Annotated in this window: 55 protein-coding genes (2 of these 55 cut by a window edge); 25 read left to right on the top strand and 30 right to left on the bottom strand. The window is 46.7% G+C overall.

Going from position 1 to position 57,671, the window contains the following annotated elements; all coding sequences use genetic code 11:
* Positions 1-256, bottom strand: the 5' end (the start) of a protein-coding gene (locus HGH91_RS09485) for a glycoside hydrolase family 3 N-terminal domain-containing protein (RefSeq protein ID WP_168738219.1). Its footprint begins 2,735 nt before the window's first position; 256 of the gene's 2,991 nt are visible here — the first part of the coding sequence; it begins with the start codon at positions 254-256; its stop codon lies off the left edge, out of view.
* Between the two features lie 281 nt (positions 257-537).
* Between HGH91_RS09485 and HGH91_RS09490 the strand changes: the two genes are divergently transcribed.
* From HGH91_RS09490 to HGH91_RS09510, 5 genes are all read left to right on the top strand, one after another.
* Complete coding sequence (locus HGH91_RS09490; RefSeq protein ID WP_168738220.1) at positions 538-1,125, top strand: adenylate kinase; 588 nt, start codon at positions 538-540, stop codon at positions 1,123-1,125.
* 173 nt (positions 1,126-1,298) lie between these two features.
* Positions 1,299-2,327, top strand: coding sequence for a GTPase ObgE (obgE, locus tag HGH91_RS09495; RefSeq protein WP_168738221.1), 1,029 nt, complete (start codon positions 1,299-1,301; stop codon positions 2,325-2,327).
* 66 nt (positions 2,328-2,393) lie between these two features.
* The gene (locus HGH91_RS09500; RefSeq protein ID WP_168738222.1) at positions 2,394-3,104 is read left to right on the top strand and encodes a hypothetical protein; all 711 of its coding nucleotides are present in this window, start codon (positions 2,394-2,396) and stop codon (positions 3,102-3,104) included.
* Between the two features lie 37 nt (positions 3,105-3,141).
* Positions 3,142-3,912, top strand: coding sequence for a hypothetical protein (locus HGH91_RS09505; protein WP_168738223.1), 771 nt, complete (start codon positions 3,142-3,144; stop codon positions 3,910-3,912).
* A gap of 6 nt (positions 3,913-3,918) precedes the next feature.
* The gene (locus HGH91_RS09510; RefSeq protein WP_168738224.1) at positions 3,919-4,611 is read left to right on the top strand and encodes a DUF2306 domain-containing protein; all 693 of its coding nucleotides are present in this window, start codon (positions 3,919-3,921) and stop codon (positions 4,609-4,611) included.
* On the opposite strand, the gene HGH91_RS09515 is transcribed toward HGH91_RS09510, so the two are convergent.
* The 5 genes from HGH91_RS09515 to HGH91_RS09535 all read right to left on the bottom strand — a co-directional run bounded on the left by HGH91_RS09515 (position 4,608) and on the right by HGH91_RS09535 (position 8,758).
* Positions 4,608-5,738, bottom strand: a complete 1,131-nt coding sequence (locus HGH91_RS09515) for a TPR end-of-group domain-containing protein (RefSeq protein WP_168738225.1) — start codon at positions 5,736-5,738, stop codon at positions 4,608-4,610. The two genes, HGH91_RS09510 and HGH91_RS09515, sit on opposite strands and share 4 nt — an antisense overlap.
* Before the next feature lie 126 nt (positions 5,739-5,864).
* Positions 5,865-6,419 (bottom strand): N-acetyltransferase, encoded by a 555-nt coding sequence (locus tag HGH91_RS09520; RefSeq protein WP_168738226.1) that lies wholly within the window; start codon positions 6,417-6,419, stop codon positions 5,865-5,867.
* Positions 6,406-6,771: a hypothetical protein gene (locus HGH91_RS09525; protein WP_168738227.1), complete on the bottom strand. Its 366-nt coding sequence runs from the start codon at positions 6,769-6,771 to the stop codon at positions 6,406-6,408. Before HGH91_RS09525 ends, HGH91_RS09520 begins: the two co-directional genes overlap by 14 nt.
* Before the next feature lie 240 nt (positions 6,772-7,011).
* Entirely contained in the window at positions 7,012-8,256 is a 1,245-nt protein-coding gene (locus HGH91_RS09530; protein WP_168738228.1) for a PepSY-associated TM helix domain-containing protein, read from the bottom strand.
* Positions 8,257-8,455: 199 nt separating this feature from the next.
* Positions 8,456-8,758: a YbaB/EbfC family nucleoid-associated protein gene (locus HGH91_RS09535; RefSeq protein WP_168738229.1), complete on the bottom strand. Its 303-nt coding sequence runs from the start codon at positions 8,756-8,758 to the stop codon at positions 8,456-8,458.
* A 181-nt stretch (positions 8,759-8,939) separates the two neighbouring features.
* Here HGH91_RS09535 and HGH91_RS09540 point away from each other — a divergent pair, with 181 nt between their 5' ends.
* The 3 genes from HGH91_RS09540 (at position 8,940) to HGH91_RS09550 (ending at position 13,925) form a co-directional block, all read left to right on the top strand.
* A complete protein-coding gene (locus tag HGH91_RS09540) occupies positions 8,940-10,175 on the top strand; it encodes an NAD(P)/FAD-dependent oxidoreductase (protein ID WP_211092254.1) in 1,236 nt (411 codons plus the stop codon).
* 15 nt (positions 10,176-10,190) lie between these two features.
* Entirely contained in the window at positions 10,191-11,291 is a 1,101-nt protein-coding gene (locus HGH91_RS09545) for a DUF2891 domain-containing protein (RefSeq protein WP_317166816.1), read from the top strand.
* Positions 11,292-11,387: 96 nt separating this feature from the next.
* Positions 11,388-13,925 (top strand): DUF3857 domain-containing protein, encoded by a 2,538-nt coding sequence (locus tag HGH91_RS09550; RefSeq protein WP_168738230.1) that lies wholly within the window; start codon positions 11,388-11,390, stop codon positions 13,923-13,925.
* Here the strand turns inward: HGH91_RS09550 and HGH91_RS09555 are convergent.
* The 3 genes from HGH91_RS09555 to HGH91_RS09565 form a co-directional block, all read right to left on the bottom strand.
* Positions 13,922-15,115, bottom strand: a complete 1,194-nt coding sequence (locus HGH91_RS09555; protein ID WP_168738231.1) for a hypothetical protein — start codon at positions 15,113-15,115, stop codon at positions 13,922-13,924. The genes HGH91_RS09550 and HGH91_RS09555 overlap by 4 nt on opposite strands.
* A 9-nt stretch (positions 15,116-15,124) precedes the next feature.
* Entirely contained in the window at positions 15,125-15,775 is a 651-nt protein-coding gene (locus HGH91_RS09560) for an ATP-binding cassette domain-containing protein (RefSeq protein ID WP_168738232.1), read from the bottom strand.
* A 117-nt stretch (positions 15,776-15,892) separates the two neighbouring features.
* Positions 15,893-17,677, bottom strand: a complete 1,785-nt coding sequence (locus tag HGH91_RS09565; protein ID WP_168738233.1) for a DUF4836 family protein — start codon at positions 17,675-17,677, stop codon at positions 15,893-15,895.
* A 215-nt stretch (positions 17,678-17,892) separates the two neighbouring features.
* Between HGH91_RS09565 and HGH91_RS09570 the strand changes: the two genes are divergently transcribed.
* Positions 17,893-18,171 (top strand): YciI family protein, encoded by a 279-nt coding sequence (locus HGH91_RS09570; RefSeq protein WP_168738234.1) that lies wholly within the window; start codon positions 17,893-17,895, stop codon positions 18,169-18,171.
* Between the two features lie 52 nt (positions 18,172-18,223).
* Here the strand turns inward: HGH91_RS09570 and HGH91_RS09575 are convergent, their stop codons facing one another.
* On the bottom strand, positions 18,224-19,240 hold the full coding sequence (locus tag HGH91_RS09575; RefSeq protein ID WP_168738235.1) for an SRPBCC family protein: 1,017 nt from the start codon (positions 19,238-19,240) through the stop codon (positions 18,224-18,226).
* 85 nt (positions 19,241-19,325) lie between these two features.
* Positions 19,326-19,817 carry a peptide-methionine (R)-S-oxide reductase MsrB gene (gene msrB / locus HGH91_RS09580; RefSeq protein ID WP_168738236.1) on the bottom strand — a complete coding sequence of 164 codons (492 nt, stop codon included), beginning with the start codon at positions 19,815-19,817 and terminating at the stop codon, positions 19,326-19,328.
* Between the two features lie 324 nt (positions 19,818-20,141).
* On the opposite strand from msrB, the gene mutL reads away from it, so the two are divergent.
* Positions 20,142-22,043, top strand: coding sequence for a DNA mismatch repair endonuclease MutL (mutL, locus tag HGH91_RS09585; RefSeq protein ID WP_168738237.1), 1,902 nt, complete (start codon positions 20,142-20,144; stop codon positions 22,041-22,043).
* Positions 22,044-22,139: 96 nt separating this feature from the next.
* On the opposite strand, the gene HGH91_RS09590 is transcribed toward mutL, so the two are convergent.
* Complete coding sequence (locus HGH91_RS09590; protein ID WP_168738238.1) at positions 22,140-23,606, bottom strand: gluconokinase; 1,467 nt, start codon at positions 23,604-23,606, stop codon at positions 22,140-22,142.
* Between the two features lie 82 nt (positions 23,607-23,688).
* On the opposite strand from HGH91_RS09590, the gene HGH91_RS09595 reads away from it, so the two are divergent.
* From HGH91_RS09595 to HGH91_RS09605, 3 genes are read left to right on the top strand one after another with little or no spacing between them, the layout of a single operon-like run.
* The gene (locus HGH91_RS09595) at positions 23,689-25,428 is read left to right on the top strand and encodes a GMC family oxidoreductase (protein ID WP_168738239.1); all 1,740 of its coding nucleotides are present in this window, start codon (positions 23,689-23,691) and stop codon (positions 25,426-25,428) included.
* Between the two features lie 17 nt (positions 25,429-25,445).
* On the top strand, positions 25,446-26,138 hold the full coding sequence (locus HGH91_RS09600; protein ID WP_168738240.1) for a gluconate 2-dehydrogenase subunit 3 family protein: 693 nt from the start codon (positions 25,446-25,448) through the stop codon (positions 26,136-26,138).
* A gap of 48 nt (positions 26,139-26,186) precedes the next feature.
* A complete protein-coding gene (locus HGH91_RS09605) occupies positions 26,187-27,641 on the top strand; it encodes a Gfo/Idh/MocA family protein (protein ID WP_145661809.1) in 1,455 nt (484 codons plus the stop codon).
* Positions 27,642-27,711: 70 nt separating this feature from the next.
* On the opposite strand, the gene HGH91_RS09610 is transcribed toward HGH91_RS09605, so the two are convergent.
* Both HGH91_RS09610 and HGH91_RS09615 read right to left on the bottom strand, forming a co-directional pair.
* The gene (locus tag HGH91_RS09610) at positions 27,712-29,466 is read right to left on the bottom strand and encodes a RagB/SusD family nutrient uptake outer membrane protein (RefSeq protein ID WP_168738241.1); all 1,755 of its coding nucleotides are present in this window, start codon (positions 29,464-29,466) and stop codon (positions 27,712-27,714) included.
* Positions 29,467-29,476: 10 nt separating this feature from the next.
* A complete protein-coding gene (locus tag HGH91_RS09615) occupies positions 29,477-32,545 on the bottom strand; it encodes a SusC/RagA family TonB-linked outer membrane protein (RefSeq protein WP_168738242.1) in 3,069 nt (1,022 codons plus the stop codon).
* Between the two features lie 466 nt (positions 32,546-33,011).
* On the opposite strand from HGH91_RS09615, the gene HGH91_RS09620 reads away from it, so the two are divergent.
* Positions 33,012-33,668, top strand: coding sequence for a hypothetical protein (locus HGH91_RS09620; RefSeq protein ID WP_168738243.1), 657 nt, complete (start codon positions 33,012-33,014; stop codon positions 33,666-33,668).
* On the opposite strand, the gene HGH91_RS09625 is transcribed toward HGH91_RS09620, so the two are convergent.
* The 3 genes from HGH91_RS09625 to HGH91_RS09635 form a co-directional block, all read right to left on the bottom strand.
* On the bottom strand, positions 33,669-34,961 hold the full coding sequence (locus tag HGH91_RS09625; protein ID WP_168738244.1) for a D-alanyl-D-alanine carboxypeptidase/D-alanyl-D-alanine-endopeptidase: 1,293 nt from the start codon (positions 34,959-34,961) through the stop codon (positions 33,669-33,671).
* A 97-nt stretch (positions 34,962-35,058) separates the two neighbouring features.
* On the bottom strand, positions 35,059-36,390 hold the full coding sequence (locus tag HGH91_RS09630) for a Gfo/Idh/MocA family protein (RefSeq protein WP_168738245.1): 1,332 nt from the start codon (positions 36,388-36,390) through the stop codon (positions 35,059-35,061).
* 44 nt (positions 36,391-36,434) lie between these two features.
* A complete protein-coding gene (locus tag HGH91_RS09635; protein WP_168738246.1) occupies positions 36,435-37,400 on the bottom strand; it encodes a formylglycine-generating enzyme family protein in 966 nt (321 codons plus the stop codon).
* A gap of 170 nt (positions 37,401-37,570) precedes the next feature.
* On the opposite strand from HGH91_RS09635, the gene HGH91_RS09640 reads away from it, so the two are divergent.
* The 4 genes from HGH91_RS09640 (at position 37,571) to HGH91_RS09655 (ending at position 41,217) form a co-directional block, all read left to right on the top strand.
* Positions 37,571-38,503 (top strand): hydroxypyruvate isomerase family protein, encoded by a 933-nt coding sequence (locus HGH91_RS09640; RefSeq protein ID WP_168738247.1) that lies wholly within the window; start codon positions 37,571-37,573, stop codon positions 38,501-38,503.
* A 141-nt stretch (positions 38,504-38,644) separates the two neighbouring features.
* Positions 38,645-38,995: a phage holin family protein gene (locus tag HGH91_RS09645; protein WP_168738248.1), complete on the top strand. Its 351-nt coding sequence runs from the start codon at positions 38,645-38,647 to the stop codon at positions 38,993-38,995.
* A gap of 34 nt (positions 38,996-39,029) precedes the next feature.
* Positions 39,030-41,003 (top strand): thiamine pyrophosphate-dependent enzyme, encoded by a 1,974-nt coding sequence (locus tag HGH91_RS09650; RefSeq protein WP_168738249.1) that lies wholly within the window; start codon positions 39,030-39,032, stop codon positions 41,001-41,003.
* A gap of 70 nt (positions 41,004-41,073) precedes the next feature.
* Positions 41,074-41,217, top strand: coding sequence for a hypothetical protein (locus HGH91_RS09655; RefSeq protein ID WP_168738250.1), 144 nt, complete (start codon positions 41,074-41,076; stop codon positions 41,215-41,217).
* 102 nt (positions 41,218-41,319) lie between these two features.
* Here HGH91_RS09655 and HGH91_RS09660 read toward each other — a convergent pair whose 3' ends face one another.
* From HGH91_RS09660 to HGH91_RS09670, 3 genes are all read right to left on the bottom strand, one after another.
* Entirely contained in the window at positions 41,320-41,862 is a 543-nt protein-coding gene (locus HGH91_RS09660) for an O-acetyl-ADP-ribose deacetylase (RefSeq protein ID WP_168738251.1), read from the bottom strand.
* A gap of 3 nt (positions 41,863-41,865) precedes the next feature.
* Positions 41,866-42,636 carry an NYN domain-containing protein gene (locus tag HGH91_RS09665; protein ID WP_168738252.1) on the bottom strand — a complete coding sequence of 257 codons (771 nt, stop codon included), beginning with the start codon at positions 42,634-42,636 and terminating at the stop codon, positions 41,866-41,868.
* Positions 42,637-42,740: 104 nt separating this feature from the next.
* Positions 42,741-43,211 carry a Dps family protein gene (locus HGH91_RS09670; RefSeq protein WP_168738253.1) on the bottom strand — a complete coding sequence of 157 codons (471 nt, stop codon included), beginning with the start codon at positions 43,209-43,211 and terminating at the stop codon, positions 42,741-42,743.
* Positions 43,212-43,383: 172 nt separating this feature from the next.
* Between HGH91_RS09670 and HGH91_RS09675 the strand changes: the two genes are divergently transcribed.
* Entirely contained in the window at positions 43,384-44,562 is a 1,179-nt protein-coding gene (locus tag HGH91_RS09675; RefSeq protein ID WP_168738254.1) for an MFS transporter, read from the top strand.
* 5 nt (positions 44,563-44,567) lie between these two features.
* Here HGH91_RS09675 and rmuC read toward each other — a convergent pair whose 3' ends face one another.
* The 4 genes from rmuC to HGH91_RS09695 form a co-directional block, all read right to left on the bottom strand.
* Positions 44,568-46,025: a DNA recombination protein RmuC gene (rmuC, locus tag HGH91_RS09680; RefSeq protein WP_168738255.1), complete on the bottom strand. Its 1,458-nt coding sequence runs from the start codon at positions 46,023-46,025 to the stop codon at positions 44,568-44,570.
* A gap of 130 nt (positions 46,026-46,155) precedes the next feature.
* Positions 46,156-47,232 (bottom strand): iron-containing alcohol dehydrogenase family protein, encoded by a 1,077-nt coding sequence (locus HGH91_RS09685; RefSeq protein WP_145661851.1) that lies wholly within the window; start codon positions 47,230-47,232, stop codon positions 46,156-46,158.
* A gap of 20 nt (positions 47,233-47,252) precedes the next feature.
* Positions 47,253-47,978: a 3-deoxy-manno-octulosonate cytidylyltransferase gene (gene kdsB, locus HGH91_RS09690; protein ID WP_168738256.1), complete on the bottom strand. Its 726-nt coding sequence runs from the start codon at positions 47,976-47,978 to the stop codon at positions 47,253-47,255.
* A 95-nt stretch (positions 47,979-48,073) separates the two neighbouring features.
* Complete coding sequence (locus HGH91_RS09695; protein ID WP_168738257.1) at positions 48,074-49,264, bottom strand: DegT/DnrJ/EryC1/StrS family aminotransferase; 1,191 nt, start codon at positions 49,262-49,264, stop codon at positions 48,074-48,076.
* Positions 49,265-49,381: 117 nt separating this feature from the next.
* On the opposite strand from HGH91_RS09695, the gene HGH91_RS09700 reads away from it, so the two are divergent.
* Positions 49,382-49,819: a YybH family protein gene (locus tag HGH91_RS09700; protein WP_168738258.1), complete on the top strand. Its 438-nt coding sequence runs from the start codon at positions 49,382-49,384 to the stop codon at positions 49,817-49,819.
* Between the two features lie 83 nt (positions 49,820-49,902).
* On the opposite strand, the gene HGH91_RS09705 is transcribed toward HGH91_RS09700, so the two are convergent.
* On the bottom strand, positions 49,903-50,082 hold the full coding sequence (locus HGH91_RS09705; protein ID WP_168738259.1) for a hypothetical protein: 180 nt from the start codon (positions 50,080-50,082) through the stop codon (positions 49,903-49,905).
* 385 nt (positions 50,083-50,467) lie between these two features.
* Between HGH91_RS09705 and HGH91_RS09710 the strand changes: the two genes are divergently transcribed.
* The gene (locus HGH91_RS09710; protein ID WP_168738260.1) at positions 50,468-51,013 is read left to right on the top strand and encodes a CAP domain-containing protein; all 546 of its coding nucleotides are present in this window, start codon (positions 50,468-50,470) and stop codon (positions 51,011-51,013) included.
* Here the strand turns inward: HGH91_RS09710 and HGH91_RS09715 are convergent, their stop codons facing one another.
* Positions 51,014-51,301 carry a hypothetical protein gene (locus HGH91_RS09715; RefSeq protein WP_145661868.1) on the bottom strand — a complete coding sequence of 96 codons (288 nt, stop codon included), beginning with the start codon at positions 51,299-51,301 and terminating at the stop codon, positions 51,014-51,016.
* A 20-nt stretch (positions 51,302-51,321) separates the two neighbouring features.
* Entirely contained in the window at positions 51,322-52,071 is a 750-nt protein-coding gene (locus HGH91_RS09720; protein WP_317166817.1) for a glycoside hydrolase family 25 protein, read from the bottom strand.
* 132 nt (positions 52,072-52,203) lie between these two features.
* Here HGH91_RS09720 and HGH91_RS09725 point away from each other — a divergent pair, with 132 nt between their 5' ends.
* The 3 genes from HGH91_RS09725 to HGH91_RS09735 all read left to right on the top strand — a co-directional run bounded on the left by HGH91_RS09725 (position 52,204) and on the right by HGH91_RS09735 (position 55,353).
* A complete protein-coding gene (locus HGH91_RS09725; protein ID WP_168738262.1) occupies positions 52,204-53,229 on the top strand; it encodes an SPASM domain-containing protein in 1,026 nt (341 codons plus the stop codon).
* Positions 53,230-53,341: 112 nt separating this feature from the next.
* Complete coding sequence (locus HGH91_RS09730) at positions 53,342-53,704, top strand: BlaI/MecI/CopY family transcriptional regulator (RefSeq protein ID WP_168738263.1); 363 nt, start codon at positions 53,342-53,344, stop codon at positions 53,702-53,704.
* Positions 53,705-53,709: 5 nt separating this feature from the next.
* On the top strand, positions 53,710-55,353 hold the full coding sequence (locus tag HGH91_RS09735; RefSeq protein WP_168738264.1) for a M56 family metallopeptidase: 1,644 nt from the start codon (positions 53,710-53,712) through the stop codon (positions 55,351-55,353).
* Between the two features lies 1 nt (position 55,354).
* Here the strand turns inward: HGH91_RS09735 and HGH91_RS09740 are convergent, their stop codons facing one another.
* Genes HGH91_RS09740 through HGH91_RS09750 form a run of 3 tightly spaced genes read right to left on the bottom strand, consistent with a single transcriptional unit; the run spans position 55,355 to position 56,433 of the window.
* A complete protein-coding gene (locus HGH91_RS09740) occupies positions 55,355-55,702 on the bottom strand; it encodes a hypothetical protein (protein WP_168738265.1) in 348 nt (115 codons plus the stop codon).
* Between the two features lie 20 nt (positions 55,703-55,722).
* The gene (locus tag HGH91_RS09745; RefSeq protein ID WP_168738266.1) at positions 55,723-56,214 is read right to left on the bottom strand and encodes a hypothetical protein; all 492 of its coding nucleotides are present in this window, start codon (positions 56,212-56,214) and stop codon (positions 55,723-55,725) included.
* A 24-nt stretch (positions 56,215-56,238) separates the two neighbouring features.
* A complete protein-coding gene (locus HGH91_RS09750) occupies positions 56,239-56,433 on the bottom strand; it encodes a YtxH domain-containing protein (protein ID WP_145661889.1) in 195 nt (64 codons plus the stop codon).
* Positions 56,434-56,650: 217 nt separating this feature from the next.
* On the opposite strand from HGH91_RS09750, the gene HGH91_RS09755 reads away from it, so the two are divergent.
* A protein-coding gene (locus HGH91_RS09755; protein ID WP_168738267.1) for an AI-2E family transporter crosses the window boundary here: on the top strand, positions 56,651-57,671 show its 5' portion. Its footprint extends 35 nt past the window's final position; only the first 1,021 of its 1,056 coding nucleotides appear in the window; the start codon lies at positions 56,651-56,653; its stop codon lies off the right edge, out of view.

Raw genomic sequence — 57,671 nt, forward strand, 5'->3', positions numbered from 1 at the left:
TTACAACGGCGTCAATATGGTCCTGGCCCAGGTTGGAATGTGCCCGGATCATGATCAGCTGGGCGATACGTTCTTCCGGAGTGAGTGATTGAAATACGCTGTCTGCCCATTGTGTTGCGCGGTCCTGCGGAGGGGTAACTACTCTTGTGGTTTCCTTTTTATGTTTCTTCTTGTCTTTAAATATATGGGGCGCAGAAATAGCGCTCCCGGTCATTAATAAACCCGTAAGTCCTGCAACCAATAATACTTTACTCATGTCATAAACTTACAAATATTCAGGCGTAAAACATGGGCAGTAGGGCTGAATATCAAAGAATTACTAATAATGATCATATGATTTTGTTAGATAGGAAGGATTTCATTAAATTAGAATACCCTATTGAAGATAATTTAGATATTCTGGTTAAAAATTAAAATATGTTTACTATTTTGTCAGAATATTTACATTTAGTTCAATCAATTGTAATTTTAATTACCAATACATTCAACTGTTTCTTATATTTGCAGCCTTGCGAGTAAAGTAGATTTTAATAAAACATGGTCAATCTCATTTTATTTGGCCCTCCCGGTAGCGGCAAGGGTACACAAAGTGCTAATATTATCCAGAAGTATGGACTTATTCATCTGTCTACCGGCGATTTACTTCGCAGCGAGATTGGTAATAAAACTCCGTTAGGGCTGGAGGCCAAGAAATTCATGGACCAGGGCCTGTTGGTACCTGATGAAGTGGTGATTGGCATGATCAGTTCCAAACTGGAAGCTAACCCGGAAGCTCGTGGCTTCATTTTCGATGGTTTCCCACGTACTACTGCCCAGGCAGAAGCACTGGATAAACTGCTGGCATTGAAGAAAACGGCTATCTCCGTGGTATTATCCCTCGAAGTACCGGAAGATGAGCTGATTAAGCGCTTACTGAATCGTGGTTTAACTTCCGGTCGTAGCGACGATGCTTCTGAAGAAGTAGTAAAAGCACGTATCGTGGAATACCACAACAAAACCGCTCCAGTGGCTGATCACTACGCCAAATTTGGTAAATTCAAGAAGGTGAAAGGCGACGGCACAGAAGAGGAGGTCTTCGAATTGCTGTCAAAGGAGTTGGATGAACTGGTAGGAGAAAGAGTGTAGTCATTGACGGGCAACCGCGCTCACAGCGACTTTTAGTATTTTTATTATACAACGCAAAGATTGTAGGTATGGCTCTTGGCGCCAGGTAGCGCTAATTAGCTTAAACTTCACGATCTTTGCGTTTTATTTTTTGCCTGCTGTGAAGAAACAGCAGTATTTAAAATTCAAGCATAGTGGAAAAAGCGAACTTCGTAGATTATATCCGTGTATTTTGTAAATCCGGGAAAGGTGGCGCGGGTAGTATGCACTTTATGCGTACTAAATTTAATGCGCAGGCTGGCCCTGATGGTGGCGACGGCGGCAGAGGCGGACACGTTATCCTGAGAGGCAACTCCCAGCTGTGGACCCTCCTTCACCTGCGCTGGCATAAAAACCTGCTCGCGGAAGATGGAGAAAATGGCAGTGGCGACAACTGCACCGGACGTTTTGGAAAGGATATCGTTATCGAAGTACCACTGGGCACCCAGGCTAAAGATGAGGAAACCGGCGAAGTAGAAGCGGAAATTCTCCATCATGGCCAGGAAATTATCTGGATTCCAGGTGGACAAGGAGGAAGAGGCAATGCCTACTTTAAATCTGCCACCAACCAAACACCAGAATACGCCCAACCAGGCATGCCTGGCCAGGAAGGCTGGAAAATTGTAGAACTCAAAGTTTTGGCCGATGTAGGACTGGTAGGATTCCCCAATGCCGGCAAATCCACCCTCCTGTCTACCATTACTGCTGCCAAGCCCAAAGTAGCCGATTATGCGTTTACCACCCTCACCCCCCAATTGGGAATGGTAGCCTACCGTGACAACAAATCCTTCTGTATCGCCGATTTACCCGGTATTATTGAAGGCGCCCACGAAGGAAAAGGATTAGGACATCGATTTTTAAGACATATTGAGAGAAACGCCGTATTATTATTCCTTATTCCAGCAGATAGCGCAGATCACCGCAAAGACTTTGAGGTGCTCGTGAATGAGCTGGAACAGTATAATCCCGAATTGCTGGATAAACAGTTCCTGTTAGCCATCAGTAAAAGCGATATGCTGGATGATGAGCTCAAAACCGCTATATCAGCGGAATTACCGGAAGATGTGCCACACGTATTTATCTCTTCTGTTACCAACCAGGGCCTCAGTGAGTTAAAAGACATACTGTGGGAAGCCCTTAACAGGAAAGTAGATACCAGCGCCGGTATAGAAGACACAGAATAACTGGCTCCGGACATACGGGGAGAAACAAACTCAAATGCAGATGTTCGTTACAGTATCCCGTATACCATGAAAACAATTTTTTTGATGGCAGCAGCATCCCTGATGTTGTTGCCGGCATGCCAACACACCGCTATACCAGAAAAGGAAAAAACAGTGCAAATCGATACGATGCAACTGATTGCTCCGCCGGCGCCATCTGAACAGGTGGCGTCCAACGAAGTAAGCGTTGTAAGTCGCGATACCACCACCTACATCCGTTTCGGAAATTGTTATTTTTCATTGGACTGGATTAAACCAGATGCCGGGCGAAATGACTTTGAGCGTCATCCCGATAGCCTTTTTTTCTTGCTGGCGCCCTCCCACAGCATCGAAGGGCAAATGCTGGCCGTTACCACCGGCGAAACCCAGCGGATACAGGTTTCACAGCGATACGAAACCAGCGTGGTAATTGGCGATGAGCCACTCCGCGACTGGAAACATTACCGATCCCCCTGGGAAAGCCTGCCGGCAGAAGCCAGCAATTTCTTCATCTGCAAAAAATACCGCACTGACGAAAGTAGCCGGTTCCCTTCTGTAAGCCTGTCTTTATTCCAACGATATGTAAGGCAACACGCTTCCCCTTCCGCCTATGCCAGGGTAGCACGGCTCACCCACTTTCCGCAGCCTCCGGCCCGCATTGCCATCAGCCGGTACTATATCCGGCTCAATGGCCTGCAAAGGCATATGTCGGACGAAATCAACAAACTGTTGGTCATCGATGTATCGTTTAAAAAATGATACGCCCTTCATTCATTATATTTACACAAAAAAACCTGTGAAACTTTTAACCAGTTACCTCATTATTGTACTGTTGCTATTGCATGCCTGTAAACCCGGCGCCACTACAGCAACCGATACTGCCGTAAAAACGGATAACGATACTTCGTTGAACCGCCTGGTAAGCACCTACACCGGCGATTTTGGCAATAGTCCCATTTATATCACACTCAACTTTTTCAATGGAAAATTAGTAGGTGGCTATAATACACATAAAGGCCTGCGCCGCAACCTCCAGGGCGAACTGAAAAAAGACAACGACAACTGGATTGTTACCCTGAACGAACCTGGCGATCACCCCTTTGATGGTAAGTTCGCTATTACCTTCGATCACCTCTTCAATAATGCCAAAGGCACCTGGACACCCGTCAACGATAAATCAGCAAAAGAAAAATCTTTCACGCTCAAAAGAAGCGGGGAACCGGACAATAATGGCTACAGCCTGTCTGGCAACACTTTTAATGCCGTGTTGATAGGCATGCAGGGCGGAGGCAGCGATCTCACCTTTAGCCAGGATGGTAGCTGCATATTACAGTACTACGAAAAAATCAACGACTCTACTTTCGCCAAACAGATGATCAAAGTAAGAGGTACCTATCAAAAAGTAAATGACAGCACTTTCCAGATTTCCTGGGAACAGAATACCATATTTAAAGAACGTACTACCCCTGCCATCGTTTTAAGAAACAGAAACGGAGAAGGAGATGACCCACAGGTATATGATTATGGCATAAGGATCGATACGCTGGAGTTTGTGCAGGGACCATAATTAATTATGCAAACATTATTCAGGAAAGCGGGATGGTTACTAACGGCCATGGTTATACTTTACGGGACATGGCTGATGCTCCTGTTAACCATCCCCTATGCTGCATTTGAAAAATATACCGACTTCCTGATCACCAAACAACGGGTATACCCCATCCGTCATTGGCGCATCAGCTTTTATGTCCACGTTTTTGTCAGCATTACCGTATTACTTACCGGCCTGGCGCAGTTCAGCAAATACCTGCTGGATAGATTCCCCCGCCTGCATCATTTCAGTGGAAAAATTTACGTGATGGTAGTGATAGCCCTCAGCGGTCCCACAGGGCTGGTAATGGGTTGGTACGCGAACGGCGGCAAATATGCACGCATCAGCTTTGTACTACTCGCTATCCTTTGGATAGTGTTTACCATCATGGGCTGGATACGGGCCGTACAACGCCGCTGGCCGGAACATCTTACCTGGATGCTGAGAAGTTATGCACTCACCTTGTCGGCACTTACCCTACGCTTATATACCCTGTTACTGGGATTAATGCACATGCCACTACGGCCGGTAACAGCCTATATTACGGTTTCCTGGCTAAGCTGGACCCTCAATTTACTGGTGGCAGAATTTGTTATCAAGCGGATGTTGATGAAAAAGATGGGAATAACTGCGGCCTCCCGGAAAGAAACGCCGCAGTTGAGTAAGTTGAACTAGCGTTTGAGCGCCAGCTGTTGGGTCTTTGGAGCAAAGTGACCATCTTCAGTAATGTGGTAGCTGGCCTTCTTTATTTCGGTCCTGGATTTTTCGGGGTTGTTGATAAATCCTTCTTTTGCAGGGTCCTTCTCGTATTCTACTTTATAATCTGTTAATTCAAAATCAGTATTTGACGCAATGGTCGCCACCCTGTATGGCGCATCGAAGTTAGGCTGCCCTGCTACCAGTAACTTATCAATAAGTTTCCCGCTGTTATCATAGCTCGCCATAAAATAGTAGGCATGATTGGCATCTTCTGTACTTCCTTCTTCAGAAACTTCATCGTTTACGGCGTATATCAATGTTTTGAAGGCATCTACCTTTTTCACCGTACCTACATAAAAGAAGGAGCTGCCCACATCTCTTGAAAACTTGGAGTCGCGCATTTCTGCCACGTACAATTCAAAATCGTAAGAAATGAAATTTTTGCCCAGTTCCTTTGCGTAAGCTTTATCGATGGTGAGCGGTATAGGCAGTTGTTTGAATTGTTTTGCAAAAAGATTCCATTCCAGCTTACCCGGCTCTCCGCTGCCACTAAAGGCGGTGAGTATTTGCGATTGTGCGCTGTAATCCTCTTCCCGGAAATATTTCAGGTCAGGATCTTTCATCGCATTGTTCATATTATTATAGCCAAATTCAATAGCGGCTATCAGGTAATAACGGCAGGAATCAGTTTTTTTAGACAGCGAGTAAGCGCAGGCTTTATTATACAGCAATTTTGATATTGGCTTATAATCAAGCAGTTCTGCCATATTAAAAGCTTGTATAGCTTCTGCCAGCTGGTGAGTTTCCATCAGGGCATTTCCCAGCTCATAATAAGTTTTGGCTTGTGGCTGCAGGAGAATAGATTTGGTAAACTTATCTATACTGCCGGCGGCATTCTTCTTATTCCTGAATTCATCGATGGCCTTGAGAAATTCCTTCTCAGCCGCGTTATTCTTCTCGGGAGAATTGGCCGCCACCCATTTAGCCGAGTCGGCGTTATAAAGCATTGCCAAACTGAGTTTAGCCGTTTGATCCGTTTTCTTTCCCGCATTACCACAGGAGGCTAACAGTGCACTTAAGGCAAGCAATGATGCTATTCGCATAAGATAGGATTTGTATCATAAAGATAGGAAACAAACAACGGTATTTTAACCACGGGAAACGAAAAAACCGGCAATACAGACGTATCGCCGGTTTAAGTTATTGGCTGTAATTTCACTAACTCTTACCTAGGCCAGTGCTTCCTGTGGCTGAAACAACATGGCGGTACACAAACAGTTCCTATAATTTTTCGCCACCAGTATCGGGTAGTTTACGCAGCTTTTACATCCTTCCCAAAAAAGCGGTTCCTGGGGCAGCTGATCGTACGTAACCGGTTCAAAACCAAGTCGTGAATTCATTTTCATGACTGCCAGGCCGGTGGTGATGCTGAATATTTTTGCAGCAGGGTACATGACTCTGCTCAACTCGAATATTTTCCGTTTAATGGCCGCCGCTACTTTCAGTCCGCGGAAAGCCGGCGCTACAATTAATCCGCTGTTGGATACAAAACGGCCCTCTTCCCAGGGTTGTATATAGGAAAATCCTGCCCATATACCATCTGCTGTAAAAGCAATGACTGCCTTCCCTTCCAAGATTTTCTTCCTGATAATCGCAGGATCTCTTTTGGCGATACCGGTACCCCTTGCCAGGGCGGATGCCTCCATTTCTGCCACAATAGGCAGGGCAAAATCAACGTCTATGGCTGTAGCCAAACGGACGACAATTTCTTCATCTGTTTCCATTATCTGTAAGTTGATATTGAATGTAAAGAGGATAGAGTACTTCAGGGATCAGGGAATACATCCGGATTTTACTGGCTGCATCTGCAAGCGGTACCCTGCAAACTACCGGTATAAACACCCGGGTGATAGCCTCCCTGACTACCCCGTTGCCCCGTTCGTATAACTTGCCGGCCAACTTCATACATTTATCTGCTACGGGAAAATTTTGCTCCCGCAACTGTTGATCTGTGTATTCACTCAGACAGCTAACTGTATTGTATATATGAAACCCCGCCGGGAACTGGTGTAATGCCTTTCTCAACGCCGGGATGGTATCTTCAATACAAGCTGGTACTTCATATTGATTAATCATATACATTGTTTCCTACCATATGCCAAACGTTATTCCATATTCTTCATATGGAATGTTAAAACTTAGCAGGGACAAGGGTTTGCAAAGGAAACGTTAAATCCGGCGCCTCCATTAAACCTTTCAAAGTCTTCCGTTTTTGCACGGTATTTTCAGAAACGGTAGTCTTATTACAGGGGTCTATAAACGAAAAGCGGGTATACCCTCGATGAGTATACCCGCATTGTAATGCGATGAATAATATTATGCTGCTGGTGCAGGCACCGCTTCAGGCGCCCGTACCGGGGTTTTCGCACTCTTTTTCTTCTTCCGGGTCCGGTTAATCCACATAATAGTCCCGGTAGTGGGAAAGGTAACACCCAGCAGGGCGATGATCAATGCAAATATTTTAGAGGCGGTGCCGAAAATGGCGCCGGTATGCAAAGGCTTGATGGTACTGCGTACTTTCTGTCCGAGGTTGCGCTGGGCAAAAGTTTCAGATTTCAATACTTTCCCGTTGAACTGGTCGAGGTAATAGGTAGTAGTAGCCGCTTCATTGAGCGTATGGGCTGGCAATAAGCTCACCATAAAGGCGGCGGTACTGTCTTTCGGCGCACTGAGGGCATAAAAAACGGCGTCGGGAGCGGTTTGTTGCACGCTGGCTAATGCCGCTTCATAAGTAATGCTTTTACTGTTAATGATCTCCGCGGGGGCTGATAACGGAGCAGCCCCCGGTTTAGGAGAAGTACGCAATACGGCATAAAGGCCGTTGCTAAACCATTCATACGACCATATTAAGCCGGTAAAGGCACATACAAACAGGAAAATAGCAGCGTAGAAGCCTAATACAATGTGTAGATCGTGATTGAGACGTTTCCAGCCACCATCCCATTTTACCTTGATCCGTTGTTTGAGGATATTCCTGGTTTTGGGCCACCACAGGATAATACCGGTGATGAGGATAAAAACGAATATCAATGTACTGGCGCCAGTAATTGCTTTCCCGGTATCACCCGCCAGCAACCAGCGGTGCAGGGAAAATATCTTATAGTAAAACGTTTTTGAGTAGCTGTATAATTCAACCACCTTACCAGTGTAGGGGTTTACAAAAGCGGTGCGTCCTTTTTCTTTTTTGGGAGCTTTTTCGCCTTTGCCCATCGGGGAGGCATTTTCCCGGGGACCTTTCTTCTCGCCGGCAACTTCCGGCTTGCCGTCTTTCTTCCCTCCTTTCCTGCCTTCATCCAGGGTTACCTGTATGGTACGGGCGGGGTCTGCAAATATCTGCATACGGGATATGCCTGCGCCGGGCACCTGCTCCTTTACCAATGCCGCTACTTTATCGAGCGATAAACGTTCTCCGGCAGGAGTAACGTAGTAACGGTCATGGTTAAACGCTTCTGTCAGTTCTTTTTCAAAAACCAGTAACGCGCCGGTTAAACAGCTGACGGTAATGACCAGTCCTGCAGTAAGGCCCAGGTATAAGTGAATTCGCCGGAAGAAAATTTTCATGTTATGTTGATCGTAGCTGCAAAGGAACTACGCGCGCGGGGTATTGTGCTATCGGATCGGGAAAAAGATTTATCCAAAACGGAAAATTTACCCCTTTAATTCTATCTATATAGCAATCAACCACATACACATCTCTATAAACACAAAAAAGCGTAAGAACACTTGAAGTATTCCTACGCCTTTCAGTATAAAAAATTTATTACATCAAACCACCCAGCATACCACCGGCGGCATTTTTCATTTCAGCTTCCCAGGCAGCCTCACCATCTTTCAATGCACGGTTTAACGCAGATAGCAACAGGTCTTCCATTTCCTCCTTGTTTTCGGGGGTCAGGAGATGGGCAGCAATATCAATTGTTTTTACCTGGCGGTTACCGTCAATGGTTACTTTTACCGCGCCATTTCCGGCCTCGCCGGATAAGGTTACTGTAGCCAAACGCTCTTTTCCTTCCGCCATTTTTTGCTTGATCTGCGTCAGCTTTCCAAATAAATCACCAAACATGTTTCGTGTGTTTTAAGAACGGCAAATATAAGCGTTCCGGTTGCTGTAATGAAATTTAAGCAGCAATATCCGCTGCCAATCCCCCTTTCATACAGAATAATATTATCATTAATGATTATACGAAACAGTAGAGTTAACTATTGCGTATCTTACCTCCGCGTAAAAGTTATTAATAGCAATAATGGAAACAAAAGTTTGTATCATAGGTGCGGGCCCAGGCGGCGCTACCGCTGCATTGCAATTAGCTCAACTCGGTATTGAATGTATAGTGGTGGACAAGGCGGTATTCCCAAGGGATAAAGTATGTGGAGATGGATTAAGTGGTAAAGTGCTGACCTTATTGGAACGTATTGATAAGGGTATCGGCGAACGCCTCCAACAAGCCTTATTTAAAAAAGATAGCTGGGGAGTTACTTTTGTAGCCCCCAACCGGATCGGGATAGATATCCCCTACCGACTCAATTACCAGGAGGATAAAAGTGATCCCCGCGGTTTTGTTTGTAAACGCATCGACTTCGATAATTTCCTGGTAGATGAACTGAAACGCCGCCCTGAAATCCGTTTATTCGAAGGGGTTAGTATCGATAAATACGAGCTGAAGCCAGATAGCTACTACCTGTCTAACAAAGACGGATCTTTCCAGGTAAAAGCCGACCTGGTGATAGTGGCCAATGGCGCCCATTCAGCGTTTACCAAAGACGTGGCCGGCATCAAAATGGAACCGGAACACTATGTGGCCGGCATCCGCGCTTATTATAAAGGCATTACCGACTTACACACCGATGCCTTCATAGAGCTGCACTTCCTGAAAAACATGTTGCCAGGCTACCTGTGGATCTTCCCGCTTCCCAATGGCGAAGCCAATGTAGGCGTAGGTATGCTCAGCAACTCTGCCCGTAATAATAAGATAAACCTCAAACAGCTGATGCTGGACACGCTGGCTACCGACCCCGTCATGAAAGAACGCTTTAAGGATGCGGAGTTGGTAGGCACTATAGATGGATATGGTCTTCCCCTGGGTAGTAAAAAAAGAAAATTACATGGCGAACGCTATATGCTGGTAGGTGATGCTGGTTATCTCATAGATCCTTTTACCGGAGAAGGCATAGGCAATGCGCTCTATTCCGGCAGGTTCGCTGCCCAACAGGCGGCGGCTGCTATTGCTGCCAACGATTTCTCTGATACCTTCCTGAACGCCTATGATGAAAGTGTGTATCGTGTGCTGGGCCCGGAACTACAAGTAAGCACCAAGCTACAGAAACTCATTAAATATCCCTGGTTGTTCAATATTCTCATGAAAATGGGCTCCCGGAACAAGCAGCTGAAAGACCTGATGTCGTGCATGTTTCATGAGGTGGACCTCCGTAAAAAGCTGGGGCAGCCTATGTTTTACGTAAAGTTGTTATTTAACAGATAAAAGTATTTTCCTGCCGTGAAATTTCTAAGCCAATTATCTATTATCGTATTTACATCATTTGCCATGAGCGCACAGGTACCTAACAATCCCGGTCCGGTTCACCATCCGCACCTGACACTGGAAATAGCCAATAAGCTGGCAGCGTTGCCGCTGAAATGCCTGGACCTGGAATTCCCGTACAAAACGGGGGTAGTATTTACCGACAGCTCACTGCTAACGGCGCCGAAAAATTATCACCCGGCGTTTTATGGCTGCTTCGACTGGCATAGTAGTGTACACGGTCACTGGATGTTGGTACGCCTCTTAAAAATCTATCCCGACCTGGCAAAGGCTGATTACATCAGAGACAAGCTGGCGGCGCATTTATCTGCCGAAAACATAAAAATTGAACAACAGCTGTTCAGCAACCCGGAAAACAAAAGTTTTGAGCGCATCTATGGCTGGAGCTGGCTGCTGCAACTGCAAAATGAACTGCTCACCTGGAATGATCCCCTGGGTAAGTCCCTCAGTCAAAACGTGCAGCCCCTGGCCTCCCAGTTCTCCACCGCCTACATACAGTTCCTTGATAAAATTATGTACCCCATCCGGGTAGGCGAACATACCAACCTGGCCTTCGGTTTGTGCCTGGCCTGGGATTACGCCGTTACCGCCAAAGATGCTGCCCTGCAGCAGGCGATACATAATGCCGCCATCCGCTTTTATGCGGCCGACAAAAATGCGCCGGTTGCCTGGGAACCGGGAGGATACGACTTCCTGTCGCCCAGCCTGGAAGAAGCCGACCTGATGAGACGCGTGATGCCAGCTGAAGAATACCATAAATGGCTACACGCATTTTTGCCCGGACTATTCGACAACAAGATTAATATTCTACAGGTAGCCCAAGTAAAAGACCATACTGATGGCAAGCTCGTTCACCTCAATGGACTGAACCTCAGCCGCACCTGGTGTTTGCTGGCCATTGCTCCCTATACCGGCAAAAACAAAACCGCTGTTTTGGAATTAGCTCAGCAACATATGGATGCCGGCCTGCAACAGGTATTCAGCGGTAGCTACGCAGGCGAACATTGGCTGGCCTCTTTTGCAGTGTACATGCTAACTGTCGGAAAACAACCGTAATTTCATCCAGATAATCTATTACCCTGTACAAGCTATAGTTTAGTCGATCGGTATAATGTGTCAACTACTAGTATGCGCCCTATCATAACCCTGACAATGAAGCAACTATTATCAATATTATTGATACTGATCCCGTTTTTCCCTTATGCGCAAAAAGTAAACACCAGTGCCCCACCCACCTGGCTGGTACCTTATACCCCCGATCTTACCCAAAAGCCCAACGCCAAAAATATCAGCGACGGCTATTACCTGCTGCTGCTGGAAGAGCAAAGGCAGGTAGAATTGAAATCTCATTACCATCACTTCATCCGGCAAATTATTTCAGAGGCAGGTATCCAAAACGGGTCAGAAATTTCTGTCGACTATGATCCTCAATATGAAAAATTGAGTTTCCATAAAATAGTGATTCACCGCGATGGGAAAGAGATTAACCGTCTTCCCGGTGCTGCTTTTAAATTGCTCCAAAAAGAACAGGAACTGTCCAGGTTCATTTACAGCGGCACTTATACCGCTTACCTCATCCTGGAAGATGTGAGAAAAGGCGACCAGATTGAATACTCCTACTCTATTTCCGGCGACAACCCCATTTTCCAGGGGAAGCTGGACAGCCGGATTTATTTCGTGGCCTATGAGCCCATTGTTAACTATTATAAAAACCTGATTGTAAGCCCCGGCAGGCCAGTCAGATTTAAGTTATACAACAATGCTGTGGCCCCGGCACAGAAAAAATGGAATGGACTCAACGTGTATGAATGGAACAAGGTAGACATCAGGGAAGCAGATAACAGCAGCTATGTTCCGTCCTGGTATAATCCCTTCACCCGCGTACAGGTAAGCGAATATAGCTCCTGGAAAGAAGTGGCCGATTGGGGATTGAAAATCAATACAACACCTCCTCCCGGCCCTGCACTGTCCAATAAAATTGAAGCCCTTAAAAAAGCGGCTAAAGGAGATAAAGCCAGCTACCTGCTGCAGGCGCTCCGGTTTGTTCAGGACGACATCCGTTATATGGGTATTGAAATGGGAGAATACTCCCATCGCCCCAATACCCCCGACAGGGTGCTATCCCAGCGGTTTGGTGATTGTAAAGACAAGGCCCTGCTGCTCTGCACTATCCTGCAGGCAAATGGTATCACTGCTAATATGGCTTACGTAAATACCGACCTGAAAGGCACTGTCAGTGAAATGCTACCTTCTCCCAATGCATTTAATCATGTAATTGTACAGGCAATACTTAACCATAAAACGTACTGGCTGGATGGTACCATGTCTTATCAACGGGGTGGATTGTCTGACTTTTGTGAACCCAATTACCAGCAAGCCCTGGTCATCACAGATACAACTACGCAACTCAGCGCCATCCCGCTTACCACCCGGGGACACATTACCGTGCGGGAAACCTTTCAGCTGCCAGACAGTGAAAATAAAGATGGACAACTCGATGTGACGACCACCTATCAACGGGATGAAGCCGATGCTCAACGAGCTGACCTCGCTGGCACCAGCATGAAGGATAAAGAAAAATCGTATCTCAACTATTACAAAAAGTTATATGGAGATGTGATCATTAAAGACTCCATTACCGTGCAGGACAGCGCCACCAGCAATACCATACGCGTCAGGGAAAGCTACCAGGTGCGCCACCCCTGGAAGAAAGACAGCAGTAGCAATAAACTGCTGTTTAGCGCCAACGCCCAATCTCTGTATGATATATTATCCTATATCACTGATACACAGCGCAAAGTACCGGTTAGTCTTCGCTATCCGTACGACCTCGACTACCAGATTGTTATGCACACGCCTGTTGAATGGTCATTAGACCAGGATCCTGTGCATATCGCCAATGAATACTATCAATTTGACTATACCGCAGAAAAAAATGAACAGCTGATTACCTTATCCTACCGTTTTAAAACTCTTAGTAATCACATTCCTGTAAAATTTATTCCCCAGTATATAAAAGACCTGAAAATCATTAATGAAACCAGTTCCCTGGATCTTACCTGGAAACCAGATTTTACCCCGGCGCCTCACCCGGGTGTACCGGGCAACTGGCTTGCCATTGCGCTGGCATTGATATTTGCGGTAATATTTTCCCTGCTGGCGTATGTGGCATACCGTTATTCCATTTTACCCCGCCGGCAACAGGCGGAACCTGTTCCCATTGGAGGCGGACTTGCCCTCCTGGCTATAGGACTGCTTTTCACACCTATGGGAGAATTAATGAGCCTCTGTAAAATGCCGGTATTCAATTACCAGTACTGGATAACTATCACCAGCCGGAAAGACCTGGGAAACATTACCCTGGTGGAGCTTTTCCTCATCCTGGAGATGATCCTCAATGTATTCCTCCTGTGTTATAGCGTATTGCTGGCCGTGTTGTTCTTTAACAGGCGGGATACTTTTCCTTTTGCACTGGCCACCTACTATTTTATCTGTATTATTTTTATTTATGCGGATAATGCTGTGAATAAGTATTATTTCCACGAAGGTCAGCCCGGTTCCATACTTAGTCTGAACTCTATTTTATGGCCGCTGTTGCGCATGGCTATCTGGATACCCTATTTATTAATATCTGAACGGGGTAAAACTACTTTTATCCAACCTTACCAGGCTTCCAAAGAGGACGTTTAAATATTGTTGACATACTTTTTCACCGTTAGCCAGTTGACCACGTACACCAACGCCAGTACCAGCGTCATACCAGCAAAAACAAGTACTCCCGGCCATGGGCTGATCAACATCTGGTGCGCAGCCAGTATAGTGGCAGTCCAGTATTGCAATACAGCCACAAGCAGTAACGACAGTAATCCTACTACGATATACAGGGGAACAAATTGTTTTAGTAAATAACGCTGCAGCTGTTGAGGCGCCGTGCCCAATATCACCAGCAGCTGGATTTCCCGCTTACAGGAGGCAATCACCAACTGAATGAACATGCTGAAAACCAACAGGGCAAAGCATAACAAGATCAGGCCAAAGAACCCTACAACAGATACAATGGTTTGTACAATCATCCTGGTTTTACTAAACTTCAGTTTATCCTGGTTGGTAGTGTAGCCGTTATCTTCCAGGAACTTTACCAGCGTTGGATTAGAAGGGTCCGGGGTTTTGATGATCACCCGGGAAGTACCCACGGCAGTGGTGGTGCCATACTTTTGGTTGGCCCAGGCCATAAAAGAGGCGGGCACCAGGAAAGAAGAGATCCGGTCTGAAAATCCCACTACATGTCCCATATACTGGTCTGATACCTGGTTATTGGAAATATTTACCTGCAAAGGCAGCGCTTTCACCGTTTCCTGGGATATCTGCGGGAGGTCCTGGCTAAGGGAAAAACCGAAATTATAGAGGTTCAAAAAATCGTTGGGCAGAATAATAGGAATCGTTCTATCTCCCTCATTCCATTTCCAGTCTTCGTTTTTCACATCCAGGAAACTATCAGGCACTGCTTCAAAAAACATATCGGTAGCAAAGTGTAAGTCGCCCGGCGCCTGAATCACTACTTTATACTGGCTGGAAGTTACTAACCCAAAAGCCTGTACGAATGGTTGCTTCCGGATATTGGCAATTTCTTCAGGGGTAAAAATGCTCTTGGCCGATTGTCCCATCATGGCATTGGTGATGGTTTTATTGATAACAAGGAAATCGGCTGTTTCGTTTTGGTTTTTGCTGCTGTACAGGAGCTGGCTGAAATTTGTATGGGCTTGTATCGCTATCAGGATCAACAACATAGCGATGCCCAGACCCACAGCTGCCATTAAAAACCGGGTTTTACCCACTCCCGTTTGGATGATCTTCTTAAGTAAATCGAAAAAAGGACGCATGAAACAACATTAAAGATGGTAATGCACATCGTAGGCGAAGTGCTGGTCATTATCCAGGTCGGTTAAAATGAATCCCGCGTTACGGGCTTTGCATTCTTCTGCAATGAGGGCGGCAGCCCGTTGTGTATTCTCTTCATCGAGATGACTGAAAGGTTCATCCATCAGCAGCCACTGAAAGGGCTGTACCAGCGCCCGGATGATGGCAATCCGCTGCCGTTCGCCATAGGAAAGCGTTCTACCGCTTTGCTCCAGTATATGCGATACATTGAGGCGGGCAGCCATATCGGCTATTTTTTCAGGTGGATAATACGGTTTCCCCTGCATCACATTCTTGAGTACTATGTTTTCGCGGGCGGTAAGCTGTTCAAACAACCGCAGGTCCTGGAAAATCACGCTTACCTCCTGTTGCCGCATGCTGGCTATATCATTTTTGCTGTAGGAAGGCCATGGTTGACCATTTACCGCTACCTGACCGGTGTAATCGTAGCGGATATGATAGAGGTAATGAATCAAAGTGGTTTTGCCGGTACCGGAGGGTGCTTTTATTTTCACAAAACTACCTTGCTGAAAAGTGACCTCCCTGTTCCAGATGTCCGACGACCGTTGCTGGAGTTTGTCCTGCAATGGAATGGGCATGAGGTGATTGAGCTGAATCTGCATAGTGGCATTACTGTTAACGGTAGCGAATATAACTTATAAATTTCACGCAGGCGTGTAAGAAGTAAGGGCGCAGAGGATCGATTCCCCTGCGCCCCTTATAGCTTTATACGTTGATTATCAGTTAGGAGAAACAGCAGTAGCCGTGTCTACCGGTGCGGCAAACAGGCTGTCTTCGTATGCTTTTTCTTTCGCTTTCTTTTCCTTCATTACTTTGGCTACTTCTGTACCCAGGTTTACCAGTTGCACGAGGCTGTTCTGGTCTTTGTTTTTGAAGGTCAATACCGCTTCGGTGTGTTGTACATCGCCGCCATCAGCTTTGCTTACTACAGTAAAGTCTTTCAGCAATGCTTTGGATTTCTGCAATACTGTTTTTTCATCGCCTTCGGCCTTGTCTTCGGGAATGATACTGATTACTTTTTCCAGGTCTACGTAACCACCCAGCATGCTTCCTTTCACTTTACTTTCTACGCCTTCTGGCAGTTTTACACTGCCTTTGCCGCCGAGGTATTGTTGTAATACTACGCTATCGGAGCCTACTGTCACAAATTTTTCGGTGATAGATACCGGTGGCATGGTGGCAGCGGCCATGGGGTTAGCAATCACGTAGTGGTCGCCTTCACGGGTAAATACTTCTTTCAGCATAGGGGAAGTCATTACCTTATTGAAAGCATCTTTATTCCCTACTTTAAGGCTAAAGATCCATTTGGCAGAAGGTTTTTCTACGAATTCGCCGGGCATGTATTCAGATTCTTTCTTGGTGATAGCCAGGTCAGAAGCTACGTATACCAGTTGTCCTTCAAAAGCATTCAGGATATCGTCCATGCTCAGGCCGGATTTACCGGAGATGGCCATATTTACCACGCCGTCCATACCGGTAGCTTTAATGATTTCACCGATCATGCGGAAATCAAAGGCATAAGAGATAAACCCGGTAATGCTTTCGGCAGGATATTTCTTCAGCATATCCAGGTCAATTTCTTTCTTACCATATTTTTTGTAGATGCCTGCAATTTCCTTACCCATGAAGGTATTGCCATTAAACAGGATCTTACCGTTTTCGAAGTTAACGGTACCGGTGTAATAGGTGCCTTCCATCAGCTTTTTCACGTTGGCCGGAATCATGGTGAACTGGCCGCTGTTGTAGATGGCTTCAGGATTTACGAATACGCCGGCATCTGCATTTTCTTTCAGCAGCTTAGCAAATGGCTCGATAGAACCGGCAGATTCTTCCTTTTTCAGGTGGAAAAGGTGATCTACTTCGGCTACCCAGTTTTTGATAGTAGCATCGTCATCAGTAGCTCTGAGAGCGGCTGGAACTGCTACAGCGCTGTCAACTATTGGTTGATCTCCATTGGGAGAAGACTGATTGGAGCCTCCCGGGGCGTACTGCTCCAGGTTGTTTGGGTCTATAGCGCTGATATAAATAACGGCCGATTTATTCCAGCCGATTACAGCGTGCTGCTTGGTTTCCCAGATATATTTGAAATCATTTTGTGTTTTCAGAGAGAAGTCAGCGACATTTTTTTTGAGATAGGCCTCAAATTTGTCGGCATCTTTCAGGCTGGCGGTAAGTGCCACATATGATTTTTTCTCAGCGGCCTGTCCCTGGAATACGATAGAAGCGAAGAAGTGGCTTTGGAGGTCAATACCGGAATTTTCGGCATCTTTCCAGGCTTTCATTACTTCATTGGCAGTGTCTTTGGTGTCGGCAGCGGCAAACAGCTTATCCATAGTGATCCCATTGGTCACCAGTTTGGTAGTCAGTTGTTTGGCATTGAGGTCAATCACCACACCGGCTGTCTTGGGAATGTACCGGCTCTCTTCGGGGTTTTTGGAGCAGGACGACAGGATAACCGCTGCGGCTACAGCGGTTAACAAAACTTTGGAAATTGTTCTTTTCATAAAAGATATAAAAATTAAGAGTTGATTCGGAGCAACAACGGTTGCTAACAATACACTACCACCATCGTGGTATTTCATTCGTGCAAAAGTACGTATATTTTTGTAGCACATATGTCTGATTTTTCCCTTTCGACGTACAATAATTCAATACTGTTTAAGTTTATACCTTTGCTACTAACTATGAAACTATTACTAAATACCATAGAAAAACCATTATGTTCCTGATCATGCTGCAATACATACGGCCAGTAGCCGCTATAGAGCACTATATGGAGGCGCACACAGCGTTCCTTCAAAAGCATTACGACAGCGGTCGTTTTATTCTGTCTGGCCGAAGAAAACCTAAATCCGGCGCCGTTATTCTCTGTAATGCGTCCAGTCGCAAAGAGGTAGAGGAAATTATGAGTGAAGATCCGCTCGAAAAATACCAGCTGGCCCTTTACGAGATTATTGAGTTTGAGCCGACGAAGTACGCCAACACCCTTGGAAAATAGTTTCCGCTTTCTTTTTGACTGCCAACTGCTTACGCTTCTTTATTCCGGATAATTACTGCATAAAGTAAATGACCTTCGTCAGCCATTTGCTACTATCCTTTTCCTTGCCCGGATCTGTTACATACATCTCTATTGTGGGTGGAACAATTTTTCTGCCTTTATCAGTAATGAACTTTTGAATAGCCACATGTGCATTGGCTATTTTGCTATACGGTCCGTAATAATCTGCATAGGCTGCCTGTGCAGCGGGTAGGGTAATAATTTCATAGCCATTACCGGGTTTACTGCCTTCCGGTACGGGAATCGCAGCGGCCATATCGGTCTGGTGCAGCTTTTTGTCCCAGGTAAAGAAAATGCCACAGGGTACTCCCGGCTGCAAATTAGCGGCAGTGGTAGCATTGTAGATTGTTTCCAGGTTTTGGTGATAGTAGTCGGTAATCCTGCTCATCGGGATGGTTTTCCTAACGGCAGCATAGGTAGTGGCCGGGAAATTCATTTCCTTTACGGTTACATCGATGCCGTTAGGGGTGCCGGGGCCCTTGACCTCGGCCTCCGCCATGCTTTTCAGGTGTTGCAACCCCTGGTCAAAATCCTTCTCCAGCGCGCCTTTCATGAAAAGCGACATCACATTTTGGGGCCGGTCGTAATGCGTATCGAACCCCCAAATCACCTTGGTTTTTCCGGCGGCTTCAGACAATTGGAAGTATACATCTGACTCCGACTTAAAAGGACTCGTAAAGGTAAGTTTCTGGGTTACCGCCTTATAAGGTTCTAAAGACAGGTGTTGTAATCTTCCTTCTCCTATTCTTTTCCCTGACCAGGAATCGGTGGCGCCTACCGTGCCATCATCACCACTGATGGTGTATTTGGCGGTAGAGTCCATCTGTCTCCAGGCGCTCCATTCGTTAAACTTTTCGAATCTGACAATATCATTCCATACAACGCCCGCAGGAGCATTGATTTCAACGCTGCGCTCCACATGCATCACAGTGGGTGCAAAAAGGATCAACACAATAGCAATAAACAGGATGAGTCCTATAATCCAGGCGAGTGTTTTAAGTACTTTCATGACTGTCGGGGGTTGATGATAATAAAAATACGTCTTTTTATTGTCAACCGGCAGCTCACGTTGGCATCAGGCAGAAGAATGCAGGTTACTCTAATTCATTATTGCTGGCTTTGTTTTGCTCGTACCGCTCATTCGCTTCCTGTGCTTTTTCAAAGTCCAGGATCACGGAGTTAATACAATAGCGGAGACCTGTGGGCGGCGGCCCATCATCGAATACATGCCCCAGGTGCGATTGACAACGACCGCATAAAACCTCCGTCCGGTGCATGCCATGGGTATTATCCGGGGCATAAATAACGCTTGTTTTAGTAAGCGGCTGAAAGAAACTCGGCCATCCGCAGGTACTATCAAATTTGGCATCAGATACGAATAAAGGATTTCCGCAGGCAGCACAATAATAGGTCCCATTTTCTTTATTATTCCAGTACTTTCCGGTAAAAGCCCATTCCGTTCCTTTTTCCCTGGCAATGTGATACACCTCTTGTGGCAATAGTTCCCTCCATTGTTCGTCCGTCAGATTAACTTTAGTGGCATCTGTATGGGAGTAAACCTCTCCCTTCTTTTTTCCGTCTTCCATTGATTTCTATTTTTCGCCGTTACTTGGGCAGGCACAGTTCGTACCCCTGATAGAGATATTCAAAATTATTAGTTTCCATAGGTACATATGTAAAGTTTTGATTCGTTAACTTCTCATTAACACTAGCGTTGCGATTGTTGTTAGTCTGTTGCTTCGTCTTTTTTCACCTACTTAAAGTACGTATGAATATGCATAATGGATTGTTATTTCCTGCAAATCAAGGGCGTATTTCACAAAACAGTGGGTTTTTTGTTTAAAACTGTCTGATAATCACCGACGAGCAACTGCACAGAAATTGTTAACTTTACAGCAAAAGGCTAGTAAGTGGCGGATATCATCAATTTATTACCAGACAATATAGCGAACCAGATAGCTGCAGGAGAAGTGATACAAAGACCGGCATCAGCGGTAAAAGAATTACTGGAAAACGCAGTGGACGCAGGAGCTACCGAGATTCAGCTGATCATAAAAGATGCAGGCAAAGAGTTAGTGCAGGTAATTGATAACGGTGGCGGTATGAGCGAAACAGATGCCCGTATGTGCTTTGAACGCCATGCTACCTCAAAAATACAATCCATCGATGATCTGTTCCAGATCACTACCATGGGATTCCGGGGTGAAGCCCTCGCTTCTATTGCCGCCGTATCCCAGGTAGAGCTCAAAACCCGTAAACGGGGCTCTGAGGTAGGTACCTACGTGGAAATAGACAATAGCTTCGTGCAAAAGCAGGAACCCTGTCAAACGGCAGAAGGAACCAGCATTGCCATGAAAAACCTGTTCTTTAACGTACCCGCCCGCCGGAACTTCCTCAAAAGCAACGCGGCGGAAATGAGACATATTGTAGATGAATTTATCCGGGTAGCCATGGCTTTCCCACAACTGCAATTCTCCCTCACCAGCAATAATCAACAGCTGTTCCACCTCGAGAAAGGATCCCTTAAACAACGTATCGTTGCCATCCTGGGCCAACATTATAATGCCCGCCTGGTGAGCGTAAAGGAAACTACCGACTACATGAATGTGTACGGATTTGTAGGAAAACCCGAAACCGCTAAAAAAACCAGGGGCGACCAGTTCTTTTTCGTCAATAACCGCTTTATTAAAAGCTCCTACCTCAATCATGCAGTCATGAACGCTTTTGCCGACATTATCCCGGCAGATAGCTTCCCCCTGTATGTATTGTTTATTGATGTAAACCCGGAACATGTGGACATCAACGTACATCCCACCAAACAGGAAATCAAGTTTGATGACGAAAAACTGATGTACGCCTTTGTTCAGTCAGCCGTGAAACACTCTCTCGCCCAGTTCAGCATTACCGCTACGCTGGACTTTGACCTCGACCCCAACATCCAGGCGCTGGATGCCGTAAGCAAACCGTTTACCGCACAACAACAGCAAGAGTCGACGCAAAGTTCCCTGTATAAATCCTTTACACAGGCCAACCAGGCCCATATGATCGATAAAAGCAGCAATAGCAGTAACCTGAAACACTGGAAAGACCTGTACGAGCCAGCTGGCAACAGCGACAACTACACTACCAGCGCTTATACCGTAGAACCGGAACCAGAAACCCGGCCCGCTGTAACATATGAAAGCCAGCCTCATGCTACGGCTTCCGTTATCGATGAACGTTGGCAGGATACACCGAAAGACCAGAAAGTACCAGTACAGATACAGCAACAGTACATTTTATCTCAGATCAAATCAGGCTTTATATTAATAGACCAACAGGCGGCCCATGAAAGAATCCTGTATGAACGCTACCAGCGCGCATTAGTAGAAGCTCCCATGGCCACCCAACAAAGCCTGTTCCCGCAAACCCTGCAACTGCCTCCCGCAGATGCAGCCCTGATCAGTGAAATGCTGGGCGACCTGCAAACACTGGGCTATGACCTGGAGCCTTTTGGCAACAATACCTTTGTCGTTCGCGGTACTCCGGCCGACATCCAGAATAACAACAACCAGGCTACCATAGAGAACCTGCTGGAACAATTTAAAAACTTCAGCCACGAGCTGAAAGTCAATCCGAGAGAACAGCTCATTCGCTCTATGGCCCGTAACAATGCCATTCCCACCGGCAAAGTACTGGCCGCCCGCGAAATGCAGAATATCATCGACGAACTATTTGCCTGCAGTATGCCTAATGTGGCTCCCGGCGGCAAATTCACCTTTATATCCTTTAAACTCACTGACCTCGCCCGCATGTTCGAACGGGGGAATTGATTTGAGCAGAAAGCTGAAAGCGTAAAGCAAAAAGCTATTTAAGCGAGTAATGACGCACTTTGGTCATTCGCTTAAATAGCTTTTTGCTTTACGCTTTCAGCTTTCTGCTCCTTCCAGCAATTCATATACCTTCCTGAAACGCCGGTATTTCTGCTGATACCAATCATATAAATCCCTGTCGGGATCAAATGCTACAGCCGGAGTTGTTGCTGCGTTTACCGGCTCGGGTAATCCTAACGCCCTGGCGGCCAATATAATAGCACCCAAGGCAGAAGCATCCCGCTCCTGTCGCAGATACATCGTTTGCCCGAAAATATCCGCCATCAGCTGAATCCAGCCCGGCGAATGGGTAAAGCCCCCGCTTACCAATATTTTTTGCACCGGCCCTGCGGTTTCCTGCAATGCGGCTTTAATACTTAACAAGGCAAAGCAAATACCTTCCAACACCGCCCTGGTAAAATGTGCGGGGGTATGCTGGGGTTGTATGCCTATAAATGCCGCGGTGGCGTGGCTATTCCACATAGGTGCCCGCTCCCCCAGCAGGTAAGGCAGGCATAACAGGCCATCGGACTGGATTTTCAGGGCTTCATTCACCAACCGGTCCAGTGCTTCCGGCGGCTGTTGCAGGAAATCCCTGATCAGCCATTGTAATACCACCCCTCCATTGTTAGAGGCACCACCGGTAATATATATATGATCTGTAAGGAGATACGTAAAAAGACGGCCCTTACCATCAGTGAGGGCCTGGCTGCCGGCCATCCTCACCGCCCCACTGGTGCCAATGGTAAGCGTTGCATGCCCCGGCAACATGGCGCCGCTGCCTAATTGCGCCAGGCATCCATCGCTGCCTCCTATAACAAAAGGTGTATGGGCCGGGATGCCCAGATCCGCTGCCACTGCAGGTAAGAGCCCATTTATTACCGTGTCGGCCGGTACCGGGTCCGGCAACTGTGCCGGCCGGATGCCCGCTACCCGGAGCGCGGTATCATTCCATTGTAAAGCATGAATGTCGAATAAGCCCGTAGCGGAAGCTATAGAGTGATCGGTTACATATCTCCCAAAGAAATGATGAAAGATATATTCCTTAATACCCGGAAACATGGCCGCCTGTGCAAACAGCTCCGGTTGCTGCTCCCGTAGCCAGATCAGCTTACATAATGGCGACATGGCATGTATGGGCGTACCTGTTTGCCGGTATATCTCCTTCCCTTCCGGCGTATCGCGCAAGGCCATGGCGCAGGATTCGCTCCGGTTGTCGGCCCAGATAATAAGAGGCGTCAGTGCTTCACCGGATTGGCTTATGGCCATAATGCTATGCATGGCACTACTGAAGGCAATAGCGGTGGGCGGATAGCCCATTTCGGATACCACGGTACGGATACCGGTTTTGACGGCATCGAGTATTATTTCGGGCGATTGCTCACTATAACCGGGCTTCGGATGTTGGGTAGGATACGACTGTTGAAAAACTGCTCCAAATTTACCGTTCATCCTTAGCACAATCGATTTTGCACTGCTGGTGCCTATATCTACGCCAATAATATACGCATGATGGTCGCTCATATAAAAAACCTTCCTTTTTCCGCATTTAATTTATAGATTTAAAACCGGTGTTTCTTATAAAAAGTCTAAAATATCCACGCAAATGGCTTTCGAAATCAAAAAAAAGGGGCAGGCTTACGATGTTTGTATTGTTGGCTCGGGCGCCGGAGGAGGAATGGCAGCAAAGATTTTATCTGATGCCGGCCTGAAAGTAGCCCTCCTGGAAGCGGGTCCAAAATACGACCCCGCCGATCCTGAACAGGCCACCCAATTGAAATGGTCGTATGAATCGCCCCGCAGAGGGGCCAGTACCACCCGTCCGTTTGGCGACTTTGACGCTGCCTACGGAGGCTGGGAAATTAACGGTGAGCCTTACACGAAAAAAGACGGCACCGAATTCGACTGGTTCCGTTCCCGCATGTTAGGAGGTCGAACCAACCACTGGGGCCGCATTTCACTACGCTTTGGCCCCCGTGATTTTAAACACAAAACGTATGATGGATTAGGCGATGATTGGCCTATTACGTATGAAGAAGTAGCTCCTTATTATGACCGCGTTGATAAAATGATCGGTGTATTCGGATCTAAAGAAAATATGCCTAACGAGCCCGATGGCTTCTTCCTCCCTCCTCCCAAACCCAGGCTTCATGAGCTGATGGTAAAAAAGGCAGGCGACCGGTTGGGCATCCCCGTTATCCCGGCCCGTTTATCTATTCTTACCCGCTCTGTTAATAAAGACCGTAGCCCTTGTTTCTACTGTAGCCAGTGTAACCGGGGATGTACCGTATATGGCGACTTTTCCGCGTCTTCTGTACTGGTAAAACCAGCGATGAAAAGCGGGCATGTGGACCTGTATACCAATGCCATGGTCCGGGAAGTATTGACTGACGACAGTGGTAAAGCCACCGGCGTAGCCTATGTCGACAAAACGGATATGCAGGAATATTCCGTTAATGCCAAAGTGGTGGTACTGGCGGCCAGCGCCTGTGAATCGGCCCGCCTGCTGCTCAATTCCAAATCAGCCAAACATCCCAATGGGCTGGCCAATTCCAGTGGTGTAGTAGGTAAATACCTCCATGACTCTACCGGGTCTTCCAGGGGAGGATTCCTGCCACAACTGATGGACCGCAAACGCTATAATGAAGATGGTGTAGGCGGTATGCACATGTATGTACCCTGGTGGGCCGATAACAAAAAGCTGGACTTTCCCCGTGGCTATCACATTGAGTTTGGCGGTGGTATGCACATGCCTTCATATGGCTATGGCTTTGGCATGGAACATATGAATGGGAAATACCCTGGCCGCGACGGCAAATCAAAAGTTGCCGGCGGTTACGGCGCCTCACTGAAAGACGACTATCGCCGCTTCTATGGCGCCCACATTGGCTTTGCAGGCAGGGGCGAGTGTATTGCCCGGGAAGATAACTACTGCGAAATAGATCCGAACGTGGTAGATAAATTCGGTATCCCGGTACTCCGCTTCCATTATACGTGGAGCGACCACGAAATCAAACAGGCCAAACATATGCAGGATACCTTTGAGCAGATTATCCATGAAATGGGAGGCATCGCCAGTGGCACCAAACCCGGTGCAGATACCAAGTATGGCCTTGAAAACCCTGGTCGTATTATCCACGAAGTAGGTACTACCCGTATGGGCGACGATCCACGTAAATCGGTGTTAAACAAATTTAACCAGGCACACGAGGTTAAAAACCTTTTCGTAGTAGATGGCGGCGCGTTTGTATCTCAGGCAGATAAAAATCCTACGTGGACCATCCTGGCCCTCTCTATGCGGGCATCTGAATATATCGTAGACCAATTGAAAAAACAGAGTATCTAATCATTTAAGCTTTTTTCATGGACAGAAGAGAATCATTGAAGGCCCTGGCATTGGGAACCCTATCAGTAGGTACCATCTTAGCGGCCACCGGATGTGAAGATAAAAAAGGCGATACAGGCCATAAAGACGAGGTGGCCAAAACGCCCGGCTATGGCCGCACAGCGGATGAAGTAAAGCGGGATAAAGCGCTGATGGAGGAGAAATTCTTCACCCCCGAGGAAATGAAAACTATCACTATCCTGGCAGATATCATCATTCCGGCCGATGAGCACTCCGGTAGCGCATCTGACGCCAAAGTGCCTGAATTCATTGAATTTATTGTAAAAGATATGCCGGAGCATCAGCTCCCCATGCGGGGAGGGCTCCGTTGGCTGGACCTCCAATGCGCCAAGCGGTACAACAAATCATTTGCAGATTGCAGCGAACAACAACGCATTGCGATAGTTGACCTGATTGCTTACCCGGAAAAAGCAGCACCGGAAAATAGCCAGGGCGTTGCCTTTTTTAACAGGATGCGGAACCTTACCGCCACCGGATTTTTCACCAGTAAAATAGGCATCAAAGACCTGAATTACGTAGGCAACACCCCCAACGAATGGGATGGTGTACCAGCCGATGTATTACAACAGTATGGGTATGCTTATGATGAAAAAACGCTGGCTACCTGCCTGAAAATAGAAGACAGGGGTAAGCTGATGACCTGGGAATAACGACCTAACTAGCTATTTCATAATTTAAATCCAGAAAACTTCACATCAATGATTCCAGAAAAAAAGAATGAGGGAGAAAACAACGTTTCCCGCAGATCATTCCTGAGAAACGGTGCGCTGGCTGCCGCCGGTTTCATGATAGTTCCACGTCACGTACTTGGCCGCGGCTATGTAGCCCCCAGCGATCGCCTGCGTGTAGCAGGTATCGGTGTGGGCGGTAAAGGATTCAGCGATATCTCTGAATTCGCCAAAGGTCCTGCTGATATTACTTTCCTGTGCGATGTAGATGAACGCCGCGCAGCGGAAGCCGTTAAGAAGTTCCCTAAAGCTAAATTCTATAAGGACTTCCGGCAGATGTTCGAAAAGGAACATAAAAATTTTGATGCCGTGTCTGTCTCAACTCCAGACCACACCCACGCCGTAGCAGCGATGGGCGCCATGCAGCTGAAAAAAGACGTGTACGTACAGAAACCACTGACACACGACATTTACGAAGCCCGCATGCTCACCCAGGGCGCCAATAAATACAAGGTGGTAAGCCAGATGGGTAACCAGGGCTCCTCCGGCGATGGCGTTCGTCAGCTGATGGAATGGTACAACGCAGGTTTAGTAGGTGATGTACATACTGTTTACTGCTGGACCGACCGCCCCGTATGGCCACAGGGTATTCCCTGGCCTACCGGCAAACAGGATGTCCCCAAAGAACTGGACTGGGACCTGTGGTTAGGCACTGCTCCAAAAAAGGACTATGTGGACAACCTGGTACCATTCAACTGGCGCGGCTGGTGGGATTACGGTACCGGCGCTATAGGCGACATGGGCTGTCATATTATTGAACCGCCTTTCCGTGTGCTGGGCCTGGGCTACCCTACTTCCGTAGAATGTAGCGTAGGTAGTGTATACGTAGGTGAGTTTACCCGCGGATACTTCCCGGAAAGCTGCCCTCCTTCTTCTCATGTTATCATGAAATTCCCAGGTAAAAACGGTAAAGAAGTAACGCTTCACTGGATGGACGGTGGCATTCAGCCAGAACGTCCGGAAGAACTGGGCCCTAATGAAACCATGGGAGACGGTGGTAACGGCGCCTTATTTATAGGAGATAAAGGTAAAATGATGTGCGGTACCTATGGTATGTATCCAAAACTGCTGCCTACTTCCCGGACAACAGAAGCAAATGTACCACAAACCATTGCACGTGTTCCGGAAGGCCACTACGTACAATGGGTAAATGCCGCCATTGCCGGCTTTGGCAGCAAACAGCAAAAAGCCCTCAGCTCTCCATTTGATATTGCAGGACCGCTCACGGAGTCTATCCTGATGGCCAACCTTGCCATACGCAGCTTCGATATCCGCAAGCCAAAAGCTAATGGCAAAGGCTTTGACTACCCAGGCCGCTATGTTAAACTGTTGTGGGATGGCCAGAATATGAAGATCACCAACTTCGATGAGGCTAACCAGTTTGTAAAACGTACTTACCGCGATGGCTGGTCACTCGGCGTATAATCGCTAACGTTACTTATAAAAAAAATGCCGCGATGATCTCGCGGCATTTTTTTTATAAAATGATTCAATGCTATTGATAATCAACCTGCTGCTGCAGATTTGAGTTTTTCCTGATTTCATTGGCAGGAATAGGTAACAGGTAGTTCTTAGCTTTTACAAACTTACGGTCCTGGATACTAATCACGTTATATCTAAAAGGATGACCAGCGATCTGGGAACCCAGCACTTCAATGCCTTTTGCATTTTCATTAAACGCTGTTTCCGCATCTCTCCACCTGCGCGCATCAAAGAAACGGTGCTCTTCAAACGCCAGTTCGTAACGTCTTTCATATTTCAACGCTGCTTTCAGTGCCGCGCCGGAAGCGGTGATCAATGGCATCCCCGCACGCTCTCTCACCAGGTTTAATGCCGCTCTTCCCTTGTCCTCATCGCCCGACCAAATAGCTGCTTCCGCATAGTTCAGCAATATTTCAGCATACCGGAAGAACACCCAGGATTGATCGCCCCGGAAAAATTGTGCGTCCAGGTTTTTATCCATGAACTTACGCAGGTAATAGCCGGAGAAAGTGCCGTTCCAGTTTTCGATGGTGCTGTTGCGCGTATCGAGCCCCCATACGCTGTCTTTACCATTGGTGGCTTCATATTTACCCGTCTGGATAATACCAACAGGATCGATTTTAGCCGCATCTGACGGGCGGGGCTTCCATTTTGCTCCATCGTACAAGATAGTAGCGTAGAACCGGGGATCTCTGTCGGTATATGGCGCCTGGGCCTGAGCCACATTACTCCAGGAAAAAGGAGTACCGTCTTTCATCTGGTAGCCAGTCACAAAGTTTTCAATAGGTACATTGCCTCCCCAGTTATGATACCCATTGGGTCCATTATAAAGGTCGTGGGAAGTACCCAACAGCGCCTTGTCATACAACTTTACGAAGATCAGCTCAGGATTATCTTTATCCAGGAATACGCGGCTATAGTTATCTGTAGCGTTGTCTGTAGGTTTGTACAACCGGAAAGTATTTAACTTGATGATGTCATCCGCAGCAGCCATGGCCAGTTTGTAACGGTCGGCCTGGGTGCCTGACTTATATCCCATCAGCTCATTGGGCACTTTACTATCGTTAAACAAATCGCTGGCGGCAAAGAGCAGTATCCTGGACTTCAGCGCCATAGCAGCAGCAGCGGTTACCCTTCCCTTATTGGCTACCACATCATAAGCAGATGGGAGCTGCTTGATAGCCGAGTCACACTCTGCCACAATGAATTTGATACAGTCATCAAAAGAAGCCCGCTTTACGTTCAAAATGGTTTGCTCATCACCTTTGATGTTGAATGTCCGCGTAATCAGGGGCACACCGCCATAGTACCTTACCAGCATGTGGTAGTACCAGGCGCGCATGAAATGCACCTCGCCGGTCATCCGGGTACGCCGGGACTCATCGGTAATAGGAACAGAGGCTATCTTTTCCAGGAACATATTACAGTTGCGGATGGCCTTATAATGCGGATCCCAGCGGGCGAAATCATTAATAGCGCCCACATCATCGGCACTGGCATTCCCCTGTACTACCCTGGAAGTATTATAATCGTGAATAAAACGGCTTTCATCTGTCATGGAAGACTGCATTACCTCGTTATACCCCGGACGCATCTGCACATACAAATCATTTACAAATGCCTGTACCAGGCCCACGTCTTTCCAGACATCTGATTCTTCATATTCTGTAAGAGGTTTTTTCTCCAGGAAATCCTTGTTACAACTGCTTGCAGCCGCACATACAATAAATGCGCCCGCTATATATTTGATGATGGTTGTCTTTTTCATAACACGCTAATTAAAAGGTTACATTTAATCCCACATTATAGATCTTGGTTTGTGGGTAGTATTGTCCGCTGCCACTGGGCGCTTCAGGATCGAAAATCTTCACTTTGTCGATGGTGAGCAGGTTCTGTCCACTTACATATACGCGCAGATTTTGTAACCCTATGCGTTTGCACATGGGCGACGGGAAGTTATAACCAAGGTCGAGCGTCTTTAAACGGGCATAATTGGTATTCCAATACCAGAAAGTATTCTGGCGATTTACCCAGTACTCACGGTCACGGTCATACGCTCTGGGCCAGGAACCATTAGGGTTGCTTTCTGTCCAGCGGTCTTGTACATAAGCCATGGGGAAGTTTCCGATCAAACCGGATTCTGTACGCAGGTACTGACTCGCGCCGGTAGCGCCCTGCCATAACATGGTGAAATCAAAATTTTTAAACTTCGCAGTAACCGTTAATCCAAAGATCCAGGTAGGGTTTTCTGTACGATCCTGGCGAACACGGTCGAGGTCATCAATGACACCGTCTTCATTCACATCTTTGAAAATCACATCTCCTGCCCTGGCACCGCCTACGTGTGCACTTTTATCCACTTCTTCCTGTGTTTTATAGATACCGATAGCCTGGTAGTACAACGGCGCACCTATTTGTTTACCAGTGGCCTGTTGCCATACCGGGAGGTTCGGCGTTTCATCAAAGAACAATACTTTGTTTTGCGCATGGGTAATGGTTCCGATTATCTCATAATGGAATTTTTTGATATCCCGTTTATGGCTCATCACCAACTCAAAGCCTTGGTTTTGCACTTTTGCGATATTCTCCTGTGGCAGGGTCATTCCGGTATATCCTGGCATAGACTGGTTACGGGCTACCAGGATGTTGGAGCGACGCGTCATAAAATAGTCGGCTTCCAATGCCAGCTTATCGCCCAATACCTTCGCTTCCACTCCTACATCGTAGTTGTTGGCCACTTCCCAGGTGATGGCTTCGTTGGGAGATCTCAACTGGTAAAGCCCTTTGTTCAGATCACCGCCAAACATTACTCCACCGCCGCTGAAACCGTAGGTGCTGAGATACTGGAACTGGTCAATCAGGTCGTTACCCATTTGTCCCCATGCGGCGCGGATCTTGAAGTAGTCGAGGGTGCGGATACTTTTCTTCCAGAATGGCTCGTTAGACAATACCCATCCGGCAGAAGCACCAGGGAAAAGACCCATGCGGCGGCCTTTCGGGAAGTTTTGTGTACCATCATAACGCATGTTGAAATCAAAGAGGTAGGTTTCATTGTAGTTATAGGAAACACGTCCAAAGTAGTTACGGCGCGCATACTCAAAACCGCCGCCGCTATTGTCTTTTTCCTTGTCGGCACCTAAACTCAGCTGATCTAATTTATCACTGATAAAGTACTTTCTGCTGGCAGCAAAGTTGTCGTTTCTCAGCGTTGCCTGTTCAAAGGCGATAAAGCTGCTTACATTGTGTTTGCCAAAAGAGCGGACATAGTTCAGCTTAACGTTGTAAGTGATCTGTCGGAGTGTTCCAAAGGATTCGTTCAGCTGTGGTGCGCTCACACCTCTTGATCCCGCATTCAGCTTATGTGTTGGATCATTTACATCGTTGAGTGTATATAAGGTCCATGGCTTAATATAAGATTTTACGAAATCGAAATTCTGGTCATACGCAAAGCTACCATCTGCAAACAGTCCCTGTACCCATGGAATATTTACTACGGCAGACATATTGGTATTGATAACGTAGTTTTTATCGTTCGTATAACCGATGGCGTTAGTTCCGGTTACAACCGGGTTATCACCGTATTCAATATCCGGGCCTGGTAATCCGTTGGGCCAGATGGCGTTCTCCGTTGGGCGTCCGCGCATCAGCGATCTGAAAATAGAGCCGGCGCTGCGTGGTGGAAAATTCCTGTTTTCCAAACGGCCTGCCAGATCGAAACGCAGGCGGATATAATCGTTTACCACCGCATCAAGATTGGCCCTGACATTCTGTTGCTTATAGTTGGTGGCGCTGCTTTTATAAATACCGTCCTGGAACAGCGATCCTAATGATACGTAGTACGACATTTTTTCGGTACCGCCGCTCAGGGAAAGGTCATGCCTGTTTTGCAGGGAAATCTTTTTAATAGCGGCGTCATACCAGTTGGTGTTAGGATACAACCAGGGATCGGAGCCATCGCCGAACTTCTTGATTTCATCTTCCGTGTATTTTGGCTTATCGCCGCCATACTTCAGGATTTCATTGACTACCCGCGCATAAGTGGGCGCATCGGCCATTTTAGGCAACCTGGTAGGCGTAACAAACGATTGGTTGTAGCCATATCCCAGTGTGGGTTTACCACCTTTACCCCGCTTGGTAGTTACCAATATAACGCCATTGGCTGCACGGGATCCATAAATTGCTGCCGCGGCATCTTTCAGGATGGAAACGCTTTCGATGTCGTTAGGATTCATTCGCTCAAAACCATCCCGGGGAAAGCCATCTATCACCACCAGCGGTGCACTGTTGCCCAGGGTACTACGACCACGGATGAATATCCGGGAACCGTCGTAACCAGGTTCTCCACTATTGTTCACGGCAATAATACCAGGAATGCGCCCTACGAGCGAGTTAGAGATATTCACATTGGGCGACTGCTGTAATTCCGCCCCTTTAACAGAAGATACGGCGCCGGTTTTAGTAACTTTCTTCTGGGTACCGTATCCCACTACTACATACTCATCCAGCGTTTTCTGGTTCTCCTTTAATACCGCATTAACGCCGGTTTTTCCGTCCACCTTTATTTCCTGAGGATCGAAGCCGATATACTGGAATACCAGTACCGCATCTTTTTTTACATCGTTCAGTACATAGTTTCCTTTCTCATCGGTGGTGGCGCCCTTTTTAGTGTCTTTCACCAATACTGTTACCCCGGGCAAGGGGTTTCCATTGATGTCTTTTACTTTTCCTTTAATAACAAGATTGCCCTGCTGCCAAACTCCGGGCATTGGGGCGCGCGCGGTCACGGCGCTCGTTGTGGTCGCAAAGAGGCATAGCAATAGCATTGCCTTTGCATAACGTGGATTCATGCTACAAGTGATTTAGAGATGATAATAAAAAAGTTTGGTTTATCTAGCTATCGTTTAGCTAAATCGGTAATCATAACGGCATGTGATTTTGGACGACTCAAATTTTGGTTTAATAATAGTTTTTCATTTTCCCCCAATCAGGGCCTATCGCGCGCTACAACAAGTGAAATCGATAATGCTACGTTTTTTGTCTATGAATCGGTTTTCAATATCTTTCAAACGGGCTATCACGTCTTTGTAAGATATTTATAAATGTCTTAATTATTTTCTAAAAATAAATGTCTTTTTTACGGTTATCTCTAATATTTATGAGGAAGTGAACGCTTAATTTTTGAAACCCCTGTTTGGTTATTTCCTGCCACCCGTAAAAGGCCACATTAAAAAGCTATTAGCAATCGGCGTCCATGCTTTTTTTTTTGCATAAATTTATACCTGTTAACGTTATAGGTGTATAAGACCATCCTTTATGAAAAAATGTTACGTCCTCATCGTTATGCTGGCTGCAGTTACCCTGCTGTTTGCCTGCAGCAAAGAAATGAGCCGGGAGGGGGATAACTCCCAGCCACCCGCGGGTAACTGCGATTATGCACCCTATACAAATGGCTCTTCTTTTTCTTATGTGAATGTCAACAGCGCAAAAGATACCACCCGTTATACGCTCACCGTTTCAGGAGATACTACCATTAATGGCAATGTATATAAGAAGATAGGCAACGACAGTGTATTCACCTGCTCCGCCTGTAATACCGGCATTTATACGCAGGTAGCCAGTATTCTTACCTTCCAGGGCTATAAGGCCGATGATCTGAAACTTACCTATCTGAAAGATAATGTACCGGTAGGCTCCTCCTGGCAGGATACCATTTCCGTTACCAATGGAGGTATCAGTACCTCCGGCATTATCCAGTTTACCGTTACCCAGAAAGGCGTTACCAAAGCCGTTAACGGCAAGGACTATGCGGAAGTAATTGCCATAAGAATGGATGCTTATGCACTTGTTTTGGGAAATGCTGTTCCTGTCGGTACGCTTTCCACCAGCTACTACGGCAAAGGCATTGGCCTGATAGAAGCCGACCAGGAACAGGATACTACACGGATAGTGTCTTATACGCTGATGCCCTGATTAATATTCTTTCCATATCATTGTCAGCAGCCGCTCTATCGCTTTTCTAACACTGCTGGCCGTTTCATGGTGATTATTCACCAGTACACTAAATACCAGGGACTTATTTTTCTTCGTCACCAGGTAACCACTCAAAGCTACTACGCCTGTTAGCGTACCTGTTTTAGCATGTACAAACTGTTGTTGGTAATAATTTTTCAACGTTCCTTTCCCTCCTGTTGGGAAGATGTGCCATAGGCGGTCCTGCGGATACTGCGCTTTCAACAGCGACAGCACGGTAACAAAATCACGGGGCGTAAAGAGGTTATACCGCGACAAACCCGATCCGTCTTCCCAGGTAGGCGGGTGTGGCAAGCCCTTCAGCTCGTGCGACAACAGGTATTCCATGACGCGGGTACTACTGATGGTATCCCAGAGCGTAGAAGCGGCCATCATAAGGGTTTGCTCGGCAAAAAAGTTATCGCTGCGCTGCATCATCGGTGTATACAGGGAATCAGCTGGAATACTCCGTAATACATTGAACCGGGCGGCCGGAGGATTAACGGCCAGTCCTATACGTTTATGCAGGGTATCTTCCAGCCGTTGCCGAAGCTCTTGTACAGACCCGGTAATGAATGGCACCTCTGTCTCCAGGGCGCTCTTATCTTTCGGATTATATTTCAGGTAGAAAAAATTATGGCGTTCGTCCCTGGTAACAATTGATTCACTCAGGGTATCATCTGCCGTAATATCCAGGTCGTATAACGTGGGGCTAATGCTACTGCTGTCCAGATGATGCCGAATGCGCACCACATTGCCGTACATAGGCCATTCATTCAGCTCCGGCTGGTAATCATCCGCAAAATCACTCCACGACCATCCGGCGCCATAGCGTTGATTAGCGTTCATTGCCGGTACCAGGTAGATTTTCTTATTGGTTTGCTGCAGCAATTGCAGTAAGGGTTGGTAAGTATAGTCGGGATGAAGGAAAGAGGGATCCCCCATGCCTTTTACAAATAACGCAGTATCATTTTCATAGTAACGGGCTGCGGGAAGTGAGTCTCCCAGCAACGTCATCCCGGCATACAGGGAAAAGATCTTCATATTGGAGGCAGGGGTGAAATATTTATCGTCCTGGTATTGATACCAGTATTTGCCAGTAGCGGGTTCATAGATGCAAATACCGGCATGAGCCTGTTCCATAGGCGTTTTATGCAACAACTCCGTTTCCGCCCATTTTTTGATGGCTGCTGTTTGTGCCGCAGCAGGTGTTAGTATCCAGGGGAAGATAAGCAGGAAGAAAAGTCTTTTCATAGGCGGAATTTACAAAATGAATCAGGGATTTGTGAGAAGAACTATGACTGGTTCCTCCCACAAATCCCTGACCTGTTTAAAATGGCTGTATTACTTATCAGGTAAAATATTTGGTAATACCTGGTTTTGCATAAGCATAATTACCTGATGCATCCGGCATTACTGGCGGTTCTGCATCAAACGCGTATCTTTTCGGATGTATATCCAGGCCTGAGTTCAGCGCCACGTTCCAGTCAATTACCTGGCCGGAATAAGTAGCCAAACGGCCTATGATGGCAGAAAGTGTGGTATGGGCCCCTCTTTCTGCATCCGCAAATTTGTACTCTCCTTTCGCGATGGCAGCAAACAGCTCATCGTGCTCCGTCTGGTAAGGATTGTTTTCTTTCTTTTTATCAAACTGGTACAATACCTTTCCCTTGTGATCTACAATGGTGCCCTTGTCGCAGTAGATCCGGCCCTTTGTACCTACGATTTCTTCATCTACCTTGCTCGGCGCGTCTTTCCAGTGGCGGCACTGGCTATTCATTACTACGCCGTTGGCATAACGGTATTCTACATAGTGGTGATCAAAAATTTCACCGTATTCTTTGCCGGTACGTACGGCGCGGCCGCCCATACCACTGGCTGTTACAGGAGTGGCGCCCATAAACCAGTTACCTACGTCGATATTGTGAATATGTTGCTCTACGATATGATCCCCGCAAAGCCAGTTGAAATAATACCAGTTACGCATCTGGTATTCCATTTCAGTGTATTCGGGTTTACGCGGCTTTACCCACAGTGCCCCCTGGTTCCACCATACCTGTGCAGAAAGCATGTCTCCGATGATACCATCCTGGAAGCGTTTGTACAGCTCGCGATAGGAGTTCTGGTAGCGGCGTTGTAAGCCCACTACTACGTTCAGTTTTTTAGTTTTGGCCAGTGCGGCTGCTTCCAGTACTTTTTTAATGCCGGCAGGATCAGTAGCTACTGGCTTTTCCATAAACACGTGTTTACCCTGTTTAATGGCCTCTTCGAAATGAATAGGTCGGAAACCGGGAGGGGTAGCCAATATCACTACATCGGCGAGCGCTATGGCTTGTTTATATGCATCAAAGCCAATGAACTTATTGCCTTCCGGTACATTTACACGGTCGGCTTTATCGCCCAGGGCGTCTTTAATATTGTCATAGCTGTCTTTCAGTCTGTCGGGGAAGGCATCTGCCATCGCTACCAGCTGCACATTTTCTTTTGTGCTGAGTGCCTGGGTAGCTGCGCCTGTACCGCGGCCACCGCAGCCGATCAACGCAATTTTAATCACGCCGTTGGCGCCGGAAAAGAAGTTAGCTTTAGATAAGAGGGGCATTGCCAGCAATCCCCCTGCGAGTAAGGTGGTTTGCTTTACGAATTCGCGGCGACCCTCACCGTGGAATTTGTTTTCGTTGCTCATAAATGAATAAAATGTTTTTTAGATTTTTAGGATGATAATCTAGTCTAGCGTGCACCTTTATATTTCGCGATAATATCTGCAAAAAACTGTTTGGCTTCTTCTTCAGAAGGTTGTTTCACCGGCCGTATGATCCTGAAACCCACAAAAGGCGCATCGGCATTCCACCAGGAGCTTTTGGGGATCTGGGGATCACGGCGATTCCATATCGGATCTGATTTTAACCGGGCAGCGCTGCGCAGCAATACAGCATCGTCCTGGTAACTACCTCCTTTCAATAAGCGTGGCGTTTTAGCAGTTGGTATGGTCCAGGGATCTTTGTCCTTAGCATTGGCCACGCCATTTTCGTCATATTGATCCAGTGTCCATTCTTCTACGTTACCGAGCATATCGTATAAGCCCCATGCGTTGGGCTTCAGCTGGCCTACCTTGTGATATTTCTGTTCGCTATTGCCGCTAAACCAGGCATAGTCCTTCAGTTGAGCTGCATCAGCACCGAAAGGATAAGCCGTAGTGGCACCGGCCCTGCAGGCATATTCCCATTCTGCTGCTGTGGGCAGGCGATAAAATACGCCAGTTTTGGTGTACAGCCATTGACAATACATCAGGGCGCCATACTGGCTCATACTGTTGGCCGGGAAACCGCCTGCCTTCCCCATTCCTAAAGTAAGATCAATATATGGAGGGCTGGGGCGGGTCATGCCATCAGGTACGGGTGTTTTATCTTTTTCAGCATCTGCGTATACATCATATTCATCGAAAGTGACTTCAGTAGCACCCATCCAGAAATCGGAAACCTGAACCGTTTTGGCTGGTCCTTCATCATTCTTCCTGCCCTTTTCACCGGCCGGACTACCCAGGGTAAAGCTGCCGCCTTTAATGGGTACCATTTTAAAACTGACATCGGTTCCTGGAATCTGTTGGCTGTATGGTTCAAATGCCGTTTTGGTTTGTGCGATAACAACCTGGCTGAGCAGTCCGCTCAGTAGTAAGGTCACATGCGATTTAGTCATCTATAGCGTGATTGAGAATATGAGGAGTGAATTTAAAAAAAACTAATCTGGAATGCAATCTTTTTTGATGAATGCGGGAAATGGCTGATGAATTGAAAATTTTTCACAGATATTAGCATTTCCTTATAAAACCTATTAAATTTAGCTTCCGGAGAATAAAATTCAACGTTATGGAAAGAAGACAATTTCTGCAAAACGGTACCCTGGCGGGCATTTCCGCGCTCGCATTAGGCGGCCTTACCAATGCCGCACAGGCAGCTACCGGCCATCCTCAAGCTGCTGCTGGCAAGACATTCAACCTGAATTACGCCCCGCATGATGGCATGTTTAAAAACAGCGCCAAAAGCGATGATTTTCTTGACCAGATAAAATTCATGTATGATCAGGGCTTCCGGGCTATCGAAGATAACGGAATGCTGGGGCGTCCCGCTGCTGAACAAGCTAAAATAGGTGATTTGCTGGCCAAGCTCGGTATGCAGATGGGCGTTTTTGTGGTGGATACCGGCAACAACTGGAAAACGTCGCTGACCACCGGCAAGCAGGAATTCAAAGATGCTTTTATAAAAACCTGTAAAGACAGCGTGGAAACAGCCAAACGCTGCAACGCCAAATGGGCGACCGTTGTTCCCGGCTACTTCGAGCGCAATCTGCCTATGGGTATACAAACCGCTCACGTTGTAGATGCACTCCGCGCCGGAGCTGAAATATTTGAACCACATGGATTGGTAATGGTACTGGAACCATTGAGTGATAATGCAGACCTGTTTCTGCGTACTGCCGAACAAACCTTTGAAATCTGTAAAGCAGTAAAAAGTCCTTCCTGCAAAATCTTATATGATCTCTACCATATGCAACGCAATACCGGCAACCTGATTCCTGTAATGGATATGTGCTGGGACGAAATTGCTTATATACAGATCGGCGATAACCCTGGTCGTAAAGAACCTGGCTCCGGCGAAGTCAACTATAAAAACATCTTTAAACATCTCCATCAAAAGGGATTTAAAGGTGTATTAGGAATGGAGCACGGTATGGTTGGAAAAGGCACTGATGGCGAATCCGCTCTGATTAAAGCTTACAGAGACGCCGACAACTTCCTGTAAAGCAGAAAGAAAAAAGCTATTGTGGAGATTGATTTTAGCGAATACTTGAAAATCGCTTTTATCAATCTCCACAATAGCTTTTTTCTTTCTGCTTTCCGCTTTCTGCTTTTTTCGGTAACTTAACTAGTAAATCAATCTGCCATGGGTTTCTTAATCCGCATACTAGTTAGTGCATTCGCCGCCATGTTAACCGCTTACCTGCTAAAACCGGCCGTAAAAGTAGATGACTTTATTACTGCACTGATACTCGCCCTGGTCTTAGCGGTATTAAATGCTTTGGTAAGACCGCTATTGGTAATCCTTACTTTTCCTGTTACCATTCTTACGCTCGGGCTTTTCCTGTTTGTAATCAATGCCCTCATTATTTTGCTGGCCGCCAAGCTGGTCCCTGGATTTAAGGTCGACGGCTTTTGGTGGGCACTCCTCTTCAGTATTATCATGACCATCATTAATAGTATCCTGATCAATATTGCCGGTGGCAACCAGGATTAATTCCGTCTTTATCGCCTGTAAAAACGTTGGCTATATGCATTTTGACCGGTCAAACCTGAGCGATGCACAATTGATATCGTTCTACAAAGCCTTGGTATTTCCTCGTTTGATAGAGGAAAAAATGTTGTTGTTACTACGGCAGGGAAAGATCAGCAAGTGGTTTTCCGGCATCGGACAGGAAGCCATTGCTGTAGGCGCCACCCTGGCGCTGGAATCAGACGAATGGATATTGCCACTGCACCGCAATCTTGGCGTATTTACCACCCGTGAAATGCCACTGGATAAACTCCTGCTGCAATGGCAGGGCAGCGAACATGGCTATAGCAACGGCCGGGAGCGGTCTTTCCATTTCGGTAGCCGCGAACATCATATCTGTGGCATGATTTCGCACCTGGGCCCCCAGTTATCCATCGCCGATGGCATTGCACTTGCGCATCAATTGAAAAAAGAAAAGAAAGTATCGCTGGCTTTTACCGGCGAAGGCGGCACCAGTGAAGGAGAATTCCACGAGGCATTGAATGTGGCCGCCGTATGGGGTTTGCCCGTTATCTTTCTTGTAGAAAATAATGGCTATGGCTTAAGCACTCCCGTTGCCGAACAATATCATTGCAAAAACCTGGTAGACAAAGCCATCGGATACGGTATGGAGGGGGTGCAGGTAGATGGTAACAACCTGCTGGAAGTATACCAGACAATAGGTACTGCCAGAGCTTATGCTATCCAGGAGCAAAAACCGGTGCTGATAGAAGCGATGACTTTTCGCATGCGCGGTCATGAAGAAGCCAGCGGCGTTAAGTATGTACCCCCGGCCTTGTTTGAAGAGTGGGCTAAGAAAGACCCGATCAGGCAATATGAGACCTTCCTCGAGGAATCGGGCCTACTGTCGGCTTCCGACATGACAAACATCCGTGATGCCCTGCGCCAGCATATAGAAACGGATGTAGCCAAGGGATTAGCAGATATGCCCATCCGGGCTGACACCAGGAAAGAATTGGCCGATGTATACGCGCCGGCGCCGGCGGTAATCTCCGCTACAGGCGCCTCTTCCGAAAAACGCTTTATCAACGCCATCACGGAAGGGCTCACCCAAGCCATGGAAAAGCATCCCGAGCTGATCCTGATGGGGCAGGATATTGCCGAATATGGCGGCGCCTTTAAAATTACCGAGGGACTTGTGGCCCGCTTTGGCAAAGACAGGGTGCGCAATACCCCGCTCTGTGAAAGTGCTATTATCGGTACTGCGCTGGGCTTAGCCCTCGCAGGCTTCAAAAGCATGGTGGAAATGCAGTTTGCCGACTTTGTTTCCTGTGGATTCAACCAGATTGTGAATAACCTGGCCAAGATCCACTACCGCTGGGGCCAGCCGGCCGACGTGGTGATCCGGATGCCCGCCGGTGGCGGTGTGGGCGCCGGTCCCTTCCACTCTCAAAGCAATGAAGCCTGGTTTACACATATCCCCGGTCTCAAAGTAGTGTATCCCTCCTCCCCGGAAGATGCCAAAGGCTTGCTCACCGCGGCTATTGCAGACCCCAACCCCGTCATGTACTTTGAGCATAAAGCCCTGTATCGTAGTATCAGCGGTCATGTACCAGAAAATTATTATACCACAGAGATAGGGAAAGCTTCACTGATACAGTCAGGAGAGGATATCAGCATTATTACCTATGGCAGCGGGGTTCATTGGGCGTTGGAGTATGCCGCCCTGCACCCGGAAGTATCACTGGGCATTCTTGATCTCCGGACGCTCCTGCCATTGGACTATCCGGCCATACAGGCCATGGTGGCGGCTAGCGGAAAAGTGCTGGTACTCCATGAAGATACCCTCACCGGCGGCTTCGGCGCAGAAATCAGCGCTTGGATTGCCGAACACTGCTTCCACCAGCTCGATGCACCGGTGATGCGTTGCGCCAGCCTGGACACTCCCATCCCCTTTGCAGGCGCCCTGGAAAAAAATTTTCTCGCCAAATCAAGACTGGATCAATGTATACAGCAATTAATGACATGGTAACAGCTCCTTTGATTGGGAATTTGACCCGAATGATTTAATTTGCACCCGGAATAATATAAATCATTATACAATGCTGACGAATCTTTTAACAGTTGTACACACCACCAACTTCTACAAAATTGGAGATGGTATTGGCCACTTCCTGGCTCCGGTAGCTATTATCGTTTTTGCTGCTATGTTTATCTACGCCTGGGTAAAGTACGCCAAGCTCTAATCACATCGCTTTTTTACATCGCACTATAGTCAAAAAGGCTTCCCTCAACAGGAAGCCTTTTTGCATTTGTACCCGAACCAGTATAATCCCCTTTGCAGGGAATCATTCCTCTGGCCTTATATGCTGGTTATAATACTGCTCGGTATAGCGCAAATTTTCATCATCATAGCATACGAGGATTACCTCCTCTATGTCGCTATGCTCCTCCAGGTAAGTTACAATCGTATTCATGGCAATACTGGCGGCCAGTTCCTTCGGAAAATGGTAGATCCCTGTGCTAATATTGGGAAACGCGATAGTGGCAAGGTGATGCCGGGACGCCAGTTCCAGTGAATGCCGGTAACAGTTGGCCAGTAGCGTCACTTCATTGTTATCGCCACCGTTCCAAACCGGGCCCACTGTATGTATTACGTGTTTTGCCGGAAGGCGGCCTGCAGTGGTAATCACTGCATTGCCCGTTTTACAGCCCCCCTGCCGCGCTACAATTGCTCTGCAATCATTCAGGATATCTGGGCCTCCGGCGCGATGAATGGCTCCATCTACACCGCCCCCACCCAGCAACGATGAGTTAGCCGCGTTAACAATAGCATCTGCTTTTATTTTAGTGATATCGCCTTTTACAATACGGATCTTTCGGTATGCCATAGGTTAAACAGTTCTTACATATACAAGCTTCCCGGTTTTCTTTCCACTTTCCCGGATATCAATTTCGAAATTCGGAAAACTCTTGAGCAACTGCAACAGTTTATTAAATCCATAGTTACGGGAGTCGAAGTCGGGCTTTTTCTTTAATAACAGGTTCCCCAACTCGCCCAGGTAAGCCCAGCCATCTTCATCTGCAATATCGTTGATACTGGTGGATATCAATGCCAGTAGCTGTTTGTCTGCTTTACTGATACTATTCCGCTTGGTTTTACCGGACTTAGGTTTGCCGGCATCGGTATCCGCGTCTGTATCATGGTCTGCTTTCTTTCTGACCTGTAATATTTCCAGGTAAATAAACTTATCGCAGGCAGCCCTGAAAGCGGTGGGCGTTTTTTGCTCACCCATGCCGTACACCCGCATACCAGCTTCCCGCAACCGGGTGGCTAACCGGGTAAAATCGCTGTCGCTCGATACCAGGCAAAAACCGTCTACACGTCCGGTATATAAAATGTCCATGGCATCTATAATCATGGCGGAGTCGGTAGCATTTTTTCCGGAGGTATAGCTATACTGCTGTATAGGCGTGATGGCATATTCTAATAATACGCTCTTCCACCCTACCACCGTGGGTTTGGTCCAGTCGCCATAAATTCTTTTGAAGGTGGGATTGCCATATTTGGCTATTTCTTCCAGCATACCTTCTATGTTGTGATACGGTATATTATCGGCATCTATCAATACTGCCAGTCGAAGGTCGTTTGATGTGTTATCCATTGTTATGCTTTTTGGGATGACGGGGATACAAACAAATGTAAATTAAAAACGTGTTAGCTACAGCAGTACTGCAACCAACACGTTAGTAATATTGCATAACATGATTATTTGAGATAAGAACGGATCATCCATGCCAGCTTAAGGTGTTTTTGCAACATCTGGGTAGCAAAATCAGCAGCTCCTTTATCATGGTATTTCTCATCAAATTCATCGATCAGCCTACGCAGGTTACGGATAATAGTTTCATGATCATCCAGTAATTCCTGCAGTTGCTTCTTCTGATCATTGGAGTATTCAGATTCCAGTAAATTAGTGAGTTTCAGCACGTCGGCATAACGCCCTTCCGCGTAATGTCCAATGGAACGGATGTATTCTGCAACGTCGTCTCCATACTGCTCCAGTTCTTCGTATTGCTCTTCATAGAACTTGTGCATTTCCATAAAGTTGCTTCCTTCAATGTTCCAGTGAGAATTACGTGTTTTCGCATAAATCAACAATTCATCTGCGAGTACCTTATTCAATTCTAATGCAATCTTCTTTGTGTTTTCTGCTGAAACACCAATGTTTACTTTCATATCATTGAATTTTTTGGTTATTATAAATGTACAACTTTGAGAGTCCTATAAATATGATGACTATCATGATTTAACAGCCGGTTAATATAAACAGGCTATCTCCTGTTTTTGTTCAGGTGTTGTAGGCCAATTACTTTGCGAAAATTGTACCATTGTTGTTAATTTTGTGCCCATGTATCAGTCTACAGGAAGAATATATAATCTGCAATTCATCCTGCTATGCCTTAGCAATGCCCTCTTTTCAGCCAGCTTCAACATGATGATTCCAGAGTTGCCGGCTTATTTAACCCGGATGGGGGGAGCAGATTACAAAGGATATATTATAGGATTATTTACATTGATGGCGGGGTTATCCCGGCCTTTTAGCGGTAAATTATCCGATACAATCGGGCGTGTGCCAGTGATGATTTTCGGATCATTGGTATGCGTGGTTTGTAGCCTTACCTACCCGCTGATCAGCTCTGTAGGGGCTTTCCTGTTGCTGCGTTTTTTTCATGGCTTCTCTACTGGCTTTAAGCCTACTGGTACTTCTGCCTATGTATCGGACCTGGTACCGGTAACCCGCCGTGGCGAAGCCATGGGCATGGTTGGTTTATTCAGCACCATTGGAATGGCCATGGGTCCCGCTATTGGCGGTTATGTAGCCATGCGGTGGAATATTAACATCATGTTCCAACTGTCGGCCCTGTTCTCGCTCTTGTCTGTAGTAATTTTGGTAGGCATGAAAGAAACTCTCGCCAACAAACAGCGATTCCGTTTTGCATTGCTGAAAATTTCCGGCGATGAAATATTTGAGCCACTGGTGTGGTCTCCGGTGATTATTACCTTCCTTACCTATTTCAGTTATGGCGCTGTATTAACCGTTATTCCTGATTTTGGAGCCTACCTCGGCATTTCCAACAAAGGACTTTTCTATACTTTTTTCACCGGTAGTTCAATTGGCATACGGCTGCTGGCCGGGAAAGTATCTGACAAATATGGCCGGGTACCCGTGTTGAAGATTTCAGCGGTGCTCATGGCCATATCCATGCTCATGCTGGGTTTGGCCGGCAATAGTACCCTCCTGTTAGCAGCGGCTGTGGTATACGGTATCTCTGTGGGGCTCAATGCGCCCGCCGTTACTGCCTGGACGGTGGACCTCGGGCAGCCGGAACACCGTGGCCGCGCACTGGCTACCATGTATATTGCCATGGAAGCCGGTATTGGCCTGGGGGCTTACTTTTCCGCATTCATTTATAGTAACCAGTCGGCTAACTTCCCGCTCACCTTTTACGTGATGGCTGGCATCACCCTGGCGGCGGCACTTTACCTGAGTTTTGGGTATAAACCTGCACAGAAACAGCCCTGCTAAGGATATTATTCTGCTGCTTCCTGCTCTTCTGCAGCGGCAGTTTCTTCCGGAAGGCTTGCCAGTGGTGCATCTTCCGGCTGTTGTAGCCTCGCAACCACGTCTTTAGGTAATCCCTTTTTATTATCCAGCCCCAGTTTACGCATTCTTTCCGCACGGCCCACCAGGTTGCCGTTACCGGAAACCAGCTTATTCATGGCGCCTTCATATGCATTCTGACTACGCTTCAGGTGTTCTCCAACGAGGCCCAGATCTTCCACAAAGCCTACAAACTTATCGTAGAGCGCACTCCCCTGGCGCACGATTTCCTCTGCATTTTTATTCTGTTTATCCAACCGCCACATATTATCTATTACCCGCAAAGTAGCCAGCAGGGAAGGCACACTCACCAGTATAATTCTCTTGCGAAATGCAAAATCATATAAGTCCTCCTCCTGCTGCATAATGGCCAGCGCATATGCCGGTTCGATAGGAATAAACAGCATCACAAAATCAGTGGTATTCTGATATAACGTGTGATATGCTTTGGCGCTCAACTCCGTCACATGGTTCTTTACTGACTGCAGGTGCATTTTCAGGGCATATCGCTTTTCATCATCGCTGGTAGCGCTGCAATATTGCTCATAGGCCTTCAGGGATACCTTGGAGTCAATCACCAGCTGCCGGCTTTCCGGCAGGTGCAGCACCAGGTCCGGCTTCCTCAGTTGCCCCGTTTCGTCACGTTGTGCATCCTGGGTAAAGTAGTGCACCCCTTTTTCAAGACCTGAAGCTTCCAATACCCGCTCCAGGATCATCTCCCCCCAGTTACCCTGCTTCTTGGTATCCGCTTTAAGCGCATTCGTGAGATTATTCGCTTCTTTGGAAAGGGTTTGATTCAACAGCAACAGGCGTTGCAATTCTGTCTTCAGCTGGGCGCGCTGCTCCGTTTCCGAGACAAGCGACTGCTGTACACTGCTCCGGAAGCTATCTATCTTTTCTGACAACGGCTTTAAGATATCTTCCATTTTCACCTTGTTCTGCTCCATGAAGTTGCCTGAAATACGCTGCAATAGCTGCTGCGCGGTATTTTCAAATTGCATCTTAAAATCCTGCTGCACCTGCTGCGTCCGCTCTTTTTCCCCTGCCAGCTGCTGCTGCAGGTACTTATTCTGCTCCATCAAACGGCCCTGCTCAGACATCAGCACCGAAAATTCTTCGTTTATCCGCTCCAGTTGCTGCTGCTTTTCAGCCACCTGCCCGGTTTTGTCATCCAGCAAATTTTGCAGGTACTCCTGTTTGGCATCCAGTATATGCAGCCTTTCCTGCTGGGCGGAAAAGTTTGTTTGCAACGCAGCATAGCTGGTCTGCGCGGCCTCCAGTTGTTGCGCATGTGCCGTAGCCTGCGCCTGTTGCTGCTGCCTGGCGGTAAACAGCAAATACCCCAGCAACAATACCACCACTCCCGAAATAATCGATAATATCAGCATGATAATCTTCCCCCTTTGACAATAATAGCTTTTTTCTACGCACTGGATCTGCGTAATGGTCTTTAATCAAAGTAAAAAGGGGAAATAGCCAATGGCTATCTCCCCCTGGTATCTTAAAAGAAACGATCGATTACAGGCGCTCGTACAGCTTACGCAGCCTTTCGCGGGTCATAATCTCCTTCCAGTCCTTACCCAAAGCGTTTTCCCACAGTGGCGCCATTCCCAGCGATACATTGATCATCGTGTCGAACTGCTCATCTGTTAAGCCTTTGGTAATACCCTGCGGGATCGTAATATTGTGTTTCTTCACCATTTCCTTAAACTTAACCACGCCTTCCGGATAAAACTCCTCCAGCTTGTCAAACACAATGCAATTACCGATACCATGCTTGGTGCCCAGCAGGTAAGCCAACCCATAGCTAACGGCATGCGCTACTCCCACCTGGGAGTAAGCAATGCTCATTCCGCCGGCATAAGAGGCCATCATCAGCTTCTCATCTGCATCGTCATCCCACTTTTCCTTTTGCAGGAAAATTTCTTCACACAGCTCCTGCGCTTTTTCACCATATGATTGGCTGAAAGCGTTCAGATAAGTACCTGTCAGCGACTCCACACAGTGAATAAAGCAATCCATCGCCGTATAAAAACGTTGGTTAGGTTCTACGGTTTTAGTTAATGCAGGGTCCAGTACAATCTGGTCAAAAGGCGTAAAATCAGAGTTCATGCCCAGTTTACGGGTAGGTCCTGTCAATACGCAGGTGCGGCTTACTTCAGCACCAGTACCGGAAATAGTAGGGATCCCCACTTTATATACCCCGGCCACCTTTACCAGGTCCCAGCCCTGGTAATCTGCTGAAGACCCGGGGTTAGTCATCATCAGCGATACCGCCTTAGCCATATCCATCACAGATCCGCCGCCAATACCAATAATACCGGATACGGTGCCAAATTCCGCTTTCAGCTCATCCCGGATCTTATCAACCGTTTTGGTTTTAGGTTCATCCGTTACATCAATCACCACAATTTTGTCCTTACCCTGCAACGGAATGCGAGACAAAAATTCTTGCTTATCCTGGAAATACTCATCCACGAAAAATATCATGGGAGCATCACCTACGCGCCTGGGGGCCAGTATTTCGCCCAGCTGATCAAAACATCCGCTGCCGTAAACTACGTAGTCCACCATCTTAAAATTCCTGAATTTCATATATCCCTGTTAGTTAGATGTTATAAAAGTTTTGCCGCCTTGTCAAGATCTTCGGGGGTATCAATTTCTACTCCCATATAAGAAGTAACCACCATTTTCATCGAGATACCATTTTCCAGGTAACGCAGGCATTCTATTTTCTCGGCTGCTTCCAGCGGTGTTACAGGCATCTGGGTAAAGTCCAGCAACATTTGCTTGCGGAAGGCATAAATACCGATATGCTCGTAGTATACCGATTGAATATCCTTATTTCGCGGGTACGGAATCACGGAACGTGAAAAGAATAATGCGTTGAAATTCTTGTCTACCGCCACTTTCACGTAGTTGGGATCTTCGATGGAAACGGGATCTTTCAACACCTGCATCAGCGAGGCTACCTGTACCTGCTTGCCAGCTCCTCCTTCAAATACCTGCAACAGCTTTTCCAGGGGCTCTCTCTGCGTAAATGGCTCGTCGCCCTGTACATTCACCACGATGTCCACGTCCATGTCTACCACGGCCTCGGCTATACGATCGGTACCACATTCATGCTCCTTCTTGCTCATCACAGCTTTACCACCATTGTTCACAATCTCCTGGTAGATGATATCACTATCAGTTACCACCATTACATCGTCAAATACCCCGGTGTTTACAGTAGATTCGTAGGTACGTAAAATAACAGACTTTCCTCCCAGCTTCGCCATCATCTTTCCGGGGAAACGGGTAGCGCCATAACGGGCAGGTATCAACGCAATTTTTTTCATGCATTCTGTTTTTGTTCACGCAAAGAAGCAAAGAAATAAAGCAGCAAAGTTACATCCCTCTGCGTCTTTGTTACTTCGCTGCTTTGCGTGCCATCTTATAATGCGCTTTTTACAGCATTCACCAGCTTTTCTGCTCTTTCCTGGATTTCTGCGTCACTCCAGCTCAGGTTGATAGGCGTGGAAATATTTCTGCCAATAATAGCATCTGAAGCAGGGAATTCTTTTGTTTTATATACTTCCATGGCCTGTTTCAGTCCGGCTGCAAATGGTGTTAACACCGCGCCTTGTTTAAAATGCTGCCATTGACGGATGTAGTGCCAGTTATTATCATAGTAATGGAAAGCTGCCAACCCCGCTGCTTTCATAGCTGCTGCCGCTTTAGCCGCCTGGGCGGTTTCGGGCAGGAAGAAAGACAGGAAGGTAGCGCTATCGCCGGCTTCGTCAGGTAAGCGGCGGAAAGTAACGCCCGGTACGGTTGACAGAGCATCCTTAAATATTTTCTTGGTTTTACGCTGGATCGACAGGAACGTATCCAGTTTGCGAACCTGTGCCAACCCCACTGCCGCATGCAGTTCCGAAATGCGGTAGTTGTAGCCGATAAACGGATGCAGATCAGCACCACGGTCTACCCCCAGGTGATCGTGGCCATGGTCCGTATAACCGTCACATTTAGTATATACGTCTTTATTATTCGTGATAATAGCTCCGCCTTCTGCACAGGTAATGGTTTTTACGAAGTCGAAAGAGAAGGTACCGGCATCCCCGATAGCACCCAGGGCTTTGCCTTTATAGGTAGCGCCGAAAGACTGACAGGCATCTTCCAGCAACAACAGGTTATGTTTTTTGCAAATGGCTTGCAGGGCATCCAGGTCGGCCATAGCACCGCACATATGCACCGGCATTACCGCTTTGGTACGCGGGGTAATGGCTGCTTCCACCGCCTTCGGATCCAGGGTCAGGGTATCATCCACATCTACAAGTACCGGGGTAGCTCCAACGGAAAATACAGATTCAAAGCTGGCCACAAAGGTAAAAGTGGGCATAATGATTTCATCACCGGCTCCCAATCCCAGGGCCGCCATAGCAGTGGTCAACGCGGCGGTTCCGCTGGAAGCCAACTGTGTATACTGTACATTCAGTTTATCGCAAATCGCCTGTTCCAGCTCTTTTGCTTTCCAGATGCCTTTACGCGGACCGTCAAATCCGTAACGCATCATAATACCGGTTTCCAGTACATCGTTTACTTCTTTCCTTTCCTCGGCTCCAAATAGTTCATATCCGGGCATAAACTGTTGATTTTTAAATATAATTGAAAGAGATGTTTAAAAATAGTGCTGCAAAGTTACTATAATCAATGTTGCGTTACATCGGAAAAACTGTTTATCTTTTGCTAAAAAATTGATATGCGTTTTCTACTGTTCCTTACCCTCTTGGGTGGTCTTGCCTTCTCCTCCTTCCAGCCGGCCAATGCCCAGCAGCACGATCAGCAGCAAATTACGGCCCTGATGACGGCGCAAACAACGGCCTGGAATAAGGGAGATATAGATGGCTTTATGCAAACTTACTGGCATTCAGATTCCCTGTTGTTTATTGGCAAAAATGGGGTTACTTATGGCTGGCAGGCCACGCTGGAACGTTATAAAAAGACCTATCCGGATGTAACGGCTATGGGTAAACTGGATTTTAAACTGCTGGAATTCAAGCCCCTGGCGGCGGATGTATACCTGTTGATTGGCCAGTGGCACCTACAGCGAACCATAGGCGATCTGCAGGGGCATTTCAGCCTGGTACTGAAAAAAATAAAAGGACAGTGGAAAATTATTGCCGACCATAGCAGCTAAAGAAAACCATCCCAGGAATAGGATGGCCGCTATACACCACAACATTAAAAAGTAATAGCTTTCTTATACATTAAAATAGACCGTTAACGCTTTGATTTGCTGTTGCTGTCGTTATCCCTGACAACTTTATTCTCTTTCTCCGGACTTTCGGATAAATCGCCATGCAGTGGATTCCTGGTATGGGTGCCTTTGTCCTGGCTGAGTATATCTACCGGCTTCTTCTGCTTATCATAGTGTTGACCAGGCATTTTCTTCTTTTTCATAATATCACTTTGAGAGATGAAAAATAAGTAGCACATGAAAAGATGAACAAACTTTGTTCCATGCCCCCGGAGGCCATCTGCAGGCAAACTGAGGAACGACACCTGGGGTATCCCTTCCCCAAACACCTGATTCAGAATGAGAAAGAAATACAACACTTCTGTTTATAGATATATAGCGGTTCTGATTAACATTAGATTTACAAAAACTATTATCCATTTCTCATATCTACCCCTTATCTTCGTATCATTGAATGTTTTTTTAACCCATAACCTCTGAGCAACCACGAGTAGTTTTAATCAGTTTCCTTCCTAAGAACCTCTATTTAATTTTAATCTAAGTCCTGTTTAGAACCCGGTATCTATTTACTCTAATTTATTGCTGGTTATGTCCGGGAAATTTATCCGCGTTGCCACCACATGGATGGCCATTATTTTTTATTGCAGTTGCTCCAAAACCTCAGGGCTGACCCTGAAAGAACCGGAAAAAGCACCACCCGCAGATACGTCTGTTGTGCCGGAAAACAAACTTGACCGCAGCGCCCTGCTGGTACTGGTCAATGGCTTACGTACCCATGGTTGTAAATGCGGTACGGATGTAATGCCCCCTGTAGGAGCAGTTATCTGGAATGGCTTGCTGGAAAAGGCGGCTTTCAACCACAGTAAAGACATGGCGCTCAACAAATATTTTGACCACAACGGTCTCAATGGCTCTACCCCTGGCACCCGCCTGGATGCTGCCGGTTATCATTGGAATTATTATGGAGAAAATATTGCAGCCGGCAATATGGATGAACAAGCTGTTGTATTGGGCTGGCTGAATAGCCCCAAGCATTGTCATAATATGATGGACCCGGTATTTTCAGAAATGGGAGTAGGCTATTATAGCGGTAACTGGACCATGGAGCTGGGCAAACGAAACGCAGTCCAGTAATCAGGGCGCATCCATCTTTTTGCGCCACATCCGCCAGGCAAAATAAATAAAGGCGGCCAGCGAGAGCACAAACCAGGAATAGAAAAAGAACATCCGTCCTGGTGTAGAGGCCTCCGGCTCGGCAAAACCAAGATATAGCCCCAGGAACACATTGATCAGCATCCAGAAAAGACCAATGAAAATGGTACGCATGATCTTTATCAGGAAGTGAAACAAGTCGTAATCCAGCTGATTGGGATCCCGCTCAGGGGTTTCCGGTACTTCCGGATCTTCTGTTTCTTCTGCCATAATTATTTATATCAATACTACTAAGGTATGCAGAGTTTTGCCAGGTCGGTACTATCTCCTTTAAATACATTAAAGTCTACTGTAGTACGGATCCCGTTTACCCGGCCTATATCACTGTGTTGCCAAAACAACCAGGCCCTGTCGGACCGGGGACGTTCTTTCTGATAATAATGGGCAAGCCACAGCGGGTAGCGGTCAAATTCAGTGCCCAGGTAGGTTTCATAAAAATGAATATTGGTATAAATAATAGGCCTTACTTTATATACTTTCTCCATCTCTTCCAGCCAGATCTTGGCGGTACTTCGAATCACCGCTGCCGGCTGGTTATTACTGGTTTCAATGTCCAGTACCGGTGGCAGGTCGCCCGATTGAAGGTCGGCTACATTGTGAAAATTGATCGCTTGCTTTAAAGGGTCGCGGGTAGCATAAAAAAAGTGATAGGCACCCCTTACCAGTCCGGCTTTCCCTGCTTTCTCCCAATTTTGATGAAAGGATGCATCCTGCCGGGTAATGCCCTCTGTAGCCTTAATAAAGGCAAAGGATATACGAACTTTCTTCACCTGCATCTGCTTAACTGCCTGCCAGTTGATGTCTTTCTGAAACTTGGATACGTCTATGCCGTGTATTTTATAATTCTCAGGAATATCAATGCCAAATTCTTCATACCGTACAAAAGTGATTCGGTTTTCGCGCTGGTGCCACCATATATAAGCCGCCACGGCTGCTATTACTACTATTGGTAAGAATATTCTGATCAGGATCCGTTTCACTTTACTTCGGTTAGTTGCAGGATAATTGGGTAAGGGCCTTGTCATAAATTATTGACGTCCTTATTTTTTACAGCAAGTATAGGCTATAATTTGTTTAAAGGCGCTACTTTTACAACGGTCAAGTGAATTTTTATGCCCGATTTTAACCTGAAGGATACCCTCAATTTGTTTTCTAAATTCACGCTGCGCCGCGGTTTGAATGCTGGCAAGGTGCTGGGAAGTTATTTTGTAAGTAAGTGGACCGGTAAGCCCGTTCAATGGGGATACCCTATTTCCATGTCGTTTGAACCGACCACTTCCTGCAATCTCCGCTGCCCTGAATGCCCCAGCGGCCTCAGAGCTTTTACCCGCCCTACCGGCATGCTGGAACAGGATTTCTTCAGGAAAACGATCGATGAAATTTCAAAAGAACTTTTATACCTGATTTTTTATTTCCAGGGAGAACCTTACCTGAACCCGGGTTTCCTGGACATGGTAAAATATGCTTCTTCCAAAGGCATTTATACCGCCACTTCTACCAATGCCCACTATCTCACAGACGCCAACGCAAAGAAAACGGTAGAGAGTGGCCTCGACAGGTTAATCATCTCCATAGATGGTACGACCCAGGACGTATATACGCAATACCGCGTAGGAGGTCACCTGGATAAGGTCATCCAGGGCGCCAAAAACATTGTAAAATGGAAAAAAGAGCTGAATTCATCTAAGCCTTTTGTTTTTTTCCAGTTCCTGGTAGTAAAACCCAATGAACACCAGATTGAAGATATTAAGCGGTTGGCAAAGGAAATTGGCGTAGACCAGGTGAGATTTAAAACCGCCCAGGTATACGACTATGAAGAAGGTAACCGCCTCATTCCTACTATCGATAAATATTCCCGCTACCACCGCAATGAAGACGGAACCTATGCTATTAAAAACAAACTGGGTAATCATTGTTGGCGCCTCTGGCATTCACCCGTGGTTACCTGGGATGGCCTTGTAGTACCCTGCTGCTTCGATAAAGATGCCCAACACCGCCTCGGCAACCTGAAAAAAGAATCCTTCAAAGCCCTCTGGCACAATAAAGAGTATATCCGTTTCCGTAGCCAGATCCTCGAAACCCGCAAAAACATAGACATCTGCGCTAACTGTAGCGAAGGCACCAAAGTTTGGGGATAATATCCGGCGTTTTAAAATTTTTTCTCGCTGACTATCAGTTAATTACTACGTTTATCGTTTAATAACTACAAAAATAGTTTTTAAACTACAAAAATAGTATTAGCTTGGTGGTATGAAAAAGCTATCACGTAAAGAAGAAGAGTTGATGCAGGTGATATGGGACCTGGAGAAAGCCTTTGTAAAAGATGCCATCGAACACCTCCCGGATCCCAAACCGCATTACAATACCATCGCTACCCTCATGAAGCGACTGGAAGAAAAGGGGTATCTCGCCCACACCGAATACGGCGGCTCATATGAGTACTATCCCATTGTAGGTAAGGAAAACTATAAGCAAACCTTTATGAAAAAAGTACTCAACACTTTTTTTGATAACTCCTACCTCAACATGCTGGCCTATTTCGCCAAAGAAGAGAAAATCAGCCCGGAAGAAATGAAGGAACTGGTAAAAATGATTGAGAAAGATAAAAAATAACGCGTATGCCTACCCTGTTTTTATATATCCTGCAAGCATCAGGAGCCATGGCACTTTTCTATCTCCTTTATATTTCCTGTTTCAGGAAGGAAACCTTCTACCGTTACAACAGGATATTATTGCTCAGCGCATTTATTTTTTCAGCGCTGCTTCCGCTGTTACCGGTACCTGCTATGCATTGGAGCAAAATAGTTGCTCCGGAAGGGGGTAACACACAGGTATATTTTGCGGATCACCTGCATAACTCCCCTGCACATACCAACGTTGTTGCCGTTACACACTGGTGGGATCCCCTGCTGGCACATAGCACCACTATTCTGTTGGCTATATACGCAGCAGTTGCCCTTTCCCTGGCTATCATACACGGTCTTCAATTACTGAAAATCAACCGTTTAGCCAAATCCGGATATGTTTATTCCCGTAATCGCATCCGGTATATACATATCGAAAAACTCGCTGCGCCCTTTTCGTTCCTGAACACCATTTTCATTGATCATAACGCGTACGAGTATACGGAGTTTATGCATATCCTGCAACATGAGGAAGCCCATGTAAAACAATACCACTCAGTGGATATGCTGTTCTCCGCCTTCTACTGCTGCCTGTTTTGGATTAATCCGTTTGCCTGGCGGTGTAAGAAAGCATTGCAACTGAATCTTGAATTCCTCGCCGACGATGCCGTAGTTACCAGCTCCCTTGCGCCGGTAGACTACCAGTACAGTTTATTGCGGCTCGGGACACCGCGCACCCCTGTGGCTATTGTTAGCCATTTCAGCAAGTCATTCATTAAAAACAGAATACTTATGATGAACAAAACCCAATCACCCCGTTTACGTACCTGGCGGTACCTGTTGCTCCTGCCGGTACTGGCGCTGACAGCCGGCCTTTTGTCCGCTACTACCAACGATGCTATCAGGCAATCAGGCGCCGATAAGTACCTGACCACCGAAAATGGCGTGGTCCATGGCATGATCACCCGGTTAACGACCGATCAGGATCTGGCCGACATGAAAGCTGCATTGGCAGCAAAGGATATCCACCTTTCACTTCACGCACTGAAACGCAGTGCTTCCGGGGAAATTATCTATATCAAATTTGATGTAAAAGACAAGCGTAGCGGTTTAGCAGATGAAACTTTAGATGGGCCCCTTATCTCTCCTCTCTATTTTTATCTTGGACCCGACGAAAGCGGTATTGGGCCAATGCCTTTTAAGCACACACCTAAAAGTTTGTTAGCCCGCGCATTGAAAGAAAGTAATGGACAGGCAAGAGGTATCACTACTGATTCCACTTATTTGAGCCGTTTTCCGGGAGGGGAAGAGGCATATAAAAGAACGTTTGCAAAGAATCTCCGCTATCCACGCTATTGCCAGGAAAATGATATCGTCGGTGAGGTGATGGCACAGTACACAATTTTAGCAAATGGTACTATTGAGAACGCCGAAGTGCTGATCGCCCCGGATAAAACGATGGGAGAAGAAGTAAAGCGCGTTATCAAAGCATTGCCTTCTTTCAAACCGGATGCTGAGGGAAAAATAGTGACCGTTACTTTAACCGCAGATTTTATGCTGGAACAGGATGGAAAATTCCATAAAGGCCCGGGTAGTGAAAGCGCAGATATAACAGTAGTTGCCTACGGCAAAAAATAATCTATTCTGCCACCGGTTCTTTCTTCTTCTTCCGTGCTTTGGTTACCTTATTAAACAGGTTAATACCCAGCTGCACACCAATAAATTCCAATGCCGTCATCAACGCCCCGGTAGCAAAACTCTTAAATTTACCGCTTCCCCACGCCATCTTAGCCACATTCATGGCTACGTTCAGGGCACCGCTATGTCTTGCGCTACCGGGGATGACAGCATTTAATGCCATCTTCTTATAGTTATCCTTGAAATAATCTACCCGGTCCCCCAGCTCATACTCCAGTTGCTTGGAACGCCGCTTTAAACGCTCAATTTCCAGCTCCAATGTTTCGAAGCTGTTGATCTTTTTACGCATGTGTAAATTTTTATCATGGTTTATCCCCGCATTGTGTTTTCTGTAGCTTCGTCGTCAGGTACATAGCCCAGGTCTTCCGGCTTGTCATTAACTGGCTCTTCTTTCCTGGCGGATTGTCGCTCCCGTTTGGCGTGAATATGATCACTTTCCGCGTCCCGGTCGGTGATCTCGTCTACCAGCTCCGCAATCAGCAGTTTGGCCAGTGGCCGCTGTATCAGCTGCTTACGGAACAACAGGATCACCAGGAATAATACCACAAACAGCCCTGCTGCACAGCTAAAACCAATGGTAAAGCTGCCCGTCATCTCTCCTATCCAGAAGCCCACCACCATACCCAGGAATACGATCACAAAAAAGAACAGCAGAAAAGCCATCGTGATGGAGAAAAACAACCCCAACGCTTTCGATAACTTTCCTGCTGCCTGGAGCTTAATCAGGTCCAGTCTGGTTTCCAGGTATTCCCTGGCTACTTTTCCCGTTTGGTTAAAGTAGTTGCCGAAATTATCTTCCATGCAAATGAATTTACTCAAATGGAATTATGCCAACTCGTTTTCTAACTCATCATGAAACTGGTCTTTTCTTTTTCTCCATTTTTCTTTCAGCTTTTCAGATTGGCCTTTCAGCTTTTCTACCAACTCATCTTTTTTGTCTGAATTCAGGAAATATCCTACTGCTACACCTACTGCTGCGCCCACGATAAATGAAACCACGGCTTTTGAACTGTTACTCATAACTAAGGTTTTAAAGATGTTATAAATTAGGTTTTCTTTTTGGGTAACAGAGGTTCAACAAACATTATTCCATAAATGACAATTTTGTATAACTTCCATGTTAAACCTCCGCAATAAGAACAAGTGCCCGCAGATTTTGTTTATTGTTGACAGGAGCTTATGTCAGACCATCGGTCTGCTTTTTGACATACCACCACCTCACACCATATGATGTACTATGAGCTATCTTGACAATGACCGTCTTAAACAAATTGGATTTCTGCTATTGATTCTCTTCCTGGGAATTCTCCTGTTTAAGGAAATGTATACTTTTTTTCCTGGCTTCCTGGGCGCCGTCACTTTATATGTTATCTGCCGGAAGTGGATGTTTCGCCTGGTAGAAGAAAGGAAATGGAGAATGAGCCTGGCGGCTACTGTCCTACTCATTCTGTCGTTCCTGGTCATCCTGCTCCCGGTAAGTTTCTTGATCAACCTCCTGACTGCCAAGGTGGCTTATGCTGCCAGCCACTCTGCCGACCTGGTGAATGCCCTCAAACAGGCCAACAGTCAACTGGAAGAATACCTGGGTATAGGTCTGCTGACGACCGAACGACTTCAGAAACTACAGGAACGCATTACAGCCATCCTGCCAGGCTTCCTCGGCGCCACCTTCAATACGCTAACCTCCATCGCCCTGATGTACTTTATCCTGTTCTTCATGTTGGTGAATGGCCGGAAAATGGAGGAAACCCTGTATGAATATATTCCCCTGAAAGATAAAAATGTAGACCGACTGGGTAAAGAGTTCAACACACTGGTTATTGCCAACGCGGTGGGCATACCTCTAATTGCCGTGGTACAGGGAATTGTATCTTTAATCGGCTACCTGATTTTTGGTATCCCCCAACCCTTTTTCTGGTTTGTTGTTACCTGTTTCACCGCCATGCTGCCTGTGGTGGGCGCTGCTGCCGTATATGTTCCTATGGGAGTTTATTTACTGGGCATGGGAAATACCTGGCAAGGCATAGCAATACTTATCTATGGGTTTGGCGTGGTAGGCACTTCAGATAACATAGCCCGCATGCTGCTGGCCAAAAAAATTGCAGATGTGCATCCCCTGATTACCATCATTGGCGTTATTGTGGGAGTAAGTCTATTTGGCTTTATTGGCCTGATCTTCGGCCCGCTGCTGATTTCCATGTTTATCCTGTTGCTGGAAATATACAGCAACGAGTTTGTGGTGAAAAGACGTGATAAAC

The sequence above is a fragment of the Chitinophaga eiseniae genome (genome assembly GCF_012641265.1).
GTDB classification, from domain to species: Bacteria; Bacteroidota; Bacteroidia; order Chitinophagales; family Chitinophagaceae; genus Chitinophaga; species Chitinophaga eiseniae_A.

Coding starts and splice junctions, on each gene's coding strand:
- HGH91_RS09490 (WP_168738220.1), top strand. CDS start 538: ATGGTCAATCTCATTTTATTTGGCCCTCCCGGTAGCGGCAAGGGTACA.
- HGH91_RS09500 (WP_168738222.1), top strand. CDS start 2,394: ATGAAAACAATTTTTTTGATGGCAGCAGCATCCCTGATGTTGTTGCCG.
- HGH91_RS09510 (WP_168738224.1), top strand. CDS start 3,919: ATGCAAACATTATTCAGGAAAGCGGGATGGTTACTAACGGCCATGGTT.
- HGH91_RS09515 (WP_168738225.1), bottom strand. CDS start 5,738: ATGCGAATAGCATCATTGCTTGCCTTAAGTGCACTGTTAGCCTCCTGT.
- HGH91_RS09520 (WP_168738226.1), bottom strand. CDS start 6,419: ATGGAAACAGATGAAGAAATTGTCGTCCGTTTGGCTACAGCCATAGAC.
- HGH91_RS09525 (WP_168738227.1), bottom strand. CDS start 6,771: ATGATTAATCAATATGAAGTACCAGCTTGTATTGAAGATACCATCCCG.
- HGH91_RS09530 (WP_168738228.1), bottom strand. CDS start 8,256: ATGAAAATTTTCTTCCGGCGAATTCACTTATACCTGGGCCTTACTGCA.
- HGH91_RS09535 (WP_168738229.1), bottom strand. CDS start 8,758: ATGTTTGGTGATTTATTTGGAAAGCTGACGCAGATCAAGCAAAAAATG.
- HGH91_RS09540 (WP_211092254.1), top strand. CDS start 8,940: ATGGAAACAAAAGTTTGTATCATAGGTGCGGGCCCAGGCGGCGCTACC.
- HGH91_RS09550 (WP_168738230.1), top strand. CDS start 11,388: ATGAAGCAACTATTATCAATATTATTGATACTGATCCCGTTTTTCCCT.
- HGH91_RS09555 (WP_168738231.1), bottom strand. CDS start 15,115: ATGCGTCCTTTTTTCGATTTACTTAAGAAGATCATCCAAACGGGAGTG.
- HGH91_RS09560 (WP_168738232.1), bottom strand. CDS start 15,775: ATGCAGATTCAGCTCAATCACCTCATGCCCATTCCATTGCAGGACAAA.
- HGH91_RS09565 (WP_168738233.1), bottom strand. CDS start 17,677: ATGAAAAGAACAATTTCCAAAGTTTTGTTAACCGCTGTAGCCGCAGCG.
- HGH91_RS09570 (WP_168738234.1), top strand. CDS start 17,893: ATGTTCCTGATCATGCTGCAATACATACGGCCAGTAGCCGCTATAGAG.
- HGH91_RS09575 (WP_168738235.1), bottom strand. CDS start 19,240: ATGAAAGTACTTAAAACACTCGCCTGGATTATAGGACTCATCCTGTTT.
- msrB (WP_168738236.1), bottom strand. CDS start 19,817: ATGGAAGACGGAAAAAAGAAGGGAGAGGTTTACTCCCATACAGATGCC.
- HGH91_RS09590 (WP_168738238.1), bottom strand. CDS start 23,606: ATGAGCGACCATCATGCGTATATTATTGGCGTAGATATAGGCACCAGC.
- HGH91_RS09595 (WP_168738239.1), top strand. CDS start 23,689: ATGGCTTTCGAAATCAAAAAAAAGGGGCAGGCTTACGATGTTTGTATT.
- HGH91_RS09600 (WP_168738240.1), top strand. CDS start 25,446: ATGGACAGAAGAGAATCATTGAAGGCCCTGGCATTGGGAACCCTATCA.
- HGH91_RS09605 (WP_145661809.1), top strand. CDS start 26,187: ATGATTCCAGAAAAAAAGAATGAGGGAGAAAACAACGTTTCCCGCAGA.
- HGH91_RS09610 (WP_168738241.1), bottom strand. CDS start 29,466: ATGAAAAAGACAACCATCATCAAATATATAGCGGGCGCATTTATTGTA.
- HGH91_RS09615 (WP_168738242.1), bottom strand. CDS start 32,545: ATGAATCCACGTTATGCAAAGGCAATGCTATTGCTATGCCTCTTTGCG.
- HGH91_RS09620 (WP_168738243.1), top strand. CDS start 33,012: ATGAAAAAATGTTACGTCCTCATCGTTATGCTGGCTGCAGTTACCCTG.
- HGH91_RS09625 (WP_168738244.1), bottom strand. CDS start 34,961: ATGAAAAGACTTTTCTTCCTGCTTATCTTCCCCTGGATACTAACACCT.
- HGH91_RS09630 (WP_168738245.1), bottom strand. CDS start 36,390: ATGAGCAACGAAAACAAATTCCACGGTGAGGGTCGCCGCGAATTCGTA.
- HGH91_RS09635 (WP_168738246.1), bottom strand. CDS start 37,400: ATGACTAAATCGCATGTGACCTTACTACTGAGCGGACTGCTCAGCCAG.
- HGH91_RS09640 (WP_168738247.1), top strand. CDS start 37,571: ATGGAAAGAAGACAATTTCTGCAAAACGGTACCCTGGCGGGCATTTCC.
- HGH91_RS09645 (WP_168738248.1), top strand. CDS start 38,645: ATGGGTTTCTTAATCCGCATACTAGTTAGTGCATTCGCCGCCATGTTA.
- HGH91_RS09650 (WP_168738249.1), top strand. CDS start 39,030: ATGCATTTTGACCGGTCAAACCTGAGCGATGCACAATTGATATCGTTC.
- HGH91_RS09655 (WP_168738250.1), top strand. CDS start 41,074: ATGCTGACGAATCTTTTAACAGTTGTACACACCACCAACTTCTACAAA.
- HGH91_RS09660 (WP_168738251.1), bottom strand. CDS start 41,862: ATGGCATACCGAAAGATCCGTATTGTAAAAGGCGATATCACTAAAATA.
- HGH91_RS09665 (WP_168738252.1), bottom strand. CDS start 42,636: ATGGATAACACATCAAACGACCTTCGACTGGCAGTATTGATAGATGCC.
- HGH91_RS09670 (WP_168738253.1), bottom strand. CDS start 43,211: ATGAAAGTAAACATTGGTGTTTCAGCAGAAAACACAAAGAAGATTGCA.
- HGH91_RS09675 (WP_168738254.1), top strand. CDS start 43,384: ATGTATCAGTCTACAGGAAGAATATATAATCTGCAATTCATCCTGCTA.
- rmuC (WP_168738255.1), bottom strand. CDS start 46,025: ATGCTGATATTATCGATTATTTCGGGAGTGGTGGTATTGTTGCTGGGG.
- HGH91_RS09685 (WP_145661851.1), bottom strand. CDS start 47,232: ATGAAATTCAGGAATTTTAAGATGGTGGACTACGTAGTTTACGGCAGC.
- kdsB (WP_168738256.1), bottom strand. CDS start 47,978: ATGAAAAAAATTGCGTTGATACCTGCCCGTTATGGCGCTACCCGTTTC.
- HGH91_RS09695 (WP_168738257.1), bottom strand. CDS start 49,264: ATGCCCGGATATGAACTATTTGGAGCCGAGGAAAGGAAAGAAGTAAAC.
- HGH91_RS09700 (WP_168738258.1), top strand. CDS start 49,382: ATGCGTTTTCTACTGTTCCTTACCCTCTTGGGTGGTCTTGCCTTCTCC.
- HGH91_RS09705 (WP_168738259.1), bottom strand. CDS start 50,082: ATGAAAAAGAAGAAAATGCCTGGTCAACACTATGATAAGCAGAAGAAG.
- HGH91_RS09710 (WP_168738260.1), top strand. CDS start 50,468: ATGTCCGGGAAATTTATCCGCGTTGCCACCACATGGATGGCCATTATT.
- HGH91_RS09715 (WP_145661868.1), bottom strand. CDS start 51,301: ATGGCAGAAGAAACAGAAGATCCGGAAGTACCGGAAACCCCTGAGCGG.
- HGH91_RS09725 (WP_168738262.1), top strand. CDS start 52,204: ATGCCCGATTTTAACCTGAAGGATACCCTCAATTTGTTTTCTAAATTC.
- HGH91_RS09730 (WP_168738263.1), top strand. CDS start 53,342: ATGAAAAAGCTATCACGTAAAGAAGAAGAGTTGATGCAGGTGATATGG.
- HGH91_RS09735 (WP_168738264.1), top strand. CDS start 53,710: ATGCCTACCCTGTTTTTATATATCCTGCAAGCATCAGGAGCCATGGCA.
- HGH91_RS09740 (WP_168738265.1), bottom strand. CDS start 55,702: ATGCGTAAAAAGATCAACAGCTTCGAAACATTGGAGCTGGAAATTGAG.
- HGH91_RS09745 (WP_168738266.1), bottom strand. CDS start 56,214: ATGGAAGATAATTTCGGCAACTACTTTAACCAAACGGGAAAAGTAGCC.
- HGH91_RS09750 (WP_145661889.1), bottom strand. CDS start 56,433: ATGAGTAACAGTTCAAAAGCCGTGGTTTCATTTATCGTGGGCGCAGCA.